This window comes from Nonomuraea maheshkhaliensis, assembly GCF_039529435.1.
Lineage (GTDB): Bacteria > Actinomycetota > Actinomycetes > Streptosporangiales > Streptosporangiaceae > Nonomuraea > Nonomuraea maheshkhaliensis.
Window position 1 is genome coordinate 1 of sequence record NZ_BAAAMU010000056.1, and the last position, 56,026, is coordinate 56,026.

The following is a 56,026-nucleotide window of genomic DNA, read 5'->3' on the forward strand; positions in this document are numbered from 1 at the left end:
CTCCGGCCGAGCGCACGGGGCCGACGCCGGGCTCGTCCCACGGGCCGCACCAGCCGTCGCCCGCCGAACGCACCGGACCGACCCCCGGATCACCGACGGGGTCGCCGCGCATGCCCCACCAGCAGCCACCGGCCGAGCGCACCGGGCCCACGCCCGGGTCATCGTCGCGGGGGCCGCACCAGCCGCCGCTCATCGAGCGCACCGGGCCCATGCCGAGGGTGCCGGGCGGGCCGCAGCAGCCGCCTCCCGCCGAACGTACCGGGCCCACGGCCGGGTCTTCGCGCGGGCCTGTGCCGATGCACCAGACCGGGCAGGTGCCGCTCCCCCACCAGACGGGGCAGGTGCCGCCGCCGCATCACTCGACCACCGGCTCGGGACGGTTGCCCGGCTATCCGCCCGCCAAGCGCAGGCGGGGGCTGTTCGCCGGCTGTCTGACCGCCCTGGTGATCGCGGTCGTGCTGATGGTGGTGGTGCTGGCCGTGCTGGCGTGGGTGTTCCGTTCCCCGGCCGCCGGGGACGACGGGCCCGTGCAGGACGGCAAGCTGCGCTTCACCGTGACGGGCACCACCTGCCCCAAGCCGGCCAGGACGGCTGCCAACCGCACGTGCCGGGTCGGCGTACAGGTCAGGAACGTCGGCCAGGAGGCCAGGGTGCTCTACCCCGGCCAGCAGAAGCTGATCGACGAGGACGACGCGCGGCACGGCGGCACCAAGCTGCTCGACAAGGACGGCAAGGAGATCACGCCGATCCGCATCGAGGCCGGCCAGTCGTTCGCCGGCACCCTGATCTTCGAACTGCCGAAGGGCCTGGAGGTGACGAGCCTCGAGGTGCACGACTCGGGGCTGAGCGCCGGAGCCAGGGTCGACCTGGGCACATAACCGCCCGGCGAGGGCGGCGGTGACGGCGCCACCGAACCCCGACGCCGCCGGACCCACTGACCGGCGAAGGCGGTGGTCAGGTTAGAAGCCCTGCTTCGGGGAGACCACTCCCTCCAGCGGCGCGCCCGTGCCGAAGCGGCGGACGTTGGAGATGACGCGTTCGGTCAGGCCGCGCCAGTAGGCGGGACGCGGGTTCGCGCTGTGCGGCGTGATGAGCACGTTGTCCAGCTCCCACAGCGGATGCCCGTCCGGCAGCGGCTCGGGGTCGGTGACGTCCAGCGCCGCCCCGCCGATCAGACCCGCGCGCAGCGCCCGTACGAGGTCGTCGGTGACGACGAGGCTGCCTCTGGCCACGTTCACCAGCCACGCGTCCCCGCGCATCAGCTCGAACTCGCCCGCCCCGAACATGCCGGCGGTCTGCGGGGTGGCCGGAGCGGCGACGACGACGTAGTCGGCCTCGGGCAGCACCTCGCGGTAGCGGGCGCGCGGCACGACCTTGGCCGCGCCGGGCACCTCACCGCGGTCGCTGACCGCCACCACCGTGCAGCCGAACGGCTCCAGCAGCCGGATCAGCGACTGGCCGATGCCGCCGCTGCCGACGATCGCGACCGTCGCGCGGGCGAGCTCCCTGGATTCGTTCGGTCCCCAGCTCTTCATCCTGGCCGACCGGTAGAGCCCCTTGGCCGCGGCCAGCATCATGGCCAGCGCGTGCTCCGCGACCTGCGGGCCGTACGAGCCGGTGGCGGCGGTGAAGACGGGGTCGTCGGTGATGACGCCGGCGGTGGCCCAGCGCTCGACGCCCGCGTGCGGCAGCTGCACCCAGGAGATGCCCTCGTGGATCATCAAGCGCAGCTCGGCCGGGTCGTCACTGCCGTAGTAGACGATCGCCTCGGCCTCCTCCAGGGGCACGACGCGCCCGCCGGCACGGCGTACGGCATCGATGAGCGCGGGCACGGGCTCGGGCCCGACATGAACGGCGACGGTCATCTAGGGCGGCCTTCCGGTTGTCACTCATTGATCACGGGTGAGCATATATCGCACCCCGACGGCCCCGGAGCGGGTGCTCAGCGGGCCTGGGCGAGGCGGGTGAGCAGGGCGGTCACGCGCTCGCCCGCCGCCTGGGCGCCGCCCGAGGTCAGCGCCGAGCCCATGCCGCAGGCGACGGCGCCGGCCGCGATCCAGTCGGGCGCGTTGTCGATCGTCACGCCGCCGGTGGGGATCGCGGGCGTCTGCGGCAGCGCGGCGCGTACGTCACGCAGCCAGGACGGCGACACGGCGGACGCCGGGAAGATCTTGACCGCGTCCGCCCCCTCCTCCAGGGCCCGGACGATCTCGCTCGGCGTGGCCACGCCGGGGAAGACGGGGACGCCGTAGCGGTGGCCCGCGCGGATCACCTCGGGGTGCAGGTTGGGCGAGACCAGGAAGCGCGCTCCCGCCTCGGCGGCGGCGCGGGCGGCGGGGTCGTCGAGCACGGTGCCGGCCCCGATCAGCGCCTCGGGCCGCTGCTCGGTGACCCGCGGGACGGCGGTGAGCGCGGGGGGCGTGGTGAGCGCCACCTCCACCGCGCGCAGCCCGGCGTCGAGCACCGCCTCGGCGGCGGCGACCGCCTCCTGCGGCCCCGCGCTCCTGACGATCCCGAACACCCGCTGCGCGGTGACGGCCTCGACGATCTCCCAGCGGTACATGACTCCCCTTCGATCGCGCCCCGGTGAAGGTGGCGGCTTTCGGTAACGGTCTTTCCGGTGCAGGTGGCGGCTAGCGGTGCACGGTCTCTCCTGCCTCGGTGAACGCGGCCAGCGCGCGGTCCAGCCCCGCCCGGTCGGGCAGCCCGTCGGTGTCGGTGGCGCACTGCACCACGAGCGCCGCCACGGCCGCCGCCTCGCGCAGGCACACCTCGTACGGCATCCCGCGCAGCAGCCCGGACAGGAACCCGGCGGCGAAGGCGTCCCCCGCACCGACCGGATCGGTGACGGGCACCGGGAACGCCTCCTGCCGCAACGCCCCGCACGTGGCCGACTTGTCGCGGTGCTTGACCACGACGAGCCCGTCCAGGCTCGCCGGATCCACCCGCAGCAGCTCCAGCTCGTCCGCCCCGGCCAGCACCACGTCGGCGCGGCCGAGCAGCGGCGCGACCCGCTCGCGCCACAGCGCGGGCGAGCCCAGCTTGAGCCGGATGTTCGGGTCGAACGACACCAGCGCGCCCGCCTGCCGGGCCAGGTCGAGCAGCCGCAGCGTGGCCTGGTGCGCCGAATCGGACAGCATGGGCGTGATCCCGGTGACGTGGACGAGCCGCGCCCCGTTCACCGTCTCCGGCCTCAGCTCCTCTGGCTCCAGCCGGGAGGCGGCCGAGCCGGCGCGGTAGTACTGCACGTCGATGGCCCTGGCCGGATGGCTGTCACGCAGCAGCAGCCCGGTCGGCGCGGACGGGTCGGTGACGGCGTGGCGGGTGTCGATGCCCTCGGCGCGCAGCATGGCCAGCACGGACGCGCCGGCCGGGTCGGCGCCGACCCGGCCGAGCCAGCGCACGTCGTGGCCCAGCCGGGCCAGGCCGGCGGCCACGTTGGTCTCCGCTCCGGCGACCGAGCGGCGGAACGTGGTGGCGCGTTCCAGCGGGATGCCCGGCTCGGCCAGCATCAGCAGCATCGCCTCACCGCACACCACGACACTCACGCTTCGAGCTCCTCGATCGTCTCTGCTCCACCAGGGGCGGTGAACCGTACTATCAAATCACCTTTATTACGACTTATCGGTCACCAGCCCCGCAGACGGTTCCCTTGACCACGAGCCGCCCCTGAGTGACGCTGAACCAGGAGAACAGTGCGGGGGCATCACTCGTGAGGCGTCCATTCATCACCTTGCTGGCCGCCAACGCCCTGTCCACCACCGGCGACATGCTCTCCCTCCTCGCCGTCCCGTGGTTCGTCCTCGACACGACCGGCAGCGCCGCCCTGACCGGGCTGGCCGCGTTCGCGATGACCTTCCCCATCGTCATCTCCGCCGCCTTCGGCGGCACGCTGGTGGACTGGCTCGGGTTCCGGGTCACGAGCGTGCTGTCCGACCTGGTCAGCGGCCTGCTCGTGCTGGCGCCCCCGATGCTGTTCCTCACCGGCGGCCTGAGCTATCCGCTGCTCCTGGTGCTGCTGTTCCTGCGCTGGATGGCCTCCACCCCGGGGGAGACCGCGCGCAAGGCCATGCTGCCCGACCTCGCCGCCCTGGCCGGCATGCCGATCGAGCGGGCGAGCGCCGCCTACGACGGGGTGTACCGGGGGTCGGCGATGGTGGGCGCGCCGCTGGCCGGGGTGCTGATCCTCTGGCTCGGGCCGAGCCTGCCTCTGTTCGTGGACGGGGTCACATTCCTGCTGTCCGCGCTGCTGGTGGCGGGCGGGGTGCCGCGGGTGGCCCGGCGCGAACGGGAGCGCCGCGGCTATCTGGACGGCCTGCGGGCGGGGCTGGCGTTCCTGTGGCGGGACCGGCTGCAGTTGAGCGCCACCGCGATGATCGTGGTGGTCAACCTGCTCGACACCGGCGTGACGCAGGTGCTGCTGGCGCTGTACGCACGCGACGTGGTCGGCGATCCCCGGGCGTTCGGCCTGCTCACGGGGGCGGTGGGCGCCGGGGCGGTGGCGGGGAGTGTCGTGTACGGGGCCGTCGGCAGCCGATTACCGATGCGGCTGACGTACGGGCTGTGCTTCCTGCTCGCCGGGGTGCCGCGCGTGCTCGTGCTGGCCCTGAACGCGCCGTTCTCCGTCGCGATGGCGGTCACCGCCCTGTCGGGGTTCGCGGCGGGCGCGATCAACCCGATCCTGGCCATCCTGCAGTACGGCCGGATCCCGGTGCGGCTCAGGGCGCGGGTGATCGGGGCGATGACGGCCGCCGCGTACGCGGGCATGCCGATGGGCGGCCTGCTGGCCGGGACGCTGTCCACGCTGACCGGCCTCGGGACCACGCTGCTCGCCTTCACCGTGGTGTACGTGCTGATCTCGGTGCCACCGTTCGTCCTGCGGACCTGGCGGGAACTGGACAGCGGCCATCCGGCCGACACCTGAACGGGCTCAGCCCGCGGCTCTGGCGAGCAGGAGCGGCTCGGTGATCGGGGACTCGTGGGTGCCGGTGACCGTGCAGGCGTGGGCGCCGGCGATCGCTCCGAGGCGGACGCAGCGCTCCAGGGGCGCGCCGCGCAGGCTGCCGTACAGGAATCCGGAGACGAACGCGTCGCCCGCGCCGTTGCTGTCGGCCACCGGGCCTGGCAGCGGCGCGGCCGGGAACGCGCGCACCTCGCCGATGCGCGTCCCGCCCTCGCGGGGACGCGTCTCGCCCTCCCCGGCGCGCGCCTCTCCCGCGCGCGTCTCACCCTCGCGGGTCAGGACGAGGCAGCCGTCGGCTCCGCGTGTGCACACGACCGTGTGGGCGCGCCCGCGCGCGATGATGTCGCGCATGACGGCGATCGGGTCGGCCAGGGCCGCGGCCGACAGGAAGACCAGGTCGCAGCCGTAGGCGAAGTCCTTCTGGTAGCCGGCCGCGCCGTCCCAGTCGTGCAGGTCGGTGGAGAGCGGCACGCCGTCGAACTCGGGGATGAGGTGACGGCAGAAGTCCATGATCGACAGGTGGACGTGGCGGGGGCGCACGTCCGCGTACAGCTGCCTGGGCATGAGCTCGCCGGACGTCACCTTCGCGTCGTAGAAGGACGTGCGCCGGCCGTCGGGGCCCACGAGCAGGACGCTGCGCCGGGTGCCCGCCACGGCGGTGCCCCAGCGGCAGTCGACGTCGCGCAGCGCGTGACGGATCAGCGCGCCCTGCGGGTCGTCGCCGATGAGGTCGGCGAAGGCGACGCCGAGCCCGAGCGCGTGACAGCCGAGCGCGACGCCCGCGCCGGTGTTGCCGATCCGGTCGGTGACCGGCGGCACCTGATAGGTGTCGCGGTACGGAAGCGGCAACTCGGGCACGTAGACCGTCGTGTCGACCCCGGCCCCACCGAGAACGAGGACGTCGTGACCGTTCACCGGTTGACCAGCGGGCCGTGGACGAGGACGCCGGTGCCCATTCACCGGTTGACCAGCGGGCCCGAGCCGGTGGAGCCGCGGACGACCAGCTCGGGCTGGAAGATCAGCTCGACGTGCTTGGCCGGGGCGCCGTTGACCTCTTCGAGCAGGGTCTGCACGGCCGCCGACGCCATCGCCCCGATCGGCTTGCGCACGGTCGTCAGCGGCGGATCGGTGAACGCGATCAGCGGCGAGTCGTCGAACCCGACCACGGACACCTCGCCCGGCACCGACAGCCCCTTCTGCCGGCACGCCCGGATCGCGCCCAGCGCCATCAGGTCGCTCGCGCACACGATGCCGGTGCAGCCGCGGCTGAGCAGTTGCGCGGCGGCGGCCTGCCCGCCCTCGACCGAGAACAGCGAGTGGGCGATCAGGTCGTCGACATCGTCCGCGCCGAGGAGCTGCGCCATGGCCTGCCGGTAGCCCTCGATCTTCCTGATCACCGGCACGAACCTGCCCGGCCCGAGCGCGATGCCGATCCGCTCGTGGCCGAGGTCGACCAGGTGCTGCACGGCCAGCCGCGCGGACAGGCGGTCGTCGGGCGAGATGAAGGGGGCGTCGATGTGCTCGCTGTAGCCGTCGACCAGCACGATCGGCAGGCCGCGGTCGGTGAGGCGGGTGTAGCGGTCCATCCGCGCGGTGGTGTCGGCGTGCAGGCCGGAGACGAAGACGATGCCGCTGACGCCGCGATCGACCAGCAGCTCGGTGAACTCGTCTTCAGGCGCGCCGCCGGGCAACTGGGTGCACAGCACCGGCGTGTAGCCGTGCTGGGTCAGCGCCTTCTCGATGGCCTGGGCGAACGCGGGGAAGATCGGGTTGTCCAGCTCGGGTGTGACCAGGCCGACCAGCCCGTTGCTGCGCTGCCGCAGCCGGGGCGGGCGTTCGTAGCCCATCAGGTCGAGCGCGGTCATCACCGATTGGCGGGTGGCGGCCGAGACTCCGGGCTTGCCGTTGAGCACCCGGCTGACGGTGGCCTCGCTCACCCCGGCCTGGGCGGCGATGTCGGCGAGACGAGCGTGACCGTTCATGGGCCTTACTTTACTTTCCGCCGGGCCGCCGAATCCGCTGCTACGGGGACATCGGAGGCGATCACGGGCTCTCCTTCGACGTCGTGACGCACGAGACTCCCGGCCTGGTGGATCAACGGGTTCGGCTTCCGAGCGGCCATCGTCTCCCCTGCGCGCACCGCGTGCCCTCCCCCGGACGTCCCCCACATGAAATCTCTTTCCGCAAGTTTACGCAAGCTCTTTCTAACTCGAAATACGGAAATATCGGTTACGGACCACCAAAACTCCTGACCGAAACACTGCCGAATGAGATTCTTTATCTCCAGGGTGGACATGCAGCGTTAAACCGCGATGTACTACCTCTTCAATCAGCCTCGTCACAGGTGACACGCAAGGTGTGGGCCCATGAGCTCGGTCGTTCTCGACAAAGTGACCAAGGTGTATCCGGGCGACTACCTCGCAGTCGACCGGCTGAGCCTTCGGGCCGACGACGGCGAGTTCCTCGTCCTCCTCGGCCCCTCAGGATGCGGCAAGTCCACGCTGCTGCGCATGATCGCCGGACTGGAGGAGATCACCCAGGGCGACCTGTGGCTGGACGGCGAGATGGCCAACCACCTGGCCCCGCGCGACCGTGACGTGGCGATGGTGTTTCAGAACGGCGCGCTCTACCCGCACAGGACCGTACGCGGGAACATCGCCTTTCCCCTGGAGATCGCCAAGTCCGACCCGTCGATGGTCCGCGAGCGCGTCACCGAACTCTCCAAGGCGCTGCACATCGACGAGACCCTCGACCGCCGCCCCGGCACGCTCTCCGGCGGCCAGCGCCAGCGGGTGGCGATGGGGCGGGCGATCGTGCGCCAGCCCAAGCTCTTCCTCATGGACGAGCCGCTGTCGAACCTGGACGCCGGCATGCGCACCGAGCTGCGGATGGAGATCTCCTCGCTGGTCAGGTCGCTCGGCGTCACCACGATCTACGTCACGCACGACCAGGTGGAGGCCCTGACCCTGGCGGACCGGATCGCGATCCTGAACCGCGGCGTTCTTCAGGACGTCGGCACTCCGGCCCAGATTTACAACGATCCAGCGACGGCCTTCGTGGCGGCCTTCCTCAACTCCCAGCAGCTGAACCTCCTGACGGCCGGAGTCAGGACGCCGCAGAACCAGTACGTGCTGCTCGACTTCGGCCCGCACCGGCTCACGTTGCCGTGGAGCGATCCCAGGGCGTACGCGATCTCGCAGCACACCGGCGGGCAGGTCCTGGTCGGGCTGCGCCCTGACGGGCTGGCCCCGGTGCCGGAGTCGTACGAGGGGCCGTCCTTCTACGGTCGGGTGCGGGCTCTTGAGTATCACGGGCACGAGTGGCTGGCGTACCTGGAGTGCGGGATGCCCGCCGTGCCGGTGCCCGAGCCGCCGGACCCGCGCCGGCGCGTCAACGGCGCCAGGAACGGGTCGGGGAAGGTGTCGGGCATGATGCGGCGGCTCTTCTCGCCGCGAGTGGAGGAGCCGCAGGACCAGGAGCAGGCGAGCCCGCACGGCAACAGCGGCATCCACCGCCGCTCCGACCTGATCGTCCGCCTCGGCAACCGCCCCGTCTGGCGCACCGGCGACGCCGCCAAGGTGGCGGTGGACCTCTCCCGCATCATGATCTTCACGTCGGACGGCGCCCGCATCGACCCCCCACGCCGCTAGCCGAGACCACGTTTCACGTCCTGGTGCGGGCGCTGCTCCTCGCGGTCGTCGGCCAGTTCACGAACGATGCCGCCGCCGGCCTCCAGGCTGGCGATCGCCTCCGACAGCCCTCGACGGTTGACAGGAGAGGCCATCAGGTAGGTGGTCTCGCACGTCGACGCGCACTCACGCCGAGACTCCATGAAGACCCCCTCAGCCCTGTCGGCGCAGCCCGGTCAGCGTGCCGAGGTCGAAGGAGACGGGGAAGTGCGGGATGTCTCCCACCGCGTATCTGGACGCCTTGGCGTCGAGGCGGCGGCCTGAGCCGGCGATCTCGACGGCGCAGACGACCTCGGCCGAGGAGAGTTCGGCGACGCCCGAGAGCATCGCCTCGGCAGGCCCCACCACGATGTCGGGGATCAACCCATCCGCACCGACTTCGAGGTTGCCCGTCTCCACCGCTTCGCAGTGCTCAGGACGGGCGTCATCGAGGCTGCGCAGCAGGCGCTTGGCAGCGATCGCGTGGTCGTAGCCGAGCACGGGACTCACCAGGAGACTTCCGTCGATCACCTCGATGCGCTCCCCTGTTTCGGGCAGCCGCAACCAGTCATCGACGGTGTAGTGGCCTGTGCCCCGCGGCACGGCGGAAAGCCTGGCACGACCTGGCCGCGGATGGGCACCGAACCGGCGGTCCTCAGGCTGAGCAGTCATCACCCCATCGCCTTCCGTGAGCGTCTGGCACACCCTCCGGACGAGGACAAAGGGTAGCGCGTCAACTACTTAGAGTGGCGAAGATCGCATGACCCTGCCTTTGCCGACGTGCGCAGCCATCAGATCGTCCAGCGGGAGCCGTCAGGGGTGTCCTCGATCGTGACGCCGCCGCGGGTCAATGCCGTGCGCAGGGCGTCGGCGACGTCGTAGCTGCCCTGGCCGCGCAGCTCGGCCCGTAGCGCGAGCAGTGGCTCCACCAGGGACGGGAGGGCCTGGGAGCGCTGGGCGGCGGTCGCGGCGAGCTCGCCGAGGCGGGCGATCAGCAGCCGCATGAGCTCTCTGGCCTGCTCGACCCCGCCGGAGTCCTCCTCCGTGTCGGCGGCCCACTTGACCATCTCCGCCTCCAGGTCGAGCACGGCCTGCGCCGCCGCCACCATGTCGGGCCGGTCGGCGGCGGCCTTGAACAGCTCTTCGCAGGACTGGATCGACTCCTCCAGCGTCACCTCCGCGGGCTGCGTCTCCGGCTCGGGCGGGGCAGGGACGGGGCCGCCCGAGCCGCCTTCGGCCAGGCGGCGCAGCTCGGCCAGGTCGAGGCGGGTGCCGCTGGGCAGGACCGTCTGCGTGCCGGGCCTGCGCACGGTCAGGCCGCCCCGCCCCGCGATCCGTACGGACTCGCTCTCCAGGTCGATGACCAGCGCCGTGTGCTCGTCGAGCCCGAGCACGGCGGTGCCGGGCGGCAGCTCGCGCTCCATGCGCGACAGCCGGCGCTCGCCCAGGTAGCAGTAGCGGGTGTCGTGGGTGCCGCCCTCGGCGTTGTCGTAGTGGGGGATCAGCACGGCCTGCAGCCCCAGCGGCTCCAGCAGGTCGATGCCCTCGCGCCAGTGGGGCTCGGCGCCCACCTTGTAGATCTCGTAGACCGGCACGGTGGCCAGGCCCGCCGTGCAGGCCGCCGCCGAGGCCAGCACGGTCACCCCTTCGCGGGCCCGGATCCTGGCCCGCAGGTCGCCGGCCACGCCGGAGCCGGCCCACCGGTCGAGGGCGTAGGTGGGGCTGCCGGGGCCGGCGAACACCCAGTCGGCGCCGGTGATCGCGGGAGCCACCTCGACGTCGAGGCCGACGCTGTGGGAGAAGTATCGGCAGGCGCGGGCGGAGATGTCGGCGCGGTTTTCCTGGAAGGCGTAGGGAGTGTCGAGCAGCACGGCCCGCGCCCCCGCGCGCAGGGTCCGCGCCGCGGCGCGGTGAATCTCGACCATGGTCGGGCTCGTCTCGCCCGACCCCATCAGCACCAGCACACCGGGCATGAACGTCGGCCTCTCTCTCCCACGCCATCGACTACAACCCGGCTCACCACGCTGGTGCAAGAGCGCCGACGACATGCCTACGAGATGCACCTGCACATGATGGGCAGTAAGTTGTGGATGGTGACGGGAAGACACGTGGTCTCGGTTGAAACGCTCATGCTACGGGTGGGCACCGACAATCGCTGGGCGTACAGGCATGCCCTTACCCGGCCGCTACGTGGGGAGAGCCCCGACGAGACAGCGCGCCGGCTGAGCGGGGTCGCGCCCGGCGACCCGGACACGGTGCTGCACTCCACCAGCTGGCGCTACGAACCGGACGGCGAGATCGTCCTGACGTACGCGGTCTGCCCTGATCCGTCGCCCTGGCTGCCCGCGATCGAGGTGCCGGCGCTGGAGATCGCCAGAGGGCGGGCGCCGGCGACGCCGTCACCGCAGAGCGTCACCCTGGCCAACGTGGTCGCGCACGCGGTCAGGCACCTGGCCTTCCTCCTGGCCGAGGACCCCGTCGTCGCCCGCGCCCTGTCCCGTCACCCGCGTATCGGCCCCGCCCTGGAGCCGGTCACGGCACCGGCGTGAGATCCGCCGGCCGAGGTCCTGCATGGGCCGCTCGACGTACCGGTAGGTCAGCGCGCTGACGCCGACGAGCAGCGCCAGGGCCAGGGCGGTCATGGCAAGCTGGTATGCCGGCTCGGCCCGCCGCAGATCCCCGCTGAGCTGCACGAAGTACTTCAGCACCGGATGGTGCACCAGGTAGAGCGAGTAGCTGATCAGCCCGAGCCAGACCAGCACCCGGGGCAGCCGCCTGCCGCGCAACGCCATCCCGCCCGCGAAGGTGGCTCCGGCCAGCGCGATCGTGGTGAACCACACGTCGGCCTGCACCCACCACCAGCCGCTCTCGATGGCCCACAGCGGCGCGATGCCGACCAGGACGACGGTGACCGCCACCGGCCACAGCCGGCCGGTGCCGCGCTCCCACCGGTGCACGGCCGTGCCCGCGAACATCACCGCCAGCACCGCCGCGCCCAGCCACGGCACCCGGCTGCTCATCAGCAGCAGCACCACCGCCATGACGCCCAGCACGCAGGCCGAGGCGGTACGGAACCGGCCCGCCACCACACCCGTCAGCCCGACGACGAACACCGCGCACGACACGTACGCCGGCCACGCCCCCTTCAGCACCGCCCCCGACACGATCAGCCCGACCACGACCGCGGCCACCGCGAAGAGCACCGACAGCAGCCCGCTGCGATCGTGCCCGCGCGTCAGGAACAGCGCCGTGACCAGCAGGTAGAACACCATCTCGTACGAGAGCGTCCACATCGTGTCGGCCACGCCGCCCACGCTGACGACGTCGAGCAGCATGGTCGCGTGCGCCGCCACCGCGCTCCCGTCGCGGGGGACGGCCTCGCGCACCGGCACCCACCAGGACAGCGCCAGCACCGCCACGATGACGCCGAGATAGAGGGGGTAGAGGCGGAAGAAGCGGCTGATCCAGAAGGCGCGTACGTCGCCGTGCCGTTCCAGCGACGTCGGGATGATGTAGCCGCTGACCAGGAAGAACACCAGGATGCCGTAGACGCCCAGGTTGAACCAGTAAGGGCGCAGGCCGGGCAGGAACCAGGGCAGGAGGTGCTCGGCCACCACCGCCATGGCGCCGATGCCGCGCAGGGCGTCCAGCCAGGCGAGCCTCGTGGTGGAGGCCGGGGCCTGGGTCGCGGTGGAGGTGGAGGCCGGGGCGGGCGCGGGAGCGCGCGGATGGGTGGGGTCGGGATGCGGGGCGGCTGCGGACACCCGCCCCAACCTACCCGTAACGGGGTGAGTGATGCGGGGGTCTTTCCCTGGCCGGCGCCGGATTCCGGCCCCCGATCGGCTACGGGGGCTGATGGTCGGCCAGGGGCGCGTGGTGGTCGGCGCCGTCGGGGCCATCGGGGTCGGTGTGAACGGTGGCGGCCCTCAGGCGCGGCACCCCGTGGATGAGCCGGTGCTCGGCCCCTACCGCCACCTCGTGCGCGCGTATCACCGACATGTCGTGATCGACGAGGATCTCCACCTCGGCGTGCAGCGCGTGCCCGATCCAGCGCAGCCGCACCGACTCCACCCGCCGCACTCCTTCCACCCCGGCCAGTACGTCTTCCGCGGCGTCCACGAGCGCGGGGTCGACCGCGTCCATGAGCCGGTGGTAGATCTCGCGCGCCGCGTCGCGCAGGACGTAACAGATGGCGACCGTGATGAGCAGTCCCACGACGGGGTCGGCGAGCGGGAACCCGAGCGCGGCGCCGCCCGCGCCGAGCAGGACGGCCAGCGAGGTGAAGCCGTCCGTCCTGGCGTGCAGGCCGTCGGCGACCAGCGCGGCCGAGCCGATCTCCCTGCCCACCTTGATGCGGTAGCGGGCCACCCACTCGTTCCCGGCGAACCCGATCACCGCCGCCGCGGCCACCCAGCCCACGGCCCTGATCTCCTGGGGGTCCAGCAGCCGCCGGACGGCCTCGTACCCGGCCAGGGCGGCCGAGGCGGTGATGAGCAGCACGATGATGATGCCCGCCAGGTCCTCAGCCCGGCCGTAACCGTAGGTGTAGCGGCGGGTGGCGGCTCGGCGGCCGAGCGAGAACGCGATGGCCAGCGGCACGGCGGTGAGCGCGTCGGCCAGGTTGTGCAGGGTGTCGCCGAGCAGCGCGACCGAGCCGGAGGCGACGACGATGACGGCCTGGACGGCGGCGGTGAGCATGAGGGCCGCGAACGAGATGGCCAGCACGCGCATGCCGCGGCTGCTGGACTCCAGCGCGGTGTCCGTCTTGCGGGCGGAGTCGTGGCTGTGCGGGGTCACGGCGTGGGCGACCCACCCCAGCACCGCCCTGATCCCCCGCCTGTGCTCATGCCCGTGCCCGTGACCGTGACCGTGCTCGGGGACGGGGACGGGGACGGAATCGTGGTCGTGGTCGTGCGCCGATGAGTTCCGCTGGTCACCCATGGCATCCCCCGCTAACGCACGTCATCCCTTCGAGCAGGGTATGCAGCCATGTCCGCGTACCACCGGAAGGACCCGCGTACGTCCCCTACCAGCCCACCTTCCCCTTCCCGGAGATCAGCGCGCGGGCGATGACCAGCCGCTGCACGTCGTTGGTGCCCTCGCCGATCGCCATCAGCGGCGCGTCCCGGTAGAGGCGTTCGACGACGAACTCCTGCGAGTACCCGTACCCGCCGTGGATGCGCATCGCCTCCAGGGACGCCTTGAGCGCCACCTCCGAGGCGAAGTACTTGGCCATGCCCGCCTCCATGTCCACCCGCTTGCCGCCGTCGGCCTGGGAGGCGGCCCAGTACGTGAGCAGCCGGGCGGCCTGGATCTCCGTGGCCAGGTCGGCGAGTTTGAGCTGGATGGCCTGGAAGTCGGCGATGGGCTGACCGAAGGCGGTGCGCTCGCGGGAGTAGGCCAGCGCGGCGTCGTACGCGGCCTGGGCCACGCCGACGGCGCGGGCGGCGATGTTGATCCGCCCGATCTCCAGCCCGCCGAGCACCTGCTGCATGCCGCGCCCCTCGACGCCGCCGAGCAGGCACGACACCGGCACGCGTACCTCGTCGAGCACCACCTCGCACGTCTCGGTGCCCTTGTAGCCGAGCTTGGGCAGGTCGCGGCTGACGCCGAAGCCGGCGGAGGCGGGGTCGACGAGCAGCACCGACATGCCCTTGTGCGCGGGCTCGGTGACGGAGGTCTTGACCAGCACGGGCAGCGGGTCGGCGTGGCGGGCATTGGTGATCCACGTCTTGGTGCCGGTGACGACGTAGTGGTCGCCGTCGCGTACCGCCCTGGTCTGGATGCCCTGCAGGTCGGTGCCCGCTCCGGGCTCGGTCAGCGCGATCCCGGTACGGCGGGCGCCGCTCGCCAGGTCGGCGAGGTGGAGCCGCTTCTGCTCCTCGGTGCCGTGGCGGGCGATCATCCAGCAGGCCAGCGAGTGGGAGCCGATCGTGCCGGCCACGCCCATCCAGCCGCGCGCGATCTCCTCGAAGACCAGCGCGAAGGAGACCATGTCGGCCGCCAGGCCGCCGTACTCCTCCGGCACGGACAGCCCGAACAGTCCCATCTGCTTCATCTTGTCGACGATCTCGGTGGGATAGCGGCCGGAGTGCTCCCACTCGGTGGCCACCGGCACGATCTCCTTGTCCACGAACGCGCGCAGGGTCTCGCGGAACGCCTTCTGCTCGTCGGTCAGCTCGAAGTCCATGTGCCTCTTCTCAGAGCGGGCCGGTCTTGGCCTGGGGGAAATAGCCCTTGTCGTGCGGGGCGTCGCGTTTGTAGACCATGACGGTCCGCGTCCACGACATGACCTCGTCGCCGTCCTGGTTGAGCCCGCGCGTGTAGCAGGTGACGATCCCGGCGTACGGGCGCGACTTCGACTCCCGCTTGCCGGTCACCTTCGACTCGGCGTAGAGGGTGTCGCCCACGAAGACGGGGTGGGTGAGCTTGATGCCGTCCCAGCCCAGGTTCATGATCGCTGTCTGGCTGACGTCGATGACCGACAGGCCGAGCACGATGGCCACGCTCAGCCCGGAGTTCACGATGATCTTGCCGGTGGGGGCCCTGGCGGCGAAGTGCGCGTTGAAGTGGTTCTGGTTGGTGTTCATCGTCAGCAGCGTGAACCAGGTGTTGTCCGACTCGCCGATCGTCCGCCCCATGGGGTGCTGGTAGACGTCCCCTATGGTGAAGTCCTCGTAGTAGCGGCCGATGCTGGGCTCGTGGACGGTCACGGGCGGCTCCTGTTCACCCCGATCAGACCGTTCACGTTAGTGACCAGATGATTGTTCGGTCAATCACCCCGCACGCGGGTGGCGAGCCTCAGGCGCGGGCGGCGAGCTTCGCCACCACGTCCACGATGCGGGCGGCACGTTCCACCTCGGCGCGGTGGAACACCGGCCCTTCGGCGCGGGCGACCACCACGTGCATCCCGGCCGTGACGACGGGCAGCAGCAGCAACTGCATCTCCTTGGCGTCCACGGTGATGGCCCGCGGCGGCTGCTCGGGCAGCTCGAACTCGGCGGGCGCGGTGATGGAGGCATGCTGTACGGCGCCGTCGGCCACCGCCAGCGACCATTCGGCACCGCAGAGCCCCGGCAGGGCGTCCACCAGCGTGGCGTATCCCCTGGCGGGTTCGGCCGCGACGTGCATGAGCAGGTCGTAGTCGGGCGCCGAGCCGGGCATCTCCTTGGTGGGCCAGACTCCCTCGACGCGCACGCCCGGCATGGCGGACATCCGCTCGCGCACCTCGGCCGCGCTCACCTGCCCCGGCCAGGAGACGGTGAAGTCGTCCACAGCCCGGCCGGCCTCCCGTTCCAGCACGGTGACCTGGAGGATGTCCGCCCCCAGCGCGCCCAGCGCCTTCGCGACCTGACCGAGACCGCCCGGCCGGTCCGGCAACGACACCCTCAGTCGCAGCAGCATTCCCGCCTCCCCTCCGAAGGCTCCCAGATTGCCGCGCAAAGGTTTCCAGGATGTTCCATGCACATGTCGCACATGATGCGCTTATATCCCAGGATGAAGCGTTAAGTCCGGATTGTCGATAAAGGCAAGTTGCGGTTTTCGCAGGCCAGCGGGTGGTCATCGCCCATGCCAAGCCCACCCCGCAACCGCGCGAACCCATCCGCCCGGCGCGGCACGGTGTGACGCGGCTCTCCAGGCCGTGGAGTTGCGTTGGAAAATCCAACCCACCTAGAGTGGGTTTGGTTTTCCAACCGACAAGGAGGGCGCGATGCGCGACGCCGTCATCGTGGAGGCCGTACGTACCCCGATCGGCAAAGGCAAGCCCGGCGGCGCCCTGGCCGGGGTGCATCCGGTGGATCTGCTCGCCCACACCCTGCGCGCCCTGATCGAGCGCGGCGGGATCGACCCGTCCCTGGTGGACGACGTGATCGGCGGCTGCGTCGACCAGGTGGGCGAGCAGGCCATGAACACCACCCGCAACGCCTGGCTGGCCGCCGGTCTGCCGGAGTCCGTGCCGGCGGTCACCGTCGACCGTCAGTGCGGCTCGTCCCAGCAGGCGGTGCACTTCGCCGCGCAGGGGGTGATGTCCGGCGCGTACGACCTGGTCGTGGCCTGCGGGGTGGAGTCGATGAGCCGCGTCCCGATGTGGTCGAACGTGCCCCCGGGAGCCGATCCGTTCGGCGCCGCCCTGGCCGCCCGCTACCCCGAGGGCCTGGTGCCGCAGGGCATCAGCGCCGAGCTGATCGCCGCCAAGTGGTCGCTCGGCCGCGAGCGGCTCGACACGTTCTCGGCCCGTTCGCACGCCAAGGCCGCCGCCGCCTCCTTCTCGGCCGAGCTCGTCCCGCTGGCGGGCCTCGACCGCGACGAGTCGGTACGCCCCTCCACCACGGAGGAGATCCTGGCCGGGCTGAAGCCCGCGTTCGCCGACCCCGGCTACGCCGAGCGGTTCCCGCAGATCGACTGGTCGGTCACCGCGGGCAACTCCAGCCCGATCAACGACGGGGCGGCGGCCGTGCTCATCACCACCTCGGAGACGGCGGCCCGCCTCGGCCTCAAGCCGCTGGCAAGGTTGCACAGCTTCGCCGTCACCGGGTCCGACCCGATTCTCATGCTCACCGGCGTCATCCCGGCCACGGAGAAGGTCCTGCGCCGGGCGGGGCTGCGGCTGGCCGACATCGACCTGTTCGAGGTCAACGAGGCGTTCGCGAGCGTCGTCCTGGCCTGGGAGCAGGAGACCGGCGCGGACCCGGCCAAGGTCAACGTCAAGGGCGGCGCCATCGCCCTCGGCCATCCTCTGGGCGCCAGCGGCGCCCGCATCACCACCACTCTCGTCCATGCCATGCGTGAGCATGGCGCCCGCTACGCCCTGCAGACCATGTGCGAGGCGGGCGGTCTGGCAAATGCCCTCATATTGGAGCGAACCTCATGAAGATCTCCGGCAGTGTCGCCCTCGTCACCGGCGCGAACCGCGGCCTCGGCGCCGTCTTCGCCCGCGCCCTCCTGGAGCGCGGGGCCCGCACGGTCTACGCCGCCGCCAGGAACCCGGCCACGATCACCGGCCCGGGCCTGACCCCGATCGCGCTCGACGTCACCGACCCCGCCTCCGTGGCGGCCGCCGCCGAACGCTACGCCGGCGTCGACCTCCTGATCAACAACGCGGGCGTGTCCATCGGCGGCTCCGACCCGGAGGCGGCCCGCGCGGAGATGGAGGTCAACTACTTCGGCCCGCTCGCCATGAGCCGCGCCTTCGCCCCCGTGCTGGCCGCCAACGGCGGCGGCGCGCTGGTGAACGTCCTGTCGGTGCTGTCGTGGGTGACGTTCCCGCGGCCCAAGACGTACGCGGCCTCGAAGGCGGCGGCCTGGTCGCTGACGAACGCGCTGCGACTGGAGCTGCGCGAGCAGGGCACGCACGTGCTCGGGGTGCACGCCGGCTACATCGACACCGACATGGCCGCCAACATCACCGGGCCCAAGATCAGCCCGGAGGACGTGGTGGTGCAGGCGCTCGACGGGCTGGAGGCGGGCGCGTACGAAGTGCTCGCCGACGAGGTCAGCCGCAACGTCAGGGCCGGCCTGTCGGGCGGCCTGGAGCTGCTCTATCCGGAGCTCGCCACTCCCGCTCAGGACGTCTCCGCCTGAACCGGATCGCCGGGCTCAGCGCGCCTGGGCCCGGGGTCAGCCTGTCGCTTCCCAGACCGCTTCGAAGGTTTCCCCGGGGATCTCGGTCAGTTCCCAGATCTCCAGCGGCTGGTCGGTGAGGAAGCCGGACTCGTCCTGCAAATGCCGCCACCAGTAGCGGCGGGCGACCCGGTCGGCGCTCACCTCGACCTGGCGCACCGCCCACTGCTCGCCGTCGCCCTCGACGCTCTCGAACAGCCAGGCGCGCCCGTCCTCGTCGCCCATGTGCCAGTAGCGGCGGGGGTTGTCGGACTCGGCGAGCTGCCGCACGAGCGGCTGGCGAAGATCTGGAACCACGGGGCCCACTCTAGAACGACAGGACGACAGAACGAGAGGACGAGAGGACGAGAGGACGAGGGGCGGCAGGACGACCGGGTGCGGGCCTCAGCGCTGGTACGCCCCGGCGTCCGGCGAGGAGGGCAGGGCCTTGCCCTTGAGGTCCTTGCCGAACGCCTTGCCGCCGTACCACCTCGGGGTGAGCACCAGGCCGCGCCCGAGCGCCGGCGAGCCGGGCCGCAGGCGCAGGTCGGTGCGGGAGACGAACTTCGGGTCGGCCATGACCGACTTCGGCCCGAGCTTGAACCTGGCGCTGCGGCCCTTGTAGACGCCGCCGTCCTCGTCGGCGCCCGCGCCGTCCTCCCAGCCGGCCTCCCCGCCCACCGCGATCACGTTGTTGCGCAGCTTGAGTATCGACGGCGCGCACCCGTCGTGGCAGGACCAGCCGATGGTGTCCCTGGCGGGCAGGTAGACCGAGTTGTGCACGGCGACCGTGCCCTTGACCGGGCCGACGATGTGACGGGGGCCGCGGGTGATGAGGAAGGAGCCGCGGCTGCGGGAGGAGGTGACGACGTTGAAGGCGAAGACGTTGCCGGTGGCGGTCTTGCCCTTCTGGGCGCCGAGTTCGGTGAAGGTCTCGTTGTTCCTGGAGACGTTGTGGGTGATGCGGTTGCGGTCGCCGTTGAAGATCTCGACGGCGGCCCCGTCGGTGCCGTAGTCCTTGCTCTTGGCGAAGCTCCCGGAGATGGTGTTGCCGGTCACCACGTTGTCGTCGCCGTTGAGGAGCACGCCGAAGGCTCCGGAGTCGTTGTCGCCGCCCTCGTCGTTGACGCTCATCCGGTTGTTGTCGGTCAGGACGCTGTCGCGGATGGTGTTGTGCGAGCCGGACGCGGGGACGTAGACGCCGGTGATGTTGCGGTCGGCCTGGACGCCGATCAGCTCGTTGGAGTCGCCGCCGATCGCGAAGCCGGCCCAGCGGCAGCCGGAGGCGCGCAGGCCGCTGATCCGCCAGTGGTTGCCCTTGACGCTGACGCAGTCGGCCTCGGTGCCGGTGATCGTGGCCAGGGCGCCCTTGCCGTACGCCTTGACGGTGATGGGCTGCCCGGCGGTGCCGCTGGCCTCCAGCGTGAGCGGCCCGGTGAACTTGCCGCCGCGCTTGAACAGGACGGTGTCGCCGGGCTTGAACTCGGCCGCGTTGACCTTGTCCAGCGACTTCCAGGCGGTCGACGCGCTGGTGCCGGCCGCGCCGTCGTCGCCCGCGCGGGAGTCGACGTAGTAGGTGGTGCCCGCCTGTGCTGCGAGGGCCGCGGACGGAACGGCAGGCAGGAGCGAGGCCATCACGGCTACGGACAGCAACCTCATAACAGGCACACCACTATCTAGTTGGGGGACACGGAGGATCAGCAGAGGCCACCGTAGCGTGATGGGTGTGGGAGGCGCCACAGACGTTACGAAGGTGTTCACTTGGCATGATGCAGCCGTGAGAGACGGTGGGAGCCCCTGGGGGCGCGGAGGCGCAAGGGCGGTCCCGCCGGTACGCGGTGTGCATGATGCACACACTCTCCGTACACATGACGAGCACGCAGGCGAAGGCCGTGGAAGAACTTGCGAAAGAACGTCGTTACCGAGCGCTCCTCTGACCTGCTCAGCCTCCACGGCGGCCCTCATGGGGAGATCTGCAACTTTCCGCAACTTACACTTGACCGCTCGCGGGTGATCGCGACATCGTTGACCAGAAAATCCCCCGGTATCCGGGTCATCCCAGAAGAAGGACAAACATGCTCGGCAATGACGACTGGTGGCGTGATGCCGTCGTGTACCAGGTCTACCCCCGCAGCTTCGCCGACTCCGACGGCGACGGCATGGGTGACCTCGCCGGCGTGCGCGAGCGCCTGGGATACCTGTCGAAGCTGGGCGTGGACGCCATCTGGCTGAGCCCCTTCTACACCTCCCCCATGGCCGACGGCGGCTACGACGTGGCCGACTACCGGGACGTGGATCCCATGTTCGGCACCCTCGCCGACTTCGACGCGCTGGTCGCCGACGCCCACAGCCGGGGCATCAGGGTCATCGTGGACCTGGTGCCCAACCACTCCTCCGACCAGCACCCCTGGTTCAAGGAGGGGCTGCGCGAGCGGTACGTCTTCCGCGACCGCCCCAACGACTGGGAGTCGATCTTCGGCGGCCCGGCGTGGACGCAGGTCGAGGACGGCTCGTGGTACCTGCACCTGTTCGCTCCCGAGCAGCCTGACCTCAACTGGGACAACCCGGACGTGCGGGCCGAGTTCCGCGACATCCTGCGCTTCTGGCTCGACCGGGGCGTGGACGGCTTCCGCGTCGACGTGGCGCACGGCATGATCAAGGCCGAGGGCCTGCCCGACGTGGGGCAGAAGGACGGGCCGCAGGCCGAGATGCTGGGCGACGAGCAGGTGCCCTACTTCGACCAGGACGGCGTGCACGACATCTACCGCGAGTGGCGGCCGATCCTCGACTCCTACCCCGGCGGTCGGATGGCCGTGGCGGAGGCGTGGGTGTCCTCCCCTGAGCGGCTGGCCCGCTACGTGGGGCCCGACGAGCTGCACCAGGCGTTCAACTTCGAGTTCATGATGGCGGACTTCCACGCCAAGTCGTTCCGTACCGTCATCGAGAAGTCGCTGAAGGAGGCCGACCTGGTCGGCGCGCCCACCACGTGGGTGCTGTCCAACCACGACAAGCCGCGGCACGTCACCCGCCACGGCGGGCTCGCCCGCGCCCGGGCGGCGACGCTGCTCATGCTGGCCCTGCCCGGCTCGGCCTACCTCTACAACGGCGAGGAGCTGGGGCTGCCGGAAGTGCTCGACCTGCCGGACGAGCTGCGCCAGGACCCGGCGTTCCTGCGGCGCGGCGAGAGCCGCGACGGCTGCCGGGTGCCGATCCCGTGGACCGCCTCGGGCGACCTGGGCTGGCGCGACCCGTGGCTGCCGATCCCGGCCGGATGGGCGGCGCTGTCGGCCGAGACGCAGGAGGACGACCCCGACTCGACGCTGAACCTTTACCGGGCCGCGCTGAAGCTGCGCAAGACGCATCCCGCGCTCGGCGGCGGCACGCTGACGTGGCTCGACTCCCCCAAGGACGTGCTGGTCATCGAGCGCGATCCGGGGCTGGTCGTGGCGCTCAACACGGGCGAGACGCCGGTGCGGCTCGCCGTGTCCGGCGAGGTGCTGCTGTCCAGCGGCCCGCCGGCCGCCGACGGATCGCTCCCGCCGGACACGACGATCTGGCTCCAGCGCTGACGGTGCTGCTCGGCGCCAGGAACCGGCCCGGCTCAAGCTTCGACGCTGACGATTGGCGCAATCTTTCCCTTTTCACGGTATATACCCGACATAGCGGAGCAATCACGCTCGGTAGCCTCGGGGGATGGCACCCTGGTGGGCCAGGTCCCTGCGTGCACGCGTCACCCTCATCGCGACGGCCGTAGCCGCCCTCGTGCTCATTCCCGTGGGCATCGTCGGCGTCGTCGCGGCCCGCTCCCTGGTCACCGCCAGCGTGTTCGGCCAGACCAGGGACGCCGCCGAGCGGATCGCGTTCGAGATGCGCGGCGGCGCCCTGCCCACGGGCGCCGCCATCCCCGTGCCCAACCCGTCCGTCGATCTGATCCAGATCGTCGGGCCGGACGGGAACCTGATGGCCACCAGCGACGCGGCCAGGAACCTGCCGCCGCTCAGCGACGTGCGCCCCACCACCGAGAACCGGATCGTCAACACCACCACCTGCCTGCCCACGGAGTGCGTGCACCTGACGGCGGTGCGGGTGAGCCTCTTCTCCGACTCCCCCGTCGTCTACGCCGGCCGCAGCACGCCCGAGGTGCTGTCGAGCCGGATACTCGAGATCGTCGTGCTCGGGGAGGTCGCCCTGCTCATCGCGCTGACGGGATGGGCGACGTGGCTGGTCACCGGCAAGGCGCTGCGGCCGGTGGCGACCATGCGGACCGAGCTGGACGCCGTGCACGCGGGAGACCTCAGCCACCGCGTGACCGAGCCGCCGGACGACGACGAGGTCGCGCAACTGGCCCGCTCCATCAACGGCACGCTGGCCCGCCTGGAACACTCGGCCGAGCAGCAGCGCCAGTTCGCCTCCGACGCCTCCCACGAGCTGCGCACCCCCATCGCCGGGCTGCGCGCCCAGTTGGAGAGCGCCCAGCTCTATCCGGACGACACCGACATCGAGGCGCTGGTGGACAGCTCGCTGCGCGACACCGACCGGCTGGAGGCCATCATCAGCGACCTGCTGCTGCTGGCCAGGATCGGCTCCCGGGTGGACCTGGTCAAGGAGCGCGTCGACCTTGCCGACCTGGTGCGCCAGGAGCTGGCCGTGCGCAGCGACAAGCTGCCCGTCCAGACGGACCTGGCCGAGGCGGTCACGGTCGAGGGCGTACGCCTCCAGCTCGCCAGGGTCCTGACGAATCTGCTGGACAACGCCCAGCGGCACGCCGAGCACACGGTACGGGTGGAGGTCCGCCGCGAGCCGGGCCCGGGGGCGGGGACCGCCGTGCTGGCGGTCGAGAACGACGGCGTGGAGATCCCCGTGGCCGACCGCGAGCGCATCTTCGAGCGTTTCACCCGCCTGGACGCCGCCCGCGACCGCGACTCGGGCGGCACCGGGCTGGGCCTGGCCATCGCCAGGGACGTGGCGCTGGCCCACCGCGGCCAGATCTGCGTGGAGGACTTCGCGGGGGGCGCGAGATTCGTGCTGCGGCTGCCGGCCGTGAACCGGCAGCCGCGCTGAATGTCCCGTCCCGGTGTCCCGGTACGGCTAGGCGGGCGACATCTCCTTCTCGGGTTCCCCGCGCGGGCCTTCGGCGGCGGGCGTGTCGTCGGGGTCGTCCAGCAGCGTCGCCTCGTCGAACGGCGCCTGCCCGGCCAGCACCCGTCCGGCGCGCTCCCGGTCGAACTCCCCGGTCCAGGTGCCGACGAGCACGGTGGCCACGGCGTTGCCGGCGAAGTTCGTCAGTGCCCTGGCCTCGGACATGAACCGGTCGATGCCCACGATGAGGCCCACGCCGTCCACCAGCTCGGGCCGGTGCGCCTGGAGGCCGCCGGCCAGAGTGGCCAGGCCCGCGCCGGTCACGCCCGCCGCGCCCTTGGAGGCGATCATCATGAACAGCAGCAGCGCCACCTGCTCCCCGAACTCCAGCGGCGAGCCGGTCGCCGAGGCGATGAACAGCGTGGCCATGGTCAGGTAGATCGCGGTGCCGTCGAGGTTGAAGGAGTAGCCGGTCGGCACCGTGATGCCGGCCACGGTCTTGCTCACGCCCAGGTGCTCCATCTTGGCGATGAGGCGGGGCAGGGCGGTCTCCGACGACGAGGTGGACAGGATCAGCAGGAACTCGCGGCCCAGGTAGCTGAGCAGCGACCACAGGTTGATCCGCGCGACGGCCCAGAGGAGCGCGCCCAGCACCACGCCGACGAACAGCACGCAGGTCACGTAGAAGGCGATCATGATGATGGCCAGGCTCTTGAGCGCCTCGATGCCGGTGGCACCCACGACGGCCGCCATGGCGCCGAACGCGCCCACCGGCGCGGCCCACATGATCATGGCGAGGACGCGGAACACGAGCCGCTGGAAGTGCTCGACCCCGCGCAGGATCGGCGCGCCCTTGGGCCCCATGGCCTGCAGCGCGAACCCGGTCAGCAGCGCGACCAGCAGCGCCTGCAGCACCGAGCCGTCGGTCAGCGCCGACACCACCGTCTTGGGGATGATGCCGAGCAGGAAGTCGACCGTGCTCGCGTCCGCGCCCTTGGCCGCCTCGGCCTCGGCCGCCTGCCTGGCGGTGTCGGTGAGCTGCAGGCCGGAGCCCGGGTCGATGACGTTGCCCACGGCCAGGCCGATGACCAGCGCTACCGTGGACATGACGATGAAGTAACCGAGGGCGAGGCCGCCGACCTTGCCCACCTGGGCGGCCTGGCGCACCGAGCCGATGCCGAGCACGATGGTGCAGAAGATGATGGGGCCGATCACCATCTGGATCAGCGCCACGAATCCGGTGCCGAGGGGTTTGAGTTCCTTGCCCACGTCCGGCCAGATGAAGCCGACCAGGATCCCGAGCAGGACCGCCACGATGACGGCCAGATAGAGATAACGAGTGCGATCGCGCATAGGGGGCTGCTCCGGCGTTTTGGAGGGACCTTCTTGATGTGCGAATATGCGCCTCACGAGTGATGCAGGTCACCATTGCGTAAGTTTCGTTCACGGGAGAGTGCTCAGATGCGGCGCTGGAGCCTGGCGGGGCAGATGCTGGTCCTGCAGCTGCTCGTGGTCGCCGTCACGGTGGCGGGCGGCGCGGTGCTCGCGCTGGTGCAGGCCAGGCAGGTGCTGACGGAGGACGCGGGCCGCACGGCGAGTGCCGTGGCGCTCAGCGTCGCGGTCTCGCCCGACGTGCTGGACGCCCTGGACGAGCCCGACCCGAGCGTGCGGCTGCAGCCCTACGCCGAGCGGGTGCGCCTGGCGACGGGGGTCGACTTCATCACCATCATGCGGCCGGACGGCACCCGCTACACCCACCCCAACCCGGCCGAGATCGGCAAGCGCTTCCTCGGGCACACCGGCAGGGCGCTGGCGGGCGAGACGTTCACCGAGACCTACACCGGCACGCTCGGCGCGTCCAGAAGGGCGGTGACGCCGGTCATGTCGGGCGGCCGGGTGCGGGCCCTGGTCAGCGCGGGCATCACGATCGACAAGATCAGCGCGAGGCTGCGCGACCAGTTCGCGTGGGGAGCGCTCGTCATCGTGCTCGCGCTGTCGCTGGGCGCGGCCGGCACCTGGCTGGTCACCGCGCGGCTGCGCCGCCAGACGCATGGGCTCGGCCCGGTCGAGCTGGGCCGCATCCACGAGCACCACGACGCCGTCCTGCACGCGGTCAGGGAGGGCCTGCTGCTGGTCGGCAAGGACGGCACTCTGACGCTGTGCAACGACGCGGCCAGGCAGCTGCTGGGCCTGCCCGCCGACGCCGAGGGCCGCCATGTGGGCGAGCTGGGGCTGGGCGAGCTGCTCACCGGCGCGGAGGAGCGGGTCCACCTGGTCGGTGACCGGGTGCTGGCCGTCAACGGCGCCGCCAGCAGGCTGGGCACGGTCGTCACCGTACGCGACCACACGGAGCTGCAGGCGCTGACCGGCCAGCTCGACGCCGAGCGCGGCTTCGCCGACTCGCTGCGCTCGGCCGCGCACGAGGCGGCCAACCGGCTGCACACGGTGATCACGCTGGTCGAGCTGGGCCGCACGGAGCAGGCGGTGGCGCTGGGCACGGCGGAGCTGCGGGCGGCGCAGGAGCTGACCGACCGGGTGGTGGGCTCGGTACGCGAGCCGGTGCTGGCCGCGCTGCTGCTGGGCAAGAGCGCCGAGGCCGCCGAGCGCGGCGCCGAGCTGGTGATCAGCCAGGACAGCGAGCTGGACGACCCGGGTCTCGACCCGCGCGAGCTGGTGACGATCGTGGGCAACCTGATCGACAACGCGCTCGACGCGGCCGGACGGGTCGAGGTGCGGCTGCGCGGCGGGGAGGATGAGGTCGTGATCAGGGTGGCCGACGACGGGCCAGGGCCGGCCGACCAGGCCGCGTTCGAGAAGGGCTGGACCACCAAGGGCGACGGGCACGGGCTCGGCCTGGCGCTGGTCGGGCAGGCGGTGCGGCGGCTGGGCGGCTCCATCGAGGTGGCCGGCTCGGAGTTCACGGTGAGGCTGCCGGTCTCATGACGATCTCCGTGCTGGTGGTCGAGGACGAGGAGATCACCGCCGAGGCCAACCGCATCTACGTGGAGCGGGTACCCGGGTTCGAGGTGGCCGGCGTGGTCAGGTCCGGCGGGGAGGCGCTGCGCTTCCTGCGCGGGCGGCCGGTGGACCTCGTGCTGCTCGACCTCTACCTGCCCGACCTGCACGGGCTGGAGGTGTGCCGGGCGATTCGGGCCGGCGGCCTCATGTGCGACGTCATCGCCGTCACCTCGGCGCGCGATCTGGCCATGGTGCGCTCGGCGGTGTCGCTGGGGATCTCCCAGTACCTGCTCAAGCCGTTCACGTACGCGACACTCGCCGAGAAGCTGACCCGTTACGCCCGGTTCAAGCAGGAGGCGGGCGGCGGCGCGACCGCGGTCGGGCAGGGCGACGTGGACCGCGTCCTCGGCACCCTGCGCGGCTCGTCCGAGCTGCCCAAGGGCATGGCCCGCGACACCCTCGACAGCGTGGTCGCCCGGCTGCGCGAGCACCCCGGCGGGGCCGGCGCGCAGGCTGTGGCCGACGCGGTCGGCGTGTCCAGGGTGACGGCGCGGCGCTATCTGGAATACCTGGTGGAGCTGGGGGTGGCGGTCCGCATCCCGCAGTACGGCGGCGTGGGCCGGCCAGAGTTGCTCTACCGGATCCCCATGGAAAGTTAATGAGGGTGACGCTGGGCGTTCAATCCGGCCTTCTAGCTTCTGGGTGCAATCCGATGCACTGAGGAGACACCTTGCGAGTCCTGGCCGTAGTTCCCGCCCGCGGAGGTTCGGCGGGCGTACCCCTGAAGAACCTCGCCCTGGTCGGGGGCGTTCCGCTGGTCACCCGGGCGGTGCGAGCGTGCCGGCGCGCCGAGCTGATCGACGAGGTCGTGGTCAGCACCGATCACGACGGGATCGCCGAGACCGCCCGCGAGGCGGGCGCGCTGGTCGTGGAGCGCCCCGCCGAGCTGAGCGGCGCCACCGCCTCCAGCGAGTCCGCGCTGCTGCACGCGCTCGACACCCTCGGCGAGGACCCCGAGGTCGTCGTGCTCGTGCAGTGCACCAGCGCGTTCATCGACCCGGCCGACCTGTCGGCGGCGGTGCGCAAGGTGCTCGGCGGCGAGGCCGACTCGGTCGTGTCCGGGCTGCCCACGCACGAGTTCCTCTGGACGGCGGGCGGCGCGGGCGTCAACCACGACCCGGCCGTCAGGCCGCGCAGGCAGGACCGCGAGCCGGAGTTCCGCGAGAACGGCGCCTTCTACGTGATGCGCACCGCCGGCCTGCGCGAGCACGGGCACCGCTTCTTCGGCTCGGTCGCCGTGCAGCCCGTGCCGGCGCAGCACGCCATCGAGATCGACAACCCGGAGGACCTGGAGCTCGTCCGCGCGCTGGCCCCCTTCGTGGACGCGCCGGAGCCGATCGACGTGGACGCCGTCATCACCGACTTCGACGGCGTGCACACCGACGACCGCGCCTACATCGACTCTGAGGGCCGCGAGATGGTGCTGGTCAGCCGCTCCGACGGGATGGGCGTGTCGCTGCTGCGCCGTTCCGGGGTGAAGGTGCTGGTCATGTCCACCGAGCAGAACCCGGTGGTGGCCGCCCGCGCCCGCAAGCTCGGCGTCCCCGTGCTGCAGGGGCTGGCCGACAAGCGCACCGTGCTGCGTGACTGGCTGTCCATCGAGGGGCTCGACCCGGCCCGCGTGGCCTACGTCGGCAACGACGTCAACGACCTGGGCCCGATGAGCGAGGTCGGCTGGCCGGTGGCCACGCCCGACGCCCACCCGCGGGTGCGGGCCGCGGCCAGGGTGGTGCTGACCAGGCCCGGCGGCGACGGCGCGGTGCGCGAGCTGTGCGACCGCGTGGTGGCCGCCCGCCCCGAGCCGCCGGCCGCCGCGGCGCGGACCCGGCCGCAGTTCGGGCCGGTGGCGATCGGCGACGTCCGGGTCGGCGACGGCGAGCCCGTCTACGTCATCGGTGAGATCGGCATCAACCACAACGGCGACGTCGAGCTGGCCAGGCGGCTGATCGACGTGGCGGCCGAGGCCGGCTGCCAGGCGGTCAAGTTCCAGAAGCGCACTCCCGCGATCTGCGTGCCCGAGGAGCAGAAGGGGCAGATCAGGCAGACGCCGTGGGGCGAGATGACGTACCTGGAGTACAAGGAGCGCACCGAGTTCGGGCGCGCGGAGTACAGCCAGATCGCCGAGCACTGCCGCGAGCGCGGGCTGCACTGGTTCGCCTCGCCGTGGGACGTGCCGTCGGTCGCGTTCCTGGAGGACATGGGCGTCCTGGTGCACAAGGTGGCCTCGGCGAGCGTTTCCGACCACGAACTGCTGCGCGCGCTGGCCGCCACCGGCAAGCCGCTCATCCTGTCGACCGGCATGTCCACGCTCTCGGAGATCGACGCGGCCGTGGAGATCCTGGGCACCGAGCGGCTGATCATGATGCACGCGACGTCCACGTACCCGCTGCCTCCCGAGGAGGCGAACCTGCGCACGATCACCACGCTGAAGGAGCGCTACGGCGTGCCCGTCGGCTACTCCGGGCACGAGCGCGGGCTGCAGATCTCCCTGGCGGCCGTCACGCTCGGCGCCGTCTGCGTGGAGCGGCACATCACCCTCGACCGCACCATGTGGGGCTCCGACCACGCCGCCTCGCTGGAGCCGTCGGGGCTTGAGCACCTCGTCCGCGACATCCGCATCATCGAGCAGGCCATGGGCGACGGCGTCAAGCGCGTCTTCCCCGGCGAGGAGGCCCCCAAGGCCCGCCTGCGCCGGGTGACCGTCTGATCCCGTCACCCCTCAGGAGAAATCCCCCTTGATCACCCTCTCGGTCGTCGTGCCCGTGCGGGACGGCGAGCGTTTCATCGCCGACGCGCTCACCTCGCTGTCCCGCAACGCGCGCCCCGGCTTCGAGTTCATCGTCGTGAACGACGGGTCCGCCGACGCCACGGGCGACATCATCGACGACTTCGCCGGTGACCTGCCCGGGCTGACCGTGCTGCGCAACCCCGCCCCGGTGGGGCTGGCCGACGCGCGGAACACGGGCCTGGCGGCCGCGACCGGCCGGTACGTCACGTTCATGGACGGCGACGACTGGCTCGCCCCCGGCTACCTGGAACGGCTCGTCGAGGCGATCGACGGGCTCGGCTGCGACTTCGTCCGCACCGACCACGTGCAGGTCGAGGGCCGTAAACGGGTCGTGCACCGTGCCCCGCAGGCGCGGCGGGGCGCGGTGCTCGACCCTCGCGCCGCCATCCTGCCCGCCGGGGTGCGGACCATGGTCGACTACCCGTACGCGTGGGCGGGTGTCTACCGGCGCTCCCTGGGCGACCTGCTGCACTTCCCCGGCTCGCTGCACACCGCGGAGGACCGGCCGTGGATCTGGCGGCTGCACCGGGAGGCCGCCACGTTCGCGGTGGTGTCGCTGGCCGGGGTGTTCTACCGGCGCATGGTGTCCGGGTCGCTGACGCAGGTGGGCGACGAGCGCCAGCTGCACTTCTTCGACGCGTTCGAGCTGGTCTTCAAGGACCTGGAGCCGGAGTTCCTGCCCAAGGCGGCGCGCAACTTCTGCGCCCTGCTCGCCCATCACCTGGAGCTCGCCGGCCGTTTCACGCCCGCCCTGCGCGCCCGCTTCGAGGAGCGCGGCGCGCAGATGGTGCGGGCGCTGCCGCCTGAGCTGGTGGCGGAGTCGGTGGCGAGGATGTCCGTCGAGCGCGAGGCCGCGCTGCGCGCCCTGGTGCCCGATCTGCCCCCCAGCCCGCACGTCCGGGTCCGCCGTGACCGGGAGGAGACGTCGTGAAGGTCTTCTACGCTTCGACGCTGTTCGGGGTGATGTCGCTGGCGGCCGCCATCGACGACGGCCGGTTCGGCACGGGCCGGCGGGTCCTGATCGTGTCGAACAACGCGGCCGTCCCCGAGGTGGCCACGCCGGCCGACCAGGCGCCCGGCTTCGCCGCGCTGCGCTCGCGCTTCGACGAGGTGCGTTCCTGGAACGAGCTCATCGCGCCGCTGCACCCCTCGGACTGGCGGGCGCGGGTGATCGAGGTGCCGATGACGGAGCGGCTGATCCGCTCCCACTGGGGGCTCGACGGCGTCGAGGAGCTGGTGCTGGAGTCGATCGCGGTGCCGCCCGCGCGGACGATCGCGGGGCTGGTGCGCGACTGCCCGATCTCGGTCTACTCCGACGGGCTGATGAGCTACGGCCCGACCCGCGACCCGCTGCCCGCCGAGATCTTCCGGCGCATCGACCGGCTGATCCACCTGGACCTGGTGCCGGGGCTCGAACCGCTGCTGCTCAGCGAGTACGGCGTCGCCCCCGAGGTCCTGCCCGGCGAGCGCTTCCTGGCAGTCGTACGCGAAGTGTCGGAAATTTCGGAAATATCCGGCATGTCCGGCTCGGCGATGATCCTCGGACAGTACCTGTCGGCGCTGGACCTCCTCACGCCCGAGGAGGAGGCCGGCCTGCACGAGACCATGCTCAAGGCCCTGGTCGCGCGCGGCCACACCGACGTCGTGTTCAAGCCGCACCCGGCCGCCGGCCGCCGCCACGCCCAGTTGCTGCGGGCCGCCGCTAAACCGCTGGACGTGCGGCTGACGGTGGTCCCGGAGAGCGTGCCGGCCGAGGTGTGCTTCTCGGCGCTGCGGCCCGAGCTGGTCGTGGGCTGCTTCTCGACCGGGATGGTGACGGCCTGGCGCTACTTCGGGCTGCCGGTGGCCTCGTACGGAACCGAAACGGTGCTGCGGCGGCTGACCCCGTACGAGAACAGCAACCGGATCCCGGCCACCATCGTGGACGCCCTGCTGCCCAGGCTGTCGGCCGAGGGCCACATCGAGCGGCCGCCCGAGCCGGACCTGCCGGCACTGTTGCGCGCGGTGGGCTACTGCATGCAGGCCGACGCCTACCCCGAGCTGCGGCCCGACGACATCGCGTTCGATCCGCGCTACTTCAAGCGCAGGCGGCTGGAGGTGCTGGGCCTCGCCGACGCGGCCAGGCCCAGCGCGTTCACCAGGATCCGCAGGAAGCTCAGGTCAGCGATCTGAGGTAGCGGCGCATCCGGCGCTTGGCCCGGTAGCCGGCCCGCAACATCTTCGGGGGCACCTCCACCCGGAGCCGGGCCCGGCGCCGGGCCGCCGCGTGCCCGGGGCCGTCGAGCAGCGACCTGGCGGGCGTCCGCGGCCCGGCGACCAGCCCGGCCAGCAGCCCCGTCCAGGAGTCGCGCTCGGCCGGATGGAAGTAGTTGGCCGCGCACCAGGCGGGCGAGGCCGTGCGGAAGTCGCCCTTGGCCAGCTCCTCCATCGTGCCCAGCAGGTCGCTGCCCTCGAACACCAGGTTGATCATCTCGGCGCTCACGCCGAAGTCGCGCAGCACCAGCGACGGCACCCCCATGGCGATGGCCTCCAGCGCCGCCGTCGAGCTCACCGTGACGAACCCGGCCGCCCGTTCCAGCTGCTCCTGCATGGACCCGGCGGCGAACGTCAGCCGGCCCGGCTCGCCCATCTCCCGCCACAGCCGCTGGTAGTGGTGGCGCTCGTTGTGCGTCTGCCGCTCGCCCTCCAGCGCGCGCAGCTTGACCACCACGTCGAGGTCGGGCCGGTGTTCGGCCAGCTCGGCCAGCGACAGCAGGATCCGCTCGCGCCGCTCCCGCTCGCGCGGCACCTTGGCCTGGGTGGCGAAGACCACCCGGTTCCCGCTGCCCATGCCCGCCTCGGGGCGCAGGAACGGCAGCCGGGCCAGCCCCACCACCCCTCCCCCGCCGAGCCGGCCGGCGATCGCGGCGAACTCGGTCACCTCCCGCTCGCTGTGCACCACGAACAGGTCGCAGCCGCTGCGGAACAGCCACGCCTTCTCGGTGGCGGGCACCGAGATGCCGGGCAGGCCGCTGACGAACACCGGCCGCGGGCGCAGCCCGGCGAGCACCTCGGCCACCAGCACGTCCACCACCGGGCCCGTACAGGCGACGAGGATCACGTCGGGCTTGGTGCGCTCGGCCAGCCGCCGCACGGAGCGCGCCGACAACACCGGCGGCCGCCCGCCGTCCTGCCCCTCGTCCGGCCCCTCGTCCGGCCCCTCGTCCGGCCCGCCTCCCTGCCTGCCGCTCCGCCCTTCGCCCCGCGTACCGCGCACGGCCGCGGCGATCTGCTCGGGCGACGGCGCGATCGGCGTGCGCACCACGACCAGCTCCGTCACGCAGCCCTCGGGCAGGTCACCGAGCAGGCAGGCCGCCCATTTCAGATACGAGTCGGAGTCGGCGACCGCCAGCACTCTCAACCGGACACTCCTGTCAAATGCGAGCGCAGGGCGGGTGCCGCCCTGCTGGTCCACCAGTCATCGGGTACGTCCACGGGCTCGACGGCGACGCCGCGCGGGCTGAGCAGCACCCGCAGCGAGGTGATCGCGGTCGAGGGCAGGCTGAGCACGCGCTGGCCGGGGTCCAGGCCGCGCAGCGTCAGCTCGGCCGGCGCGCCGGCGTCGTGGACGGTGATGCCGGGGCGCTCCCGGATCAGCGCGACGTCCACGGGGTCCTCGCGGCGGTGCGGGTAGTAGGCCAGGGGCTCGCGGGTGGCCAGGTCGGTCAGCCAGCGCAGGTAGTGGTCGCGGTGCACGAGGCCGTTGCGGACCAGCGAGGTGCCGAGCACGACCGTGCGCTCGGCCGGTCCTTCGGCGCTCGGCGGCTGGGCGCGCAGCCAGGCGAAGTCGTGGCGTACGAGATCGACGCCGGCGCGGCGGACGGCCGCTTCGAGCCGGTCGTCCACGGGCAGGGCGGTGAACACCGCCACCTCGCTCAGCCGCAGCCGCACCGCGGCGGCCAGCCCGAGCAGGGCGCGCGCTTTCGTGGAACGGGCGCGGGCGCGCAGCAGCGGCCGGTGCGGGCCCGCCGCCAGCAGCTCCAGCAGCCGCAGTGTGGCCAGGCCGTCGTCCACGATGACGATGCGGCCAGGGCCGGAGGTGAGCCAGCGCAGTTGCACCCGTCCGGAGAAGGCGTCCCCGACCGCCTGCACGCGTCTCGGCATGCGCTCGCGCGGCTCGGCCAGTTCGAGGCCGTCGGGCAGCCCCATCGCGCGCAGCTCACGCCGCGTGGCCTTCAGCGGCCGCAGGCCCGCGCGGGGCACGACGGCCGTCGCGGGGCCGAGCAGCCCGGCGTGGTGGGCCTCGACGGCGCACAGCATCTGGAGCGGGGACTCCACCCAGGCCGACGCCTGTTCGACCACTCCTTGCCCTCCCAGCGGGGTGATGGGCCGTTCACGACCGCTTCAAGGTAACCCCACCGGCTTAAGCCCGCAGGAACGCGGTATGAACAATGGAGAGTATGAACTCGCTCTTGCTCAACACGGACGGCGTGCAGATCCCGCAGCTCGGGTACGGCGTCTTCCAGGTGCCGGCCGACGAGGCCGAGCAGGCGGTCGCCATCGCGCTCCAGACCGGCTACCGCCACATCGACACGGCCGCCGCCTACGGCAACGAGGAAGGAGTGGGCCGGGCCGTCCGCGCGAGCGGGCTGCCGCGCGAGAAGGTGTTCGTCACCACCAAGCTGTGGAACGGCGACCACGACCGCGCCGAGGCCGCCTTCGACGAGAGCCTGACCCGGCTGGGGCTCGACCACATCGACCTCTACCTCATCCACTGGCCGGTGCCGCGGCAGGACAAGTACGTCCAGGCGTGGAAGGCTCTGGAGCGGATCTACCGCGACGGGCGCGTCAGGGCCATCGGCGTGTCGAACTTCACCGTCGCCACGCTCACCCGGCTCATGGACGAGACCGACATCACGCCGGCCATCAACCAGATCGAGCTGCACCCGTACCTGCAGCAGCGGGAGCTGCGCGCCTTCCACGAGGCCAACGGCATCCTCACCGAGGCGTGGAGCCCGCTCGGGCAGGGCAAAGGGCTGCTCACCGACCCGGCGCTGACGGTGCTGTCGGACAAGTGCGGCAGGACGCCCGCGCAGATCGTGCTGCGCTGGCACCTGCAGCTCGGGAACGTGGTCATCCCGAAGTCGGTCACTCCGGCGCGGATCAAGGAGAACATCGACGTCTTCGACTTCATTCTCGACCCGGAGACGATGGCGGCCATCGGGGCGATGAACAGGGGGCAGCGCATCGGGCCGGATCCTGACACGTTCAACGTGACATGACTGGCGGTTCACCGCTTTGTGACGGGAGAGGCTTGGGGGGCTTTCAGAGCTGGCCCGATTTATCCCCACATAACCATATTTTTACCTTTCCTGTACGATCTGCGGCGTGCGAGAATTCACCTGGGGAATAGCGGCGACCGGCGGCATCGCGCGTACGGTGGGGGCGGCCATAGCCGCCGAACCGGGCATGCGGGTGGGCGCCGTCGGCTCACGAGACCTGGCCAGAGCGCAGGCTCTGGCCTCGACGCTGGAGGCGGAGTCGGCCTACGGCTCCTACGAGCGGCTGTGCGCCGATCCGGCGATCGACGCCGTCTACGTGGCCACCCCGCACGCCCAGCACCTCCAGGTGGCCGAGGCCGCCATCGCCGCCGGCAAGGCCGTGCTCTGTGAGAAGCCGCTGGCGGCCACCGTGGACGACGCCGAGAAGATGGTGCGGCTGGCGCGCGAGGCGGGCGTGTTCCTGATGGAAGCGATGTGGATGCGGTTCAACCCCCTCATCCAGCAGATCGCGGCCGATCCGCGCTTCGGCGAGCTCCGCTCGGTGCAGGCCACCTTCGGCTTCGCCGCCCCGTACGATCCCGCGCATCGCCTGTGGGCGCAGGAGCTGGGCGGCGGCGCCCTGCTCGACCTGGGGATCTACCCGTTCAGCCTGGCTCAGCTGCTCCTCGGCACGCCCTCGGGCCTCAGCTTCACCGGCTCCCTGGCCCCGACCGGAGTGGACGCGGAGGCGGCCGGCACGTTGCTCTACCCCGGCGGACGGCACGCTCTCGTGGCGGCCTCGTTGCTGGGGAATTACCCGAACATGGCCAGTGTTGTGGGTACTCAGATGCGGGCGGACATCCCGGCGCCGTTCTGGGCGCCGAAGCGGATCCTCCTCACCGGGCCCTCCATGGAGCCGGAAGAGCACGTTCTCGATCCGGCGGACAACGGATACGCCGGGGAGCTTCGCGAAGTCCGCGCCGCCACGGCCGAAGGCAGGACCGAATCGTCGATCATGCCGCTTGATGAATCCCTTGCCATGATGGGACTTCTGGCCGACGCGCGCAGACAACTCACCTGACTGCGCTTTTATGGATTTGTAATCCTCTTGCCTCATGTATTACCTTATGAGGCATCTTGAGGCATACGCCCGGTTTGTCCGGCTATGTCTGACCATCGCACGAAAGATCACAGGATCGTCCTGTGACCGCTGAATCCGTCTTCGTACGGAACCGGGGACCCATGTCCTTGGGGTGAATCGGCACTCCGGTGCCGTAGGGCAGCTTCCACGCCCGAACCCGTCAGCTAACCCGGTAAGCGGCATGGAAGCAAGGAGCAACCCCCTCGATGGCCAAGTACCGTCTTACCGCTGCGCCCAAAACCGGCATCACCCGCGCCCTCCTGGGCGGAGCCATCCTGGCCTCCGCCCTCGGCGCCCCTCTCGCGGCCAACGCCGACACCGCGACCGGAGTAGCCGCGGCCACCGCCGCCAGGCACCCGGACTCCGCCACCGCCGCCCACAAGGCCGGTGACAGGAGCGAAGAGACCAAGGTCAACGTCACGGCCGACCAGGTCCTGTCCCTGGCCAAGGCCCAGATCGGCACCTCCGAGAACGCCGCCGGCGGCGGCACCAAGTACCAGCAGTGGTACGCCAACTCGAAGCGCGCCGCCGAGACCATCGCCCGCGACGGCGGCAACCGCAACGCGTACCTGAACGCCGCCTGGTGCGCGATGTTCGTCTCCTGGGTCGGCGAGCAGACCGGTGCCCGCCCGCAGGTCGGCTGGGACGCCTACACCGTCGCCCACGCCAAGTGGTTCCGGGCCAACCACCGCTTCGGCGACGTCGCCAAGCCCGGCGCCGTGGTCTTCTTCTCCTGGAAGGGCAGCAAGTCCCTCAGCGACATCCAGCACGTCGGCTTCGTCGTGAAGGACAACCAGAACGGCACCATCTCCACGATCGAAGGCAACACCGGCAACGGCCGGGTCGAGGAGCGCGTCCGTCCGAAGTCGCAGGTCGTCGGCTACGGCTACCCGGAATACGCCGCCTGACAAACCCGCCCACCCGAGCGCGCGCCCCACGAGGGGCGCGCGCTCGCGCCTTTCCGGAGGTACGACGCCCGCGCGGGGGCTTCGGGGGCAACTGCAAGGCCTTCCACACGGGGGCGCTTCGCGCCACGAGGTTCCAGACAGCACTCCCCGAGGGGGCGCCCGCCCCCTTTCGATCCCCCGACCCCCCGCTCGCTCCGCTCGCCACAAACCACCTGCCCTGACTACCGGACGGGTCCAGGTGTCGTCAGTAGAAGTCGGGGCCACCAATGCACCCACCGACGCGAGGCAGTGGCTGACCTGATAGATCGCGCACGACCCACACCAGGGGACGAACACGTTGTCACTGGTGAACAGGCGGTCTGCCGCACTGGGCGCGTTTGTCTTCGACGTGGATGACGGCCAGATCGTGCCCGTCCCGGTCACGCTTGCCGCGGCCGAAGAGGCCGACCGTGAAGTCGTCGTGGTTCTCCAGTTCACTGGGATCGACGTAGGTGAGAATATCGGGGTGGTGGCCGGTCACGACCCAGCCGGGCGCGTCGTCGAGGTCGGTGATGTTGAAGTCTCCGGCCGGTGTGCCTGGGCGAACGGGACCGTACTCCCGCAGAAGGGAGGTCGCCTGCTGCTGGAGATCCGCCGCCGGCTCCATCAAGATCACGCAGGTACCGTGGGCGAACAGCACCCAGGACTTGGCAAGGTCCAGGAGGTGACGCCAGGTCTCGATCATGGCCGCTTGGTCCATGCGCGGCAGCGCAGCGGTCGCCGGTGACAAGCCAAGCTCGGGCTCCCGCAGGGCCTCCGCCGCTGGTCCTGAAAGCCTTGAACTTCCTGGCCAGCTTTGCTCGCCTTCTCCACGATCCGCTTGTTTGATGAGACATCGCCTCCGTGACACGACAGGTGGTAAGCGGATCCAACGTCAGAGGCGCGGCGGCGAGAGGTGCCCGTACGGGTGATCTGGCCCGCTGGGGCCCGGCGAGATTAGCCGACCGCGGTTCCTGTGACCATGTGCCGGCGTTTAGCTGGGAGACAGCCCCTAATCGCCCTGCAGGATCCTTCCTACTGGCGTTCCGTAGTACCAATGCCGCCCGGCCGGAGCGGGAGGAAGGGCGCCGGCAACCAGATCGACCAGAGCCCCTGCCAGCTCGACAATCGGAGCCGCGCCGATGTGCTCCGCACCACGCAGGAAGCCGGCTTCCAACTCGGGCCAGTTCGAGACCTCGGCCCGGTCCACGCCACCGCGAGCCTCGATCCGTCGAGCCGCCTCCACGACGCAGCGCAAGAGCGCCTGCCGCTGGCCCTCGCTGAAACCGTCCAGTAGGACCGCGGAACTGCTGCCGGCCAACGCGTGTGTGCGGAGATCCTGCTCCAACTCCGGCCACCACGAGGGCCGGAGATCCACCGGCTCCTCCGCCCCGGCTCGGGCCGCTTCGATGAAGAGAACCGCGAGCGCCACGTCATAGGCCCAGAACATCGCGTCACCGGAGATCACCGGCACCGTCTCGCTCAACAGGACTCCTCCACAGTCGGTCGCTCCCAGCGCACATCATCCCGAAGATGGTGCATGGGGACGCCGCGGCACCGGACAGGCCAGACCCGGATAGGACCGGTCGAACCGATCACGTCCGCCGTACGTCATCAGGGCATGATGATGCGTGTGCTCGCGGCCTTCTCCATGGCGACGGCCCTGTTCCTGGTCACCGCCGGTCCGGCGACCGCCGCTTCGGGCTGCTCGTGTGCGATCCCCAAGCCCCGGCAACAGGTCAGCGGAGCGACGGCCGTCTTCTCCGCTACCGTCACGGACGTCCGTGTGGACGAACCGGTGCTGAACGGCGGCTCCGTCACCGCCAGCCTCCGTGCCGACCACGTCTACAAGGGCACGCCGACCGCCGAGTTCAAGGTCATCACCAAGGCGGAGGGGCCGGCCTGCGGGTACAAGTTCGTGGAAGGCGCTCGCTATCTGGTGTTCGCCCGTTCCCGAGGCTCAGAGCTGAGCACGAGCCTGTGCTCGGGCAACAGACGTCTGCCCACCGGCGACCAGCCGCTGCGACTCTCCGACCGCACCCAGGGCATGAGACCGCTCACCCCCGAACTGATCACCGCCCTCGGGACCCCTGTCCGGGTCGAAGCCGCATCCCCGCCCGCTCCCGACAGGACCGGTGTCATGGTGATCGCCGCGTTGGCCGGGGCGGTCGTACTGGCAGGAATCGCATGGGCACGCCGAAGGGCTCGGGCGCGCTGACATCCAGGCGGTCACTTCCCGGCGGTCATCGTGAGTCAGGTGCTCATTTGCGGGTCGCCGTGATCAGGTCGCGAGCGCCCTGGTGGAGCAGGTCGGAGGCGACGCGGGAGCCGAGCGTGGCGGGATCCGCGGGGTCACCCCGCATGTGGGTCCTGACGAACGTGAAGCCGTCACGGTCGAACACCATCCCGGACAAGCTCATGAGGCCGTCCTCCGCCGTCGAGGCGTACCCGGCGATCGGGCTGTTGCAGTGGCCGCGCAGCAGGTGCAGCATCGTCCGCTCGGCCAGGATGTGCGCGGCCGTCGCCGGGTGGTTGAGCTCGTCGAGCAGCCGCATGATCGGGACGTCCGCCTGCCGCGCCTGGATGCCGATCACCGCGGCGCCCACCGCGGGCACCATGGACACGACGCCCTCGTCCGCTGGATCGAACTCCACCGGAAGGACCTCGACGTGCCGTCCCGTGGCACCGATCCGCCGCAGACCGGCGCGGGCCAGGATGAGCCCGGCGTACGTGTGATCGTTGTCGAGCTTGCCGAGGCGGCTGTTGACGTTGCCGCGGATGCGCTCCGCGCGCAGGTCGGGGCGGACCATGTGGAGCTGCGCGCGGCGGCGCACGCTGCTGGTGCCGATGACGGAGCCCGCGGGCAGCTTGTCGAGGGGCGTGCCGTCGCGGGTGACGAGCACGTCGTGCACGTCGTCACGCTCCAGGTAGGCGCCGAACGCGAGACCGGGCGGGATCGGCACGTCGCCGGGCACGTCCTTCATGCAGTGCACGGCGATGTCCACCCGGCCGGCCATGAGAGCCCGGTCGATCTCCTTCGTGTAAAGGCCCTTGCCGCCCAGCTCGGACAGGTCGCCGGGCCAGAGGTCGGCCGTGGTGGTCATGGGCACGATCTCGACGTCGAGGCCGGGCACGCGCTTCTGGATGCGGTCGCGTACGCCGCCGGCCTGGTGCAGCGCCATGGGCGAGCTACGCGTCCCGATCCGCAACGGCCGGTCGGGGAACGCGTCTTGCAGAGCATCGGTCATGGTGGTCTTCCGGTCGGCCGCTGACGGGTGGCATACGTGCGGTTATCGACGCTAGCCGAGGGTGGTCCTGGTCTGCGGTTCGGGGCTCGCAGGCGCGCTCCAGCAAGTCGATCACCGGCTTCGCACCGAAGATGAGGACGACCGGATACAGCCCCATCAGGACGTCATTCACGACGCCGCCCCATGGTCCTGGTGGTGCTGGCCGTCGAGGCCTTCCACAGAGCGGACACGCCGCCGTGGAGCCCGATGCCCCACAGACTGATCCGCAGATGCGGAGGCCCGACCGCGGCCGGCCTCTCGTCTGCGCTCTTCGCGGTCACGGAAGGTGTCTCCCTCGAGTGGGTGGTGCGATGACGCCGGGCGCGGAGGGCCGGCCTGAGCGACGGCGTAGGAGATCGCCCACTGGGGAAAGCTGAGCCGCGACACGGCGAGTTGACGATCACGCAAGTCCAGCTCCAGCCATGTCCCGATCACGGCGTCTCGTCGGGCGAAGGTCGGGTCCCGATCAATGAGGCTCATTGCGGACACCACCCGGCGAACTCAATTGCGTCGGCCGAATTGAGGGCTATGCCGGAATTCACTGCGGCGGCCTTTCTGATCAGGGCTTACGCACCGTCCAGGAGTTTCGCGTTTCCGGCAGGAAGCGCAGTGCCATGGTGAGAGAATTCGGGGAGCGCATCCAAGGGGGTGGATGTTGGGACGCGAGTTTCCACCAACCCCACCAACGAGGAGATGGGCTTGGACGCCTCGCCGCCCTGACGCCGTCGATCCCGCCGAGTCGCCCCGCGGGGGAGCACGGCTTCGCCCACCACACCCAGGCGCCGGGAACACTCGCCCAGGCCGTGACCACCGCCCGGGCGTGGCCTGTCAGCACGATCCGGCGCCGCACGCTCGGCCGGATCCTCGACGCGATGCCGGAGCAAGGCCGCGCGCCGGAGGCGGCTCGCGAATTGCGCAGCTTGACCGCCGGACCACCGGCCGGCGTCTGATTAGCAGCGGCTCCTGACCGCTCAGTTCTTCGGCGATCTCCACATGGGGCGGGGCGCGGCGTATTGATTCCTAGCCTTCACAAGCATGATTCGCGGGACGTTTTCACTATAATTTGAAGACGGACGATAGACGAGATGCAAAGACGGATCCTCGCTTCCGCACTTATGTTGGCGATCAGCGCCTGCTCTTCGCCGGCACGATCTGCCGATACACACCGTGCGATCGGCCCACACATTTTCCCGCCCAGCTGGCAGCGACCGTGCCGCCTGGAGCGAGCCGGGCGCTCATGGTTACAAAACCAGCCGACTGATCTTTCGGCCCACGATGAGATCCTCTTGAAGGCCGGCATCGCAACACCCGCATCCTCTCCGGGGCACCCGGCCCAGCTCCGGGACGCCGCACCCGCAGCGCCAGGCGTGGCCGCTTCGATCGACGCCTGAGTCAGCGGCGGACGCGGTAACGGATGTGGGTCGCTTCCAGCGTGTCGATCACCCGGATTATCTCCAGCGTCACCCGCGACGGCAGCACCTCGAACAGCCGTACGCCCCCTCCGTACAGGACCGGCACCTGATGGATGCGTATTTCGTCCAGTACGCCGGCCTCCAGTGCGCGCTGTGCCGTATAGGCGCCGATCACGTGCACGTGCCGGTCTCCGGCGGCGGCCTTGGCCTGTGCCATCGCGCTTTCGATCCCGTCGTTCACGTACGAGATCAACGGATATTTTGCGACCGACGGGCCGGGCCGCCGATGGCTGAGCACGAAGACCGGGACACCATCACCATGATGAACGCCGCCCCAGTGATCGACCTGTTCGGCGGTACGCCGTCCCGACACGACCGCCCCAGCCTCAAGGATCTCGTCCATCAGCTTCCCGGCGGATCCGGACCTACGGAAGTCACCGGCCGGAGTGAGGGACCAATCGTGCAGGATGAATCCATCCCCTCCCGGGTTGCCCGGTCCGTCGTTCGGGCCTGCGACATAACCGTCGACCGATACCGACATGTCCAGCACGGATATCGCCACATCGATCTCCAGCGGTCTCGATCCGACCCGATTTGACATGTCGCAGGTCGGGGGCACTTATTCTCTGCGGCTGAAATGCGTCGCACCAGGTTGCCGACCGGACATTCTGCGGACACTTGCCGGCAGGAGAGCAGTTCAGGCCCGATCGCTCCAACCGCGCCGCGCGGCGACGCCGAGCGGAGACCTCGAGAAGTTGTCGGTCGCGCCCGCTAAGTTTCGTGATCTCAGAAGCCCTCCGCGACACAGCCACGGGAGCCCGCAGCATGGGAGCGAAAACCAGCCTGATCGCCTACTCCGACGGCGACCTGCCCGGGCTCCTCCGCACTCTCCACCGACCCGACGCCTCCGCGACGGCCGCCCTGATCGACCGGGCCTTTCCCGGCTGGGCCGTCTCTCCCGCCGAGCCGGGCAATCTCTCGGACGACGTGCGGCCTCCCGAAGACCTCGCCTATGCGACCAGCTTTCCCGGGGTCGAGCTGATCTGCTCCGACAGCTTCATGCTGGACAATCCGTCCCTTCTGCCCTCTCACCTCGTCGAGGCGAGCAGGGGCCGCAGGCTTGTGCTGCATGCCATGCACAGCGTGGTCGACTGGCTGGCGTTCGCGGTGTGGGAGGACGGCCGGCTCGTACGGTCTCTCAGCCTGTCCCCCGGCCACGGCGTCATCGAGGACATCGGCGAGCCCTTCCCCTTCGAGCTGCCGTTCTGGGAGGGGCTGCATCCCGTCGAGCCCGATCCCGCCTGGGGCGACACGGAGCCGTACGCGCTGCCGTTCCATCCTCTCGAACTCGGTGAGGTGGCCTTGCACGTGCTGTTCGGCTTCACCATCGAGGGTGACGTCCATCCGGAGGATGTCGATCCTGAGGATGTGGCACTGCTCGGGTTCAACGTCGTCGACCCCGACGGGCCGACTCCCGAGGAGCGCCGGGCCGAGCTGATGGCGATCCGGGAGCGGATGGGCGAGCCGCGGTTCTTCCGGCCTCAGGGTGACGGCACCTTACGGGAGATCGGCATCGACGAGCTGGCCTGAGCGTCGCGTCCCGTGACCCTCTCGGCCGTCCGTTCGTGGGTCGAGGGCCGGGAATCGCGCCGGTCGCCGCCGGTTTCGGGTGGCGTGGTCGCTGAACTCAGGTGAACGCGTCTCGTTGGATGGTGCGCAGGTCCGCGTACGGGCCGGGGCGGGTGACGAGGTCGGCGTGGGTGCCCTGCTGGACGATCCGGCCGCCGTCGAGCACGACGATCAGGTCCGCCATCCGTACGGTCGGGACCCAGGCGGACGTTGTCGCGCAGGGGCAGGGGGTAGCGGATGAAGTCCTGGAAGACGGCCGCTGCGGTGGTGGGGGTGGTGGCGGTGCCGGTGGTGGGGGTGTAGAGGCCGGTGAGGAGCTTGGCCAGGGTGGTCTTGCCGGCGCCGTTGCGGCCGGCGACGGCCAGCCGTTCACCGGGGCGGATGTGGAGGTCGGGGTCGCGCAGGAGCGGGGTCTCGGCACCGGGATAGGCGAAGGTGACTCCCTTCGGCGCGAGGACGCTTCGGTCACGGGCGAACGAGGTGCGTGGCGGTGCGGGCGCCTCCTCGTCTGTCGCCAAGTGGGCAAGCGAGGCGCTTCCCGGGGCGGCCGGCCGGTTCGCGCAGTGCCGTGCAGAGTTCTTGGGAGAGCAGTACGAGCAGCAGTGTGATCAGCGGTGCCGTGCCTCCGTGGGAGACGAGGAGGCCGAGGGGCAACGTGCTGAGCGGGCCGAGCGTCGCCGCGCCCACGCTGAGCAGCATGAACGGCAGCAGATTACGCGCCCCGGCCAGCGGCGGCAGCCTGGCGTATCTCGTCATTGCAATCCGATGTGACCGCATTGGTCTGCCATGGACGTGACCGTAACCCGGCGGCACTGGATCGGTCAAACCGATGTGGTCAGCTTGGAATATGCGTGCAACACCTTTCACCGCTGACTGGGTGGCCGGGTTCGCGTAGGTTCTGGGCGGTGTCGCGGAGTGAGGGTGGCGGGAAAATGTTCGCCTGGGTTGTCGATCCGACCGTGTGCCGTTCGACGCGTTGATGGGAGGCGGCGCCGGGCGGCCGCCCGTCACGAGCGAAGGAGAACAAGACCGATGAAATTCATGATCGTGGGCAAGGCCAGTCCCGAGACCGAGGCCGGGGAGCTGCCCAGCCAGGAGCTCGTGGACAACATGCACGCCTACAACGAGTCTCTGGCCAAGGCGGGGGTGCTGCTGGCGGCCGAGGGTCTCTACCCCAGCTCGCAGGGGGCGCAGATCGCCTACAGCGGCGGCAAGGCGAGTGTGATCGACGGGCCGTTCGCGGAGGCCAAGGAGCTGATCGCCGGGTTCTGGCTGATCCAGGTCAAGTCGCGGGAGGAGGCCATCGAGTGGGCGCTGCGGGTGCCGGTGCCGCCGGGGCACGACGGGATCGGGCTGGACGTGTGGCGGGTGTTCGACGCCTCGGACGTACCGGACGACTCGATGCCGGCCGAGGAGCGCGAGCGTGAGGAGGCGCTGCGGGAACGACTCGGCGCGGACCAGAGCCAGGGCCACCCCGACGCCTGATCCTGATCAGAACGGGTGGGTCGGTCGGGCGCCTGACCGCTGCGGGTGACCGGGTCGGCGGTTGAGCACCGTTGAGGCGGGTTGCGAGGGTGCGGGGCGGGCTGGTCTCATGGGCCGGTGACGGCTACGGACACCCACCGCGCCATCGAGGCGGTCTGGCGGATCGAGGCGGCCCGGCTCATCGCCGGGCTCGCCGGGCTGGTGCGCGATGTCGGCCTGGCCGAGGAGCTGGCGCAGGACGCGCTGGTCGCTGCTCTGGAGCAGTGGCCGGAGTCCGGCGTGCCGCGCAATCCGGGCGCCTGGCTGATGACGGTCTCCAAACGGCGCGCCATCGACCTGATCCGTCGCAACGAACGGCTCCAGCGCAACCTCGTCGAACTCGGCCACCGTCTCGACCTGGAGGAGGAGCCGCCGGAGGTCGACGAGATCGAGGACGACCTGCTGCGGCTGGTCTTCACCGCCTGCCATCCGGCGCTGTCGGTGGAGGCGCGGGTGGCGATGACGCTGCGGGTGCTCGGCGGGCTGACCACCGACGAGATCGCGCGGGCGTTCCTGGTGCCGGAGGCGACCGTGGCGCAGCGCATCGTCCGGGCCAAGCGCACGCTCGCCGACAGGAAGATCCCGTTCGAGGTGCCGCAGGGCGCTGAGCTGACCGGCCGTTTGTCCTCCGTGTTGGAGGTCATCTATCTCGTCTTCAACGAGGGCTACTCGGCGACGGCCGGTGATGACTGGATGCGGCCCGGTCTCTGCGCGGACGCGCTGCGGCTGGGACGGGTGCTGGCCGGACTGCTGCCGAAAGAACCCGAGGTGCACGGGCTGGTCGCGCTCATGGAGATCCAGGCGTCCCGCTCGGCGGCCCGCGTGGGTCCGTCGGGCGAGCCGATCCTGCTGCTGGAGCAGAACCGGGCGAAATGGGATCGGCTGCTCATCAACCGCGGCCTGGCCGCGCTCGACCGGGCCGAGGAGTTGTCCAAGGCGGCGGCTACGACAGCCGAAGAAGCCGCCCCAAGTCCGGGTGGCGGCGCGGCACGGGGCAGGGGTCGAGGAGCGGGCGGAGCCGGGGAAGCCACCGCAGGGCCGGGCGGAGCCGGGGAAGCCACCGCAGGGCTGGGGCCGTACACGCTGCAGGCCGCCATCGCCGCCTGTCATGCGCGGGCGACCGCCCCCGAGGAGACCGACTGGGTGCGCATCGCGAGCCTGTACGAGGCGCTGGCCCGCCTGTCCCGCTCCCCCGTCGTCGAGCTCAACCGGGCGGTGGCGCTGTCGATGGCGTACGGACCGGCCGTCGGACTCGGGCTGCTCGACCAGATCGTGGACGAGCCGGCGCTGAAGGACTACCACCTGCTGCCGAGCGTACGCGGGGATCTGCTGGTCAAGCTGGGGCGGACGGCGGAGGCGCGGGCGGAGTTCGAGCGGGCGGCGGGCATGACCCGTAACGCGCGTGAGCGGGCCCTGCTGGAGAGGCGCGCCGCTGCCGCCGCTTCCCGAGATGTCACCTCCTAGATCCTGGAACGCCACCCGCCCGGACGCCCCTCGCCGCAGGCGCCACTCGCCGACGCGGCTGAGGCTCACTCTGGGTGACATTGCCCTGGATGTGACACGAATGGTGCCTCTTGAGATGGGAGCGCTCCCAAACGGGCCTTTGTGAGGTTTCGCCACGCAAGTCCCGTTCAGAGCAGCTAAACCGCCCCATTGGTAACGGTTCCGTTTCGCGGGATTGACGGGCAGAGCCGCTAAGTGCACCCTTTGTGGGAGCGCTCCCAAAGACTCCCACCGCGGCGGAGCGGGGTACCGCGGTGCACTCCCCCAACCCAGTCACCCGAGAAGGGGTCCACCATGATGATCAGCAAGCGTCGCGGCGGTCTTGCCGTGGCCTCGGCCCTGGCCGCGGCGGCGCTCACCGTCGCGTCCTGCGGCTCCGGCAGCACCCCGGAGTCCAGCGCTCCAGCCTCGTCGGCGGCCGCTGAGCCCGTCACGATCCGCGTGCAGACCTTCGGCGGCGGCACCAACTTCGGCTACAAGAACGCCATCACGAAGTGGAACGCCGAGCACAAGGACATCCAGATCAAGGAAGAGCACCTCACCGACCAGTTCGAGCAGCAGTACTGGCCGCAGATGATCCAGTGGCTGCAGGCGGGCAACGGCGCCGGTGACGTGGTCGGCATCGACGAGGGCGGCATGGGCCTGGCCAAGGCGCACCCGGAATGGTGGGCCGACCTGAAGGAGTTCGGCCTGGAGTCGCGCAAGGCCGACTTCCCCGCGTGGAAGTGGGAGAACGGCGTCGCCGCCGACGGCAAGCTGTTCGGCCTGGGCACCGACATCGGCGGCATGAGCATCTGCTACCGCACGGACCTGTTCAAGAAGGCCGGCCTGGCCACGGACCGTGAGGAGGTCGGCGCGCTGTGGCCGACGTGGGACGAGTTCATGAAGGTGGGCCAGCAGTTCCAGGCGAAGGTCAAGGACACCAAGTGGGCTGACGGGACCAACACCCTCTACCAGGTGGTCCTGTATCAGGAGGCGGCCAAGAACGGCAACGTCACCTACTTCGACAAGGACAACAACCTCATCGTCGACAAGAACCCGGCGGTGAAGGCGGGCTTCGACTTCGCCTCGAAGATGAGCCAGCAGGGCCTGACCGCCAAGCTGCGCAACTTCACCGACGAGTGGGCGGCGGGCACCCAGAAGGGCGCGTTCGCCACGGTCGGCTGCCCGTCCTGGATGCTCGGCGTGGTCAGCGGCAACGCGGGCGACGCGGGCGCGGGCAAGTGGGACGTGGCCTCCGTGCCCGGCGGGGGCGGGAACTGGGGCGGCTCCTGGCTGGCCGTGCCGAAGCAGTCGAAGCACCCGAAGGAGGCCGCCCAGGTCGCGGACTACCTGACGCAGGCGCAGACCGAAGCGAGCATCTTCACCGACTTCGGCAACATGCCGAGCAACACGAAGGCGCAGCAGGACCCGGCGGTGCAGGGCGCCAAGAACGAGTTCTTCAACAACGCCCCCATCGGTGAGATCTTCGCCAAGTCGGCGTCGAGCCTCCAGCCGGTCTTCCTCGGCGTGAAGCACGCCCAGGTCAAGAACGCCATCGAGTCGGTCATCCAGGGCATGGACGACGGCTCCGTCCCGTACGACAAGGCCTGGCAGCAGCTGGTCGACGACGCGGTCAAGGCCGCGGGCTGATGACCGTCCCGCCCGGCCCGCCACGAGCGGGCCGGGCATGTCGCCGCTGAAAGGTCTGGTATGAGCCTCGACACCCTAACGCGGGCGGCACGGAACCCTCATCACCGTGATCGTCCGCCCGGCCGCCGCTGGCGTTCCAAGATGGACGTCAAGGCGATGCCGTACGCCCTGGTGTCTCCCTACTTCCTGTTGTTCGCCGCCTTCGGGCTGTTCCCGCTGGCCTTCACGCTCTACTACTCGCTCTACGACTACGACCTGGCCGGGACCACGGAGTGGGCCGGGCTGGACAACTACGCCGCGCTGCTGGCGGACGACGACTTCTGGCGTGCCGTGGTGAACACCGTGGGCATGTTCGTCATCGCCACCGTCCCCCAGATGTTGCTGGCGCTGTTCCTGGCCAACGCGCTGAACAAGCGCTTCAGGTTCCGCCTGGCGATCCGGATGAGCGTGCTGCTGCCGCTCGTCACGTCGGTGGTCGCGGTCGCGGTGGTGTTCACGCAGCTGTACGCCCGCGACTGGGGCCTGGTCAACTGGATCCTGGGCGCGTTCGGCGTGGAGAACACCAACTGGCGGGCCGAGCGCGTCCCGTCCTGGATCGCCATCGCCACCATGGTCGACTGGCGCTGGACCGGCTACAACGCGATCATCTTCCTGGCCGGCATGCAGACGATCCCGCGCGACCTGTACGAGGCCGCCGCGATCGACGGCGCGTCCAGGCGCAGGCAGTTCTGGCAGATCACGCTGCCGATGCTGCGTCCGACCATGATCTTCGTGGTGCTCAACTCGACGATCGGCGGGCTGACGCTGTTCTCCGAGCCGACCACGTTCTACAACGGCAACGTCGACGGCGGCTCGCAGGGCCAGTTCCAGACGGTGGCCATGTTCATCGTCAAGCAGGGCTTCCGCGAGTTCGACTACGGCTACGCCGCGGCCGCCGCCTGGCTGCTGTTCCTGCTGATTCTCATCGGAGCGGCGATCAACTTCCTGTTCGTGCGCAGGATCGGGGGCACGAAATGACCAACTGGTCACCGACCATCCTCACCAGGGTGATGCTGGCCCTGGCGGTCTTCCTGTCGGCGTTCCCGCTGTACTGGATGCTGGTCATCGCCTCGCGCACCAACGCCGACGCGGTGGCGGTGCCGCCGCCGTTCCTGCCGGGCGGCAACCTCGGCGAGAACATCGTCGCGGTGCTCAACAACGAGGACGCCAAGTTCCTGCTGGGGCTGACGAACTCGTTCATCGTGGCGACCGTCGTCACCGTCTCCGTGGTGATCATCTCCACGCTGGCGGGCTTCTCGTTCGCCAACCTCGACTTCAGGGGCCGCAACCTGCTGCTGGTCCTGGTGCTGCTGACGATGGCGGTGCCGCTGCAGCAGATGGGCGTGGTGCCGCTCTACCGGCTCATGGTGAGCCTGGAGTGGACGGGCACGCTCAAGGCGGTCATCCTGCCGTACCTGCTCAACGGGTTCGGCGTGTTCCTGATGACGCAGTACACGCGCCAGGCCGTGCCGATGGAGCTGGTCGAGGCCGCCCGGGTGGACGGCGCCGCCACGCTGCGCATCTGGTGGAACGTCGTGCTGCCCGCCGTGCGGCCAGGAATGGCCGTGCTCGGCATCAACACGTTCATGCTCATGTGGAACGACTTCATGTGGCCACTGATCGTGCTCACCCCGGACAACCCGACCGTGCAGATCGCGATCACCTCGCTCAACGCCAGGTTCTCCACGAACTACACGTTGATCTTCGCGGGCACGGCGCTGTCCATCATCCCGCTCATCGCGGTATTCGTCGCATTCGGCCGTCAGATCGTCGGCGGACTCATGGAAGGTGCGGTCAAGGCGTGACGACTCAAGAGGAACAGACGCGTTCCGACCTGTGCTTCCCTCCTGGTTTCTCGTTCGGCGCGGCGACGTCGGCGTACCAGATCGAGGGCGCCGTCACCGAGGACGGGCGCGGCGTCTCCATCTGGGACACCTTCACCAAGACGCCGGGCAGGGTGCTGAACGGCCATCATGGTGACGTTGCCATGGATCACTACCACCGGTTCGCGGAAGACGTCGCGATCATGGCGGAGCTGGGGCTGACCGCCTACCGGTTCTCGGTGTCGTGGCCGCGGATCCAGCCGACCGGCTCCGGCGCGATCAACCAGAAGGGCCTGGACTTCTACCGGCGGCTCACCGACGAGCTGCTGGAGCACGGCATCGACCCCTGGCTCACCCTCTACCACTGGGACCTGCCCCAGGCGCTGGAGGACCAGGGCGGCTGGCCGGACCGTGACACGGCCTACCGGTTCGCGGACTACGCGGCGGCCGTGCACGAGGCGCTGAAGGACCGGGTGCACACGTGGAGCACCGTCAACGAGCCGTGGTGCGCCGCGTTTCTCGGCTACGCCTCCGGGGAGCACGCCCCGGGCAGGCGCGAGCCGCAGAACGCGATCAGGGGCGCGCACCACCTCAACCTGGCCCACGGGCTGGCCGTGCAGGCGATGAACGCCCGCCGCGTCGGCGGCTGCGTGAACCTGTACGCGGTCACCCCGGAGACCGACAGCGAGCGCGACCTGGACGCGGCCCGGCGCATCGACGGGCTGCAGAACCGGTTCTTCCTCGACGCCCTGCTGACCGGGCGTTATCCGGAGGACGTGCTGGCGGACCTGCGGATGGAGCCGGAGGACTTCATCCAGCCCGGCGACATGAAGACCATCGGCGCGCCGATCGACGTCCTGCTCGTCAACTACTACAGCCGCTTCACCGTCTCAGGGGCTCCGGGCGGCAAGGCGTCGGCGGCGGCGGCCCCCACGGACTCGGCCTCCCCATGGGTGGGCAGCGAGCACGTGTCGTTCGTCGACGGCGGCCGGCCGGTCACCGCGATGGGCTGGGAGATCGACGAGGCCGGCCTGGTGGAGGTGCTCACCCGGGTGATGCGGGACTACCCGCCGATCGCGATGGTGGTCTCGGAGAACGGCGCCGCCTTCGACGACGTGCTCACCGACGGCCGGGTCCACGACCGGGAGCGGCGCGCGTACGTGGAGGCGCACCTGGGCGCGTGCAAGGAGGCGATCGAGGCGGGCGTGCCCCTGGAGGGCTATTTCGCCTGGTCGTTGATGGACAACTTCGAGTGGGCCTGGGGCTACGGCAAGCGGTTCGGCCTGGTCCACGTGGACTTCGAGACGCAGGAACGTCTGCTCAAGGACAGCGCGCTCTGGTACGCGGAGATCATCCGGCAGAATAGGCCACATGAACCGACCGACTCTTGAGGCAGTCGCTGCCCGGGCCGGCGTGGGCCGGGGCACGGTGTCGAGAGTCATCAACGGCTCGCCGAACGTCAGCGCCAAGGCCCGCGAGGCCGTCGAGCTGGCCATCAGCGAGCTGGGCTATGTGCCCAACCGTGCGGCGCGGGCCCTGGTCACGCGCCGCACGGACACCGTGGCGCTGGTGGTGTCCGAGTCGCAGTTCCGGGTCTTCGACGAGCCGTACTTCGCGGGCACGATCCGCGGCATCGGCTCGGCGCTGGCCGAGACCGGCTTGCAGCTCATCCTGGCGATGGCGCGCACCCCTGAGGAGCACGCGCGGCTGGAGCACTATCTGACGGGGCAGCACGTCGACGGCGTGCTGCTGCTGTCGCTGCACGGCGCCGACCCGCTGCCGGGGCGGCTGGAGGCGATGGGCGTGCCGACCGTGCTCGGCGGCCGGCCCGTCGGCCTCGACCCCTACAGCTACGTGGACATGGACAACAGGGCAGGGGCCCGGCAGGCGGTCAAACACCTGCTGGGCCTCGGCCGCACCGCCATCGCCACGATCGCCGGGTCGCAGGACATGGGCGTGGGCGTCGACCGGCTCGCCGGATACCGCGACGCGCTGCTGCCCTCCCGCCTGCCCGAGCTGGTGGCCTACGGCGACTTCTCCGAGCACAGCGGCGCCACGGCGATGACCGAGCTGCTGCGGGATCATCCCGACCTCGACGCGGTCTTCGCCGCGTCCGACCCGATGGCGCTGGGCGCGATGCGCGTGCTCAAGGCCCAGGGCCGGGCGATCCCCGGCGACGTCGCCGTGATCGGGTTCGACGACTCCAAGGCCGCGCTGCACGCCGACCCGCCGCTGACCACCGTCCACCAGCCGACCGAGGCGATGGGCCGTCAGATGGCGCAACTCCTGGTGGCCAGGATCAACGGCGAGCAGCTGCGCCAGCCCGTCGTGATCCTCGACACCCATCTGGTGCGGCGCGAGTCCGCCTGACAGACACGAAAGGGGCCCCGTGGACAGCAGGACCAAGCGCCGGTTACCGCCCGCCGAGCTCGACGCGCTCGTCAGGCGGGCGATCGGCACGGGCGTCACCAGCGCCACCGAGCTGACCGACGGCTACGCCAACGCCGTCTGGCGGCTGAAGCTGGAGGACGGCAGGGAGGCGGTGCTCAAGTTGTCGCCGCCGCCCGAGCTGCGCCAGCTCAGCTACGAGACCAACCTGCTGCGCATGGAGGCCGCCGCCATCGCCCTGGCGCTGGAGGCGGGCGTGCCGGTGGCGGGGCTGCTGCGGGCCGGCTTCGACGATCCGGTGCTGGGCGGCGACTACCTGCTGCTGGACGCGCTCGACGGCGTGTCGTGGAACGACGTCAAGCCCGAGGGCGAGGCGGCGCTGCGCCGGGAGCTGGGCGGGCATCTGGCCAGGTTCAACGCGGTGACGGGCGAGGTGTTCGGCTATCCGCACGCCGGCATCGTGGGCGCGACGTGGCGGGAGGCGTTCCTGGCCATGGTGGCGGCGCTGCTGGGCGACACCGAATGCTTCCCCACGCCGCTGCCGCTGCCGACCGCGGCGATCATGGAGGTGTTCGAGGCCGCGGCGCCCGTGCTGGACGAGGTGACGACGCCGCGGCTGGTGCACTTCGACGTGTGGCCCGGCAACGTCTTCCTCGACCTGCGCGGCACGCCGCGGATCGAGGCGATCATCGACCACGAGCGCGCCTTCTGGGGCGACCCGCTCGCCGAGTTCGTCCCCCCGACGATCTTCGGCGAGCTGAGCGAGGACGATCCGCTGCTGGCGGGCTACCGCGAGGTGACGCCGCTGGAGCTCACGCCCGCCGCGATGGTCCGGCTCGACCTCTACCGGGCCTACCTCTACCTGATCCTGCTGATCGAGAACGGACCCCGGCAGTACCCGAAGGACGAGTACGCCAGGGTCTGCGACCTCGCCACGGCCTCACTGACCGAGGTGCTCGACCGCCTCGTACGCGCGTCCCCCGGAGCCGTCGGCTAGGTCGGCGCAGGCGCCGCCGCCCTTGACCGTGTTGGGCACGCCGAGGTCGACCGGCATGGTGCCGGAGCAGGCGAGCGCGCCCGCGATCGTGCTGCCCGACAGGATCGGCGCGGTGTTGCCGCTCAGCAGCGCGGCGCCGCGCAGGTCGGCGCCCACGACGGTGAGGTTGCCCGCGCCGCTCACGGCGAGCGCGCCGCTGACGCGCGTGCCGAGCAGGTGCACCTGCGCGGCCCCCGCGGCGGTGAGCGCGCCGGTGACGCGGCCGCCGGTGACGACGAGCGAGGCGCCCGGCCTGACCGTGACCGCCCCCGTCACCTCGGCGCCGTCGAGGCAGGTGACCCCGGAGGACACGACGAGCGCGCCGCGGTGCACGCCGGTGACGGTGCGGGTGCAGGCGGGCGGCGGGGCGATCGTGGTGACGGTGAACTTGTCCGGCTTGCCGTAGTTGCCGGCCGCGTCGATCGAGCGGTACTCGATCGTGTGCCGGCCGCGCGGCAGCTTGCCGTACACGAGCGAGTCGATCGTCGTGCCCTGCTCCGTGAACGTCCACGGCAGCTCGGACGAGGTGGGCCAGCCGAAGTAGTTGAACCAGCCGTCGCCGTCCACCCGCGACTCCGACACGACGTAGCCGTCCTTGTCGTCGGTGCCGGTGAGCCGCATGGTGAAGGGGCCGTTGTAGACGTAGGTGTGGCCGGAGCGGGCCAGCGGGCGCGACAGCTCGTACGCGGTGGCCGGGCTTGTGGCGTCGATCGTCCAGGTCAGCGTGCTTGCACCGAGGGCGGCGGTGAGGGTGTGCGTGCCGGGCTTCAGGTCCAGCTCGCCGAGGTCCAGGTCGGTGCCCTCGTACCGGGTGCCGTTCAGCGTCCAGGTGACCTGGGGGACGGTCTGGGCGGGGTGCGTGGTCTCCACGTAGACGACGTCGTCGCGGCCGAGCGGCCGGTCGGTGGGGGTTGAGGAGACGAACGCGGGCTCGGTGGCGTCCGGCGGGGTGGTGATCGCGGTGTCCACCGTCCAGGTGCGGGACCTGGTCATGGCCGCCCTGACGGCCGGGTCGCGGACGAACTCGGTGGGGTCGGAGACGGTCGCGGTGACCGTGTGCCGGCCCTGGGCCAGGCCGAGCTCGCGCAGGTCGAGGGAGTCGCGGTCGCCCGGCAGGTCCCGGCCGTCCACGTTCCAGGTGGTGACCAGGGAGTGGCCGACGGGGCGCATCGGCTCGACCCACAGCACCCGGTCCGCGCCGACCGGCGCGCCCGAGGGCGTGGCGTCCTGGACGACCATCGTCTTGGCGGTGATGCTGCGCACCATGACCTCGCGGCTGACCTGGTCGAAGTAGTAGCCGAGGGTCTTCATCATCGAGTGGGCGCTGGGCCGCCACACGCCGGTGGTCGCGTACATGCCGCCCTCGTAGCGGCCGATCGGGCCGCCCGACTCGCTGGGCTCGCCCAGCCAGCGCCACCACTTCCTGCGCTGGTCGCTCATCTCGCGCTCGGTGAGCAGCGTGTGGTGGGCGCTGGACGGCTCGGGGCCCGTGTAGGCGCCGCCGGGGACGCCGCGCTGGTAGTAGTCGTACTCGTCCTGCAGCCCGCCCAGGGAGTGGCCCAGCTCGTGCGGGCTGATCAGGGCGGACATGCTGTTGCTGCCCGAGGCGGTGGCGTACGAGCCGCCCGCGCCGCCGTACGTGCCGCTGTTGCCGAGCGCGAGGATCTGCCGGTTGGCCGAGGAGGTGCCGGTGACCATGTTCGCGTAGCGGGTGGCGGCGGCGTTGTCCATGGTGATCAGGCGCTGGACGCTGCCCGGGTTGCACTGGCCCCAGAAGCCCATGCTCAGCGGGGTCGTCCTGCGCGGCGCGTCGAGGCCGGGGTCGCAGCTGATGCCCGACTCCCCCGAGACGATGTCGATCCGGTAGACGTTGATGTAGTTGCGGTAGGACTTGAACGGCTCGATCGACCACATGACGTTGAGGTGCCGGTCGGTGTCGGCCCGGAACTTCTCCTGCTCGGCCTCGGTGTAGCCGTCGCCCATGACGATCAGGTTGAACCGCTTGGCGGTCGTGCCCGTGACCTGCACGGGCACGACGGTGGCCGATCCCGGCTCGGCGGCGCTCGCGGGGGCGGCCGGGGAGAGGCATAACGTGGCGGCGGCCAGAGTGAGGGCCGCGAAGATACGCATGATCAGCACTATCGGACCGGCGCTGCCCGCGCGTCCATCCCCAAACCCCATCAAACCCGCCCGATTCGGGATATGTCCCGATCGGACCCGCCATGATCAGGTCACGCGCGCAGGTCCGCGCGGTGGAGTGCGTGCAGGGGGATGCGCGCGACGGGGGTGCGGGCGATGGGGGTGCGGGCGATGGGGTGCGGGCGGTCAGGCGCGCGGCAGTTCCGCCAGCATGATCGGGCGGGTGGTCGGGCGGTCGGAGCCGCCTGCTGGCTCGACGGTCAGCGCGACGCGGTCGTCGCGCTTCAGCGCCACGAGCACCAGGGGGGCGGTCATCCCGTCCGCACCCCTGTGCAGCAGCCCTGCGGGGCGGGGGCCGGCCGGGTCCATCAGCCACAGCTCGTACGCCTTCGTGGCGGGCAGCTCCGGCAGGCCCGACGAGGTGAACAGCACCCGGCCCTCGTCCCGCGAGATGACGATCGTGCCCGTGCCGCCGGAGGCGATCAGCCGGCGCAGCGTCTCGGCGTCGGGCGCGGCCAGCACCGCGACCAGCCGCTCGTTCCTGGTGGCGGCCTCCTCCAGGTCGCGGCGGGCGTCGAAGGCGACCACGCCCAGCGCGACGGCCGCCGCCCCGCCATGACCTTCGTCCGCCGCCGCCGCGGCACCGGCACCCCGCCGTCCGCGACCAGGTACGGCCCGCCCGCGGCGATGTCCGCGTCGGCGGTGACGTACGGCCCGCCTGCCGCAATGTGCGGCCCGCCGGCGGTGGCGGGCGGCTCGGTCCCGGTGATGTGCGGCCCGGCCGGCGAGCCCGGCCAGGGTCCGGGGCGGGCGGCGGGGTGGTGGGCGTCATCGGGACGGCTCTCGGGGCCGCGTGAGCGATGCGCGGCGGCGAGCAGGCGACCGCGCAGCCCCGTGGGCGGCGGCTCGGCCACCGACTCGGCCAGTTTCGCGGCGGTCTCGCGCAGGCGTCGCACCTCGTCCGAGCAGCCCTGGCACACGTGCAGGTGCTGCTCGAACCGCACCCACTCGGCGTACGGCAGTGCGTGCACGGCGTAGGCGCCAGAGAGGGTGTGGAGTTCGTCCTTCATCGTCCACTCCCTGCGGTGAGAGGCGGCTCACGCATGTACTTCGGCCGTTCGGGCATGGCGGATGGTTTCCGGTCTTGCTCTTTTCCCGCAACATGAGACAATCTCATTGGGTGATGAATTA

At 70.8% G+C, this 56,026-nt stretch carries 54 protein-coding genes, 1 pseudogene and 1 riboswitch (1 of these 56 cut by a window edge); of the genes and pseudogenes, 26 read left to right on the top strand and 29 right to left on the bottom strand.

The genetic code is table 11. From position 1 onward, the window contains the following. A partial coding sequence (locus ABFX54_RS31430; RefSeq protein ID WP_346110191.1) for a hypothetical protein occupies positions 1–268 on the bottom strand: 268 nt, incomplete at its 3' end. A 28-nt stretch (positions 269–296) separates the two neighbouring features. Here ABFX54_RS31430 and ABFX54_RS31435 point away from each other — a divergent pair. Continuing rightward, complete coding sequence (locus ABFX54_RS31435) at positions 297–878, top strand: DUF4352 domain-containing protein (RefSeq protein WP_346110255.1); 582 nt, start codon at positions 297–299, stop codon at positions 876–878. Positions 879–959: 81 nt separating this feature from the next. On the opposite strand, the gene ABFX54_RS31440 is transcribed toward ABFX54_RS31435, so the two are convergent. The 3 genes from ABFX54_RS31440 to ABFX54_RS31450 all read right to left on the bottom strand — a co-directional run bounded on the left by ABFX54_RS31440 (position 960) and on the right by ABFX54_RS31450 (position 3,548). Continuing rightward, positions 960–1,865, bottom strand: a complete 906-nt coding sequence (locus ABFX54_RS31440) for a D-isomer specific 2-hydroxyacid dehydrogenase family protein (RefSeq protein ID WP_346110192.1) — start codon at positions 1,863–1,865, stop codon at positions 960–962. Between the two features lie 77 nt (positions 1,866–1,942). Next, on the bottom strand, positions 1,943–2,563 hold the full coding sequence (locus tag ABFX54_RS31445) for a bifunctional 4-hydroxy-2-oxoglutarate aldolase/2-dehydro-3-deoxy-phosphogluconate aldolase (RefSeq protein WP_346110193.1): 621 nt from the start codon (positions 2,561–2,563) through the stop codon (positions 1,943–1,945). A 70-nt stretch (positions 2,564–2,633) separates the two neighbouring features. Next, positions 2,634–3,548 (bottom strand): sugar kinase, encoded by a 915-nt coding sequence (locus tag ABFX54_RS31450; protein WP_346110194.1) that lies wholly within the window; start codon positions 3,546–3,548, stop codon positions 2,634–2,636. A gap of 164 nt (positions 3,549–3,712) precedes the next feature. Here ABFX54_RS31450 and ABFX54_RS31455 point away from each other — a divergent pair, with 164 nt between their 5' ends. Then, a complete protein-coding gene (locus ABFX54_RS31455; RefSeq protein WP_346110195.1) occupies positions 3,713–4,924 on the top strand; it encodes an MFS transporter in 1,212 nt (403 codons plus the stop codon). A gap of 6 nt (positions 4,925–4,930) precedes the next feature. On the opposite strand, the gene ABFX54_RS31460 is transcribed toward ABFX54_RS31455, so the two are convergent. Together ABFX54_RS31460 and ABFX54_RS31465 are read right to left on the bottom strand one after the other, a co-directional pair. Continuing rightward, the gene (locus tag ABFX54_RS31460) at positions 4,931–5,878 is read right to left on the bottom strand and encodes a carbohydrate kinase family protein (RefSeq protein ID WP_346110196.1); all 948 of its coding nucleotides are present in this window, start codon (positions 5,876–5,878) and stop codon (positions 4,931–4,933) included. 41 nt (positions 5,879–5,919) lie between these two features. Further along, complete coding sequence (locus tag ABFX54_RS31465; RefSeq protein ID WP_346110197.1) at positions 5,920–6,945, bottom strand: LacI family DNA-binding transcriptional regulator; 1,026 nt, start codon at positions 6,943–6,945, stop codon at positions 5,920–5,922. A gap of 384 nt (positions 6,946–7,329) precedes the next feature. Here ABFX54_RS31465 and ABFX54_RS31470 point away from each other — a divergent pair, with 384 nt between their 5' ends. After that, complete coding sequence (locus ABFX54_RS31470; protein ID WP_346110198.1) at positions 7,330–8,613, top strand: ABC transporter ATP-binding protein; 1,284 nt, start codon at positions 7,330–7,332, stop codon at positions 8,611–8,613. Here ABFX54_RS31470 and ABFX54_RS31475 read toward each other — a convergent pair. From ABFX54_RS31475 to ABFX54_RS31515, 9 genes are all read right to left on the bottom strand, one after another. After that, positions 8,610–8,795 (bottom strand): type II toxin-antitoxin system Phd/YefM family antitoxin, encoded by a 186-nt coding sequence (locus tag ABFX54_RS31475; RefSeq protein ID WP_346110199.1) that lies wholly within the window; start codon positions 8,793–8,795, stop codon positions 8,610–8,612. The genes ABFX54_RS31470 and ABFX54_RS31475 overlap by 4 nt on opposite strands. Positions 8,796–8,805: 10 nt before the next feature. Then, a complete protein-coding gene (locus ABFX54_RS31480) occupies positions 8,806–9,234 on the bottom strand; it encodes a Uma2 family endonuclease (RefSeq protein ID WP_346110200.1) in 429 nt (142 codons plus the stop codon). Positions 9,235–9,422: 188 nt separating this feature from the next. Further along, positions 9,423–10,604, bottom strand: coding sequence for a hypothetical protein (locus ABFX54_RS31485; RefSeq protein ID WP_346110201.1), 1,182 nt, complete (start codon positions 10,602–10,604; stop codon positions 9,423–9,425). Positions 10,605–10,909: 305 nt separating this feature from the next. Next, entirely contained in the window at positions 10,910–11,047 is a 138-nt protein-coding gene (locus ABFX54_RS31490) for a hypothetical protein (RefSeq protein ID WP_346110202.1), read from the bottom strand. Beyond that, the gene (locus tag ABFX54_RS31495; RefSeq protein ID WP_346110203.1) at positions 11,031–12,395 is read right to left on the bottom strand and encodes an acyltransferase family protein; all 1,365 of its coding nucleotides are present in this window, start codon (positions 12,393–12,395) and stop codon (positions 11,031–11,033) included. The genes ABFX54_RS31490 and ABFX54_RS31495 overlap by 17 nt, the downstream gene beginning before the upstream one ends. Before the next feature lie 79 nt (positions 12,396–12,474). After that, on the bottom strand, positions 12,475–13,572 hold the full coding sequence (locus tag ABFX54_RS31500) for a cation diffusion facilitator family transporter (protein ID WP_346110204.1): 1,098 nt from the start codon (positions 13,570–13,572) through the stop codon (positions 12,475–12,477). An 85-nt stretch (positions 13,573–13,657) separates the two neighbouring features. Continuing rightward, a complete protein-coding gene (locus ABFX54_RS31505) occupies positions 13,658–14,821 on the bottom strand; it encodes an acyl-CoA dehydrogenase family protein (RefSeq protein WP_346110205.1) in 1,164 nt (387 codons plus the stop codon). A gap of 10 nt (positions 14,822–14,831) precedes the next feature. Beyond that, complete coding sequence (locus ABFX54_RS31510) at positions 14,832–15,344, bottom strand: MaoC family dehydratase (protein WP_346110206.1); 513 nt, start codon at positions 15,342–15,344, stop codon at positions 14,832–14,834. Between the two features lie 88 nt (positions 15,345–15,432). Then, positions 15,433–16,035: an ACT domain-containing protein gene (locus ABFX54_RS31515; protein ID WP_346110207.1), complete on the bottom strand. Its 603-nt coding sequence runs from the start codon at positions 16,033–16,035 to the stop codon at positions 15,433–15,435. A gap of 307 nt (positions 16,036–16,342) precedes the next feature. Between ABFX54_RS31515 and ABFX54_RS31520 the strand changes: the two genes are divergently transcribed. Then, complete coding sequence (locus ABFX54_RS31520) at positions 16,343–17,503, top strand: thiolase family protein (RefSeq protein WP_346110208.1); 1,161 nt, start codon at positions 16,343–16,345, stop codon at positions 17,501–17,503. Continuing rightward, positions 17,500–18,213, top strand: a complete 714-nt coding sequence (locus ABFX54_RS31525) for an SDR family oxidoreductase (RefSeq protein WP_346110209.1) — start codon at positions 17,500–17,502, stop codon at positions 18,211–18,213. Before ABFX54_RS31520 ends, ABFX54_RS31525 begins: the two co-directional genes overlap by 4 nt. 36 nt (positions 18,214–18,249) lie before the next feature. Here ABFX54_RS31525 and ABFX54_RS31530 read toward each other — a convergent pair whose 3' ends face one another. Together ABFX54_RS31530 and ABFX54_RS31535 are read right to left on the bottom strand one after the other, a co-directional pair. Further along, entirely contained in the window at positions 18,250–18,549 is a 300-nt protein-coding gene (locus tag ABFX54_RS31530; RefSeq protein ID WP_346110210.1) for a hypothetical protein, read from the bottom strand. Positions 18,550–18,636: 87 nt separating this feature from the next. Continuing rightward, positions 18,637–19,890 (bottom strand): NosD domain-containing protein, encoded by a 1,254-nt coding sequence (locus ABFX54_RS31535; protein ID WP_346110211.1) that lies wholly within the window; start codon positions 19,888–19,890, stop codon positions 18,637–18,639. 416 nt (positions 19,891–20,306) lie between these two features. Between ABFX54_RS31535 and ABFX54_RS31540 the strand changes: the two genes are divergently transcribed. Together ABFX54_RS31540 and ABFX54_RS31545 are read left to right on the top strand one after the other, a co-directional pair. Next, positions 20,307–21,800 (top strand): glycoside hydrolase family 13 protein, encoded by a 1,494-nt coding sequence (locus tag ABFX54_RS31540; RefSeq protein WP_346110212.1) that lies wholly within the window; start codon positions 20,307–20,309, stop codon positions 21,798–21,800. Between the two features lie 124 nt (positions 21,801–21,924). Next, complete coding sequence (locus ABFX54_RS31545) at positions 21,925–23,292, top strand: sensor histidine kinase (RefSeq protein WP_346110213.1); 1,368 nt, start codon at positions 21,925–21,927, stop codon at positions 23,290–23,292. A 27-nt stretch (positions 23,293–23,319) separates the two neighbouring features. Here ABFX54_RS31545 and ABFX54_RS31550 read toward each other — a convergent pair whose 3' ends face one another. Then, positions 23,320–24,663 (bottom strand): cation:dicarboxylate symporter family transporter, encoded by a 1,344-nt coding sequence (locus tag ABFX54_RS31550; protein ID WP_346110214.1) that lies wholly within the window; start codon positions 24,661–24,663, stop codon positions 23,320–23,322. A 108-nt stretch (positions 24,664–24,771) separates the two neighbouring features. Here ABFX54_RS31550 and ABFX54_RS31555 point away from each other — a divergent pair, with 108 nt between their 5' ends. From ABFX54_RS31555 to ABFX54_RS31575, 5 genes are all read left to right on the top strand, one after another. After that, on the top strand, positions 24,772–26,253 hold the full coding sequence (locus ABFX54_RS31555; protein WP_346110215.1) for an ATP-binding protein: 1,482 nt from the start codon (positions 24,772–24,774) through the stop codon (positions 26,251–26,253). Next, entirely contained in the window at positions 26,250–26,927 is a 678-nt protein-coding gene (locus tag ABFX54_RS31560) for a response regulator (RefSeq protein WP_346110216.1), read from the top strand. The genes ABFX54_RS31555 and ABFX54_RS31560 overlap by 4 nt, the downstream gene beginning before the upstream one ends. Before the next feature lie 71 nt (positions 26,928–26,998). Next, positions 26,999–29,035, top strand: coding sequence for an N-acetylneuraminate synthase family protein (locus ABFX54_RS31565; RefSeq protein WP_346110217.1), 2,037 nt, complete (start codon positions 26,999–27,001; stop codon positions 29,033–29,035). Between the two features lie 28 nt (positions 29,036–29,063). Beyond that, positions 29,064–30,047 (top strand): glycosyltransferase family 2 protein, encoded by a 984-nt coding sequence (locus ABFX54_RS31570; RefSeq protein ID WP_346110218.1) that lies wholly within the window; start codon positions 29,064–29,066, stop codon positions 30,045–30,047. After that, a complete protein-coding gene (locus ABFX54_RS31575; protein ID WP_346110219.1) occupies positions 30,044–31,288 on the top strand; it encodes an alpha-2,8-polysialyltransferase family protein in 1,245 nt (414 codons plus the stop codon). The genes ABFX54_RS31570 and ABFX54_RS31575 overlap by 4 nt, the downstream gene beginning before the upstream one ends. Here the strand turns inward: ABFX54_RS31575 and ABFX54_RS31580 are convergent. Together ABFX54_RS31580 and ABFX54_RS31585 are read right to left on the bottom strand one after the other, a co-directional pair. Beyond that, entirely contained in the window at positions 31,272–32,510 is a 1,239-nt protein-coding gene (locus ABFX54_RS31580; RefSeq protein ID WP_346110256.1) for a DUF6716 putative glycosyltransferase, read from the bottom strand. The two genes, ABFX54_RS31575 and ABFX54_RS31580, sit on opposite strands and share 17 nt — an antisense overlap. Positions 32,511–32,512: 2 nt before the next feature. Next, positions 32,513–33,457, bottom strand: a complete 945-nt coding sequence (locus tag ABFX54_RS31585; protein WP_346110220.1) for a hypothetical protein — start codon at positions 33,455–33,457, stop codon at positions 32,513–32,515. Positions 33,458–33,555: 98 nt separating this feature from the next. Between ABFX54_RS31585 and ABFX54_RS31590 the strand changes: the two genes are divergently transcribed. The 3 genes from ABFX54_RS31590 to ABFX54_RS31600 all read left to right on the top strand — a co-directional run bounded on the left by ABFX54_RS31590 (position 33,556) and on the right by ABFX54_RS31600 (position 36,405). Further along, entirely contained in the window at positions 33,556–34,377 is an 822-nt protein-coding gene (locus tag ABFX54_RS31590) for an aldo/keto reductase (protein ID WP_346110221.1), read from the top strand. Between the two features lie 106 nt (positions 34,378–34,483). After that, complete coding sequence (locus tag ABFX54_RS31595; RefSeq protein ID WP_346110222.1) at positions 34,484–35,437, top strand: Gfo/Idh/MocA family protein; 954 nt, start codon at positions 34,484–34,486, stop codon at positions 35,435–35,437. A gap of 117 nt (positions 35,438–35,554) precedes the next feature. After that, a riboswitch (cyclic di-AMP (ydaO/yuaA leader) is annotated at positions 35,555–35,691 on the top strand. 12 nt (positions 35,692–35,703) lie between these two features. Further along, entirely contained in the window at positions 35,704–36,405 is a 702-nt protein-coding gene (locus tag ABFX54_RS31600) for a CHAP domain-containing protein (protein WP_346110223.1), read from the top strand. A 340-nt stretch (positions 36,406–36,745) separates the two neighbouring features. Here the strand turns inward: ABFX54_RS31600 and ABFX54_RS31605 are convergent, their stop codons facing one another. Then, a complete protein-coding gene (locus ABFX54_RS31605; RefSeq protein WP_346110224.1) occupies positions 36,746–37,129 on the bottom strand; it encodes a hypothetical protein in 384 nt (127 codons plus the stop codon). A gap of 306 nt (positions 37,130–37,435) precedes the next feature. Next, on the bottom strand, positions 37,436–37,909 hold the full coding sequence (locus ABFX54_RS31610; RefSeq protein ID WP_346110225.1) for a hypothetical protein: 474 nt from the start codon (positions 37,907–37,909) through the stop codon (positions 37,436–37,438). Positions 37,910–38,044: 135 nt separating this feature from the next. On the opposite strand from ABFX54_RS31610, the gene ABFX54_RS31615 reads away from it, so the two are divergent. After that, positions 38,045–38,641, top strand: coding sequence for a hypothetical protein (locus tag ABFX54_RS31615; protein ID WP_346110226.1), 597 nt, complete (start codon positions 38,045–38,047; stop codon positions 38,639–38,641). A 43-nt stretch (positions 38,642–38,684) separates the two neighbouring features. Here the strand turns inward: ABFX54_RS31615 and hemC are convergent, their stop codons facing one another. Together hemC and ABFX54_RS31625 are read right to left on the bottom strand one after the other, a co-directional pair. Next, positions 38,685–39,671, bottom strand: a complete 987-nt coding sequence (gene hemC / locus ABFX54_RS31620; RefSeq protein WP_346110227.1) for a hydroxymethylbilane synthase — start codon at positions 39,669–39,671, stop codon at positions 38,685–38,687. A gap of 1,431 nt (positions 39,672–41,102) precedes the next feature. Further along, entirely contained in the window at positions 41,103–41,723 is a 621-nt protein-coding gene (locus ABFX54_RS31625; protein ID WP_346110228.1) for a dihydrofolate reductase family protein, read from the bottom strand. Positions 41,724–41,947: 224 nt separating this feature from the next. Here ABFX54_RS31625 and ABFX54_RS31630 point away from each other — a divergent pair, with 224 nt between their 5' ends. Then, positions 41,948–42,712: a DUF6928 family protein gene (locus ABFX54_RS31630; protein WP_346110229.1), complete on the top strand. Its 765-nt coding sequence runs from the start codon at positions 41,948–41,950 to the stop codon at positions 42,710–42,712. A gap of 97 nt (positions 42,713–42,809) precedes the next feature. Here ABFX54_RS31630 and ABFX54_RS31635 read toward each other — a convergent pair whose 3' ends face one another. The 3 genes and pseudogenes from ABFX54_RS31635 to ABFX54_RS31640 all read right to left on the bottom strand — a co-directional run bounded on the left by ABFX54_RS31635 (position 42,810) and on the right by ABFX54_RS31640 (position 43,507). Then, entirely contained in the window at positions 42,810–42,935 is a 126-nt protein-coding gene (locus ABFX54_RS31635; RefSeq protein WP_346110230.1) for a hypothetical protein, read from the bottom strand. Between the two features lie 103 nt (positions 42,936–43,038). Beyond that, positions 43,039–43,269: pseudogene (locus ABFX54_RS57115) on the bottom strand (ATP-binding cassette domain-containing protein); the annotation flags it as partial. Then, positions 43,217–43,507: a hypothetical protein gene (locus tag ABFX54_RS31640; protein ID WP_346110231.1), complete on the bottom strand. Its 291-nt coding sequence runs from the start codon at positions 43,505–43,507 to the stop codon at positions 43,217–43,219. The gene ABFX54_RS31640 and the pseudogene ABFX54_RS57115, both read right to left, overlap by 53 nt. Positions 43,508–43,783: 276 nt before the next feature. Between ABFX54_RS31640 and ABFX54_RS31645 the strand changes: the two genes are divergently transcribed. The 8 genes from ABFX54_RS31645 to ABFX54_RS31680 all read left to right on the top strand — a co-directional run bounded on the left by ABFX54_RS31645 (position 43,784) and on the right by ABFX54_RS31680 (position 52,657). Next, on the top strand, positions 43,784–44,236 hold the full coding sequence (locus ABFX54_RS31645) for a YciI family protein (protein ID WP_346110232.1): 453 nt from the start codon (positions 43,784–43,786) through the stop codon (positions 44,234–44,236). A 117-nt stretch (positions 44,237–44,353) separates the two neighbouring features. Then, positions 44,354–45,739, top strand: a complete 1,386-nt coding sequence (locus ABFX54_RS31650) for an RNA polymerase sigma factor (RefSeq protein ID WP_346110233.1) — start codon at positions 44,354–44,356, stop codon at positions 45,737–45,739. A 333-nt stretch (positions 45,740–46,072) separates the two neighbouring features. Next, complete coding sequence (locus tag ABFX54_RS31655) at positions 46,073–47,410, top strand: ABC transporter substrate-binding protein (protein WP_346110234.1); 1,338 nt, start codon at positions 46,073–46,075, stop codon at positions 47,408–47,410. Positions 47,411–47,470: 60 nt separating this feature from the next. Next, positions 47,471–48,427 (top strand): carbohydrate ABC transporter permease, encoded by a 957-nt coding sequence (locus ABFX54_RS31660; protein WP_428834597.1) that lies wholly within the window; start codon positions 47,471–47,473, stop codon positions 48,425–48,427. Continuing rightward, complete coding sequence (locus ABFX54_RS31665) at positions 48,424–49,254, top strand: carbohydrate ABC transporter permease (protein ID WP_346110236.1); 831 nt, start codon at positions 48,424–48,426, stop codon at positions 49,252–49,254. The genes ABFX54_RS31660 and ABFX54_RS31665 overlap by 4 nt, the downstream gene beginning before the upstream one ends. Continuing rightward, a complete protein-coding gene (locus ABFX54_RS31670) occupies positions 49,251–50,663 on the top strand; it encodes a GH1 family beta-glucosidase (protein ID WP_346110237.1) in 1,413 nt (470 codons plus the stop codon). The genes ABFX54_RS31665 and ABFX54_RS31670 overlap by 4 nt, the downstream gene beginning before the upstream one ends. After that, complete coding sequence (locus ABFX54_RS31675) at positions 50,644–51,642, top strand: LacI family DNA-binding transcriptional regulator (RefSeq protein ID WP_346110238.1); 999 nt, start codon at positions 50,644–50,646, stop codon at positions 51,640–51,642. The genes ABFX54_RS31670 and ABFX54_RS31675 overlap by 20 nt, the downstream gene beginning before the upstream one ends. Positions 51,643–51,661: 19 nt before the next feature. Next, entirely contained in the window at positions 51,662–52,657 is a 996-nt protein-coding gene (locus tag ABFX54_RS31680) for a phosphotransferase family protein (RefSeq protein WP_346110239.1), read from the top strand. Here the strand turns inward: ABFX54_RS31680 and ABFX54_RS31685 are convergent. Next, entirely contained in the window at positions 52,601–54,826 is a 2,226-nt protein-coding gene (locus tag ABFX54_RS31685; protein ID WP_346110240.1) for a M64 family metallopeptidase, read from the bottom strand. The genes ABFX54_RS31680 and ABFX54_RS31685 overlap by 57 nt on opposite strands. A 195-nt stretch (positions 54,827–55,021) precedes the next feature. Further along, positions 55,022–55,633 (bottom strand): anti-sigma factor, encoded by a 612-nt coding sequence (locus ABFX54_RS31690; protein WP_346110257.1) that lies wholly within the window; start codon positions 55,631–55,633, stop codon positions 55,022–55,024. A 392-nt stretch (positions 55,634–56,025) separates the two neighbouring features. On the opposite strand from ABFX54_RS31690, the gene ABFX54_RS31695 reads away from it, so the two are divergent. Then, position 56,026: a 1-nt sliver of an FAD-dependent oxidoreductase gene (locus ABFX54_RS31695; protein ID WP_346110241.1), read on the top strand. 1,196 nt of this gene lie beyond the right edge of the window; a 1-nt sliver of its 1,197-nt coding sequence is all that appears in the window; the start codon is cut by the window's right edge — 1 of its three bases falls inside, at position 56,026; its stop codon lies off the right edge, out of view.

What these genes read in the sequence shown, in the direction of transcription:
- hemC (WP_346110227.1), bottom strand. Translation starts at nt 39,671, where the DNA reads ATGACCGATGCTCTGCAAGACGCGTTCCCCGACCGGCCGTTGCGGATC.
- ABFX54_RS31640 (WP_346110231.1), bottom strand. Translation starts at nt 43,507, where the DNA reads ATGACGAGATACGCCAGGCTGCCGCCGCTGGCCGGGGCGCGTAATCTG.
- ABFX54_RS31605 (WP_346110224.1), bottom strand. Translation starts at nt 37,129, where the DNA reads ATGATCGAGACCTGGCGTCACCTCCTGGACCTTGCCAAGTCCTGGGTG.
- ABFX54_RS31440 (WP_346110192.1), bottom strand. Translation starts at nt 1,865, where the DNA reads ATGACCGTCGCCGTTCATGTCGGGCCCGAGCCCGTGCCCGCGCTCATC.
- ABFX54_RS31435 (WP_346110255.1), top strand. Translation starts at nt 297, where the DNA reads ATGCACCAGACCGGGCAGGTGCCGCTCCCCCACCAGACGGGGCAGGTG.
- ABFX54_RS31665 (WP_346110236.1), top strand. Translation starts at nt 48,424, where the DNA reads ATGACCAACTGGTCACCGACCATCCTCACCAGGGTGATGCTGGCCCTG.
- ABFX54_RS31615 (WP_346110226.1), top strand. Translation starts at nt 38,045, where the DNA reads ATGATGATGCGTGTGCTCGCGGCCTTCTCCATGGCGACGGCCCTGTTC.
- ABFX54_RS31655 (WP_346110234.1), top strand. Translation starts at nt 46,073, where the DNA reads ATGATGATCAGCAAGCGTCGCGGCGGTCTTGCCGTGGCCTCGGCCCTG.
- ABFX54_RS31685 (WP_346110240.1), bottom strand. Translation starts at nt 54,826, where the DNA reads ATGCGTATCTTCGCGGCCCTCACTCTGGCCGCCGCCACGTTATGCCTC.
- ABFX54_RS31535 (WP_346110211.1), bottom strand. Translation starts at nt 19,890, where the DNA reads ATGAGGTTGCTGTCCGTAGCCGTGATGGCCTCGCTCCTGCCTGCCGTT.
- ABFX54_RS31445 (WP_346110193.1), bottom strand. Translation starts at nt 2,563, where the DNA reads ATGTACCGCTGGGAGATCGTCGAGGCCGTCACCGCGCAGCGGGTGTTC.
- ABFX54_RS31465 (WP_346110197.1), bottom strand. Translation starts at nt 6,945, where the DNA reads ATGAACGGTCACGCTCGTCTCGCCGACATCGCCGCCCAGGCCGGGGTG.
- ABFX54_RS31600 (WP_346110223.1), top strand. Translation starts at nt 35,704, where the DNA reads ATGGCCAAGTACCGTCTTACCGCTGCGCCCAAAACCGGCATCACCCGC.
- ABFX54_RS31505 (WP_346110205.1), bottom strand. Translation starts at nt 14,821, where the DNA reads ATGGACTTCGAGCTGACCGACGAGCAGAAGGCGTTCCGCGAGACCCTG.
- ABFX54_RS31630 (WP_346110229.1), top strand. Translation starts at nt 41,948, where the DNA reads ATGGGAGCGAAAACCAGCCTGATCGCCTACTCCGACGGCGACCTGCCC.
- ABFX54_RS31590 (WP_346110221.1), top strand. Translation starts at nt 33,556, where the DNA reads ATGAACTCGCTCTTGCTCAACACGGACGGCGTGCAGATCCCGCAGCTC.
- ABFX54_RS31500 (WP_346110204.1), bottom strand. Translation starts at nt 13,572, where the DNA reads ATGGGTGACCAGCGGAACTCATCGGCGCACGACCACGACCACGATTCC.
- ABFX54_RS31520 (WP_346110208.1), top strand. Translation starts at nt 16,343, where the DNA reads ATGCGCGACGCCGTCATCGTGGAGGCCGTACGTACCCCGATCGGCAAA.
- ABFX54_RS31645 (WP_346110232.1), top strand. Translation starts at nt 43,784, where the DNA reads ATGAAATTCATGATCGTGGGCAAGGCCAGTCCCGAGACCGAGGCCGGG.
- ABFX54_RS31625 (WP_346110228.1), bottom strand. Translation starts at nt 41,723, where the DNA reads ATGTCAAATCGGGTCGGATCGAGACCGCTGGAGATCGATGTGGCGATA.
- ABFX54_RS31515 (WP_346110207.1), bottom strand. Translation starts at nt 16,035, where the DNA reads ATGCTGCTGCGACTGAGGGTGTCGTTGCCGGACCGGCCGGGCGGTCTC.
- ABFX54_RS31525 (WP_346110209.1), top strand. Translation starts at nt 17,500, where the DNA reads ATGAAGATCTCCGGCAGTGTCGCCCTCGTCACCGGCGCGAACCGCGGC.
- ABFX54_RS31555 (WP_346110215.1), top strand. Translation starts at nt 24,772, where the DNA reads ATGCGGCGCTGGAGCCTGGCGGGGCAGATGCTGGTCCTGCAGCTGCTC.
- ABFX54_RS31485 (WP_346110201.1), bottom strand. Translation starts at nt 10,604, where the DNA reads ATGCCCGGTGTGCTGGTGCTGATGGGGTCGGGCGAGACGAGCCCGACC.
- ABFX54_RS31635 (WP_346110230.1), bottom strand. Translation starts at nt 42,935, where the DNA reads ATGGCGGACCTGATCGTCGTGCTCGACGGCGGCCGGATCGTCCAGCAG.
- ABFX54_RS31675 (WP_346110238.1), top strand. Translation starts at nt 50,644, where the DNA reads ATGAACCGACCGACTCTTGAGGCAGTCGCTGCCCGGGCCGGCGTGGGC.
- ABFX54_RS31475 (WP_346110199.1), bottom strand. Translation starts at nt 8,795, where the DNA reads ATGGAGTCTCGGCGTGAGTGCGCGTCGACGTGCGAGACCACCTACCTG.
- ABFX54_RS31540 (WP_346110212.1), top strand. Translation starts at nt 20,307, where the DNA reads ATGCTCGGCAATGACGACTGGTGGCGTGATGCCGTCGTGTACCAGGTC.
- ABFX54_RS31545 (WP_346110213.1), top strand. Translation starts at nt 21,925, where the DNA reads ATGGCACCCTGGTGGGCCAGGTCCCTGCGTGCACGCGTCACCCTCATC.
- ABFX54_RS31470 (WP_346110198.1), top strand. Translation starts at nt 7,330, where the DNA reads ATGAGCTCGGTCGTTCTCGACAAAGTGACCAAGGTGTATCCGGGCGAC.
- ABFX54_RS31550 (WP_346110214.1), bottom strand. Translation starts at nt 24,663, where the DNA reads ATGCGCGATCGCACTCGTTATCTCTATCTGGCCGTCATCGTGGCGGTC.
- ABFX54_RS31660 (WP_428834597.1), top strand. Translation starts at nt 47,471, where the DNA reads ATGAGCCTCGACACCCTAACGCGGGCGGCACGGAACCCTCATCACCGT.
- ABFX54_RS31560 (WP_346110216.1), top strand. Translation starts at nt 26,250, where the DNA reads ATGACGATCTCCGTGCTGGTGGTCGAGGACGAGGAGATCACCGCCGAG.